Genomic DNA, 56,082 nt, shown 5'->3' on the forward strand with positions numbered 1-56,082 from the left:
TGTGAGAATAACGAGGCAGACATGAACTGGTTCAACAATCTGAAGATCGCCCGGAAACTGATCCTTTCCTTTGCCGCCGTCATCATCCTGACGGTCATCCTGGGGATCTTTGCGATCCGCGAGCTCAAGGCGGTGAACCAGGCCTCCACCGACATGGCCAGCAACTGGCTGCCGACCATCAAGGCGGCGCAGGCGATCCAGGCGTCCCTGCCGCGCATGCGCATCTCCGAACTGCAGATGATCACCGCGGCCAACCCTGCCGAACGCGAAGATGCGCTCAAGGCCATCAAGTCGCGCCTGGAGATCCTGGCCAAGCAGCGCGCCACCTACGAAAAGCAGATTTCGGAGGCCGAGGAAAAGCTGGTCTACGAAAAATTCTCCAAGAATTTCGCCAGCTATCTTGAGATCAACCGCAAGCTCGCCGACATCTCCGGCCAAGGCAAGGAAGAAGACGCCCGCGCCATGTTCAAGGGCGACTCCAACAAGACCTTCCGCAGCATGCTGGAAAACATGGACGAGATCGTCAAGATCAACGACGCCGGCAGCGCCCGCTCCGACCAGGACGCCAGCGACGTGTTCGACGCTGCGCGCAAGTGGATCATCGGCCTGCTGGTGGCCATCGTGGTGATTGCCTTTGCCCTGGCCGCAGCGGTGGCACGCGCGGTATCGCGTCCCCTGAACGAAGCGGTGAGCGTGGCCGAGCGGGTGGCCCAAGGCGACCTGACGGTGGAAATCCAGTCCCACAGCAAGGACGAGACGGGCATGCTGATGCATTCCCTTCGCGCCATGAATGACAGCCTGCACAAGATCGTCTGCGAAGTGCGCACCGGCACCGATGCCATCACCACCGCCTCGCAGGAAATCGCCACCGGCAACCTCGACCTGTCTTCGCGCACCGAGCAACAGGCCGGCTCCCTGGAAGAGACCGCCTCGGCCATGGAAGAACTGACCTCCACCGTCAAGCAGAACGCCGACAACGCCCGCCAGGCCAACCAGCTTGCGGCCTCGGCCTCCGACATCGCCAGCCAGGGGGGCGAAGTAGTGCACCAGGTGGTGCAGACCATGGAAGGCATCACCGAGAGTTCCAGCCGCATTGCCGACATCATCAGCGTGATCGACGGCATAGCCTTCCAGACCAACATCCTGGCGTTGAACGCGGCGGTGGAAGCGGCCCGTGCCGGCGAGCAGGGCCGCGGTTTCGCCGTGGTGGCCTCGGAAGTGCGCTCACTGGCCCAGCGTTCGGCCTCGGCGGCCAAGGAGATCAAGCAGCTCATCGATGATTCGGTGGAAAAGGTCGGCGCCGGCAGCCAGCTGGTCGAGCGCGCCGGCGCTACCATGAGCGAGGTGGTCGCCAGCGTGCGCCGCGTCACCGACGTGGTGGCCGAGATCAGCGCCGCCAGCCACGAGCAGAGCACCGGCATCGAGGAAATCAACCGCGCCATCACCCAGATGGACGAAGTCACGCAGCAGAACGCCGCGCTGGTGGAAGAAGCCGCTGCCGCCGCGCAGTCGCTACAGGACCAGGCCGGACGGCTGACGCAGGTGGTCAGCGTGTTCAAGATCCAGCGCTGAAACCTACATACGAGGTTTGCATGACCGCCAAGGTGGTCATGCGTACGCCGTTTACGATGGACTCATTGCGACGGCAACCCGAAGCAATACCCCACCCCGTACACCGCCTGGATCGCGTTATGACCGGGGAAGAACGGTTCCAGCTTGCGCCGCAGGTTCTTGATGTGGGTATCGATGACGCGGTCGGTGACCGGGCGGTCGTCGTCGTGCAGGTGGTTGAGCAACTGCTCGCGTGAAAATACCTGGCCCGGTGCGGCGGCGAAGGTCTTGAGCAGGCGCAGTTCCAGTGGCGTCAGGTTCAGCGGCTCGCCGCGCACGCTGGCCTGGTGCCGCAGTTCGTCGATGTGCAGCAACTCCGCAGCGGTTGGGCTCGTCGGTGCCTGTGCGCGTTGCACCAGCGCATTGCGCCTGAGCATGGACTTGACCCGCGCCACCACTTCACGCGGCGAAAACGGTGCCTTGCTGATGTAGTCGTCCGCGCCCAGTTCCAGACCACGCAGGCGATCCTCTTCTTCGGCGCGGGCGGTCAGCATCAGGATGGGCACGTCGCAGAAGCTGCGCAGGCGACGGCAGATTTCCCAGCCATCCATTCCCGGCAGCATGATATCGAGCAGGATCAGGTCCGGGCGCTGCTGCTGCACCGCCTCGACGACGGCATCGCCCCGCGCCACATGGCGTGACCGGTAGCCGGCTGCGGCGAGATATTTCTGCAGCAGTTCGGCCAGCTTGGGCTCGTCCTCGACGATGAGGATGTCGGCGCTCTGGGGCGGCTGGAAGTGGAAGGTTTCGCTCATGACTGCTCCTCGAACCGCGCCGGCAGCACCACCGTGACGCGCAGGCCTCCCGTGGGCGAGGCACTGGCCGCGATGCTGCCCCGGTGCGCATCGACGATGCGGCGGCAGATCGCCAGCCCGAGTCCGGCGCCACCACTTGCGCGATTGCGCGAACTCTCGACCCGGAAGAAACGCTCGAACAGGCGCGCCATCGCCTCGGGCGGCACGCCCGGCGCGCTGTCGTCGAAGACCAGATGCCAGTGCTGTTCCTGCAGGCTGGCCTGCAGGTGCATGCCGCCGCCGGCATCGGTATAGCGCAGGCTGTTTTCGAAGAGGTTGTTGAACAGTTGCTGCAGGCGCGCACCATCGGCATGCACCGGCATGGCCGCCGGCAGTTGTGCCGTCAGGGTCAGGCCGCGCTGGCTGAAGCGCTCGCCATAGACCTGCACGCTGGTACGCAACAGCGGCAAGAGATCCATGTCCGTCTGGCGATAGGCCAGCGCACCGGCGTCCGCCAGCGACAAGTCGTAGAGATCGCCGACCAGCTTGTTGAGATGTTCCACCTCGCTCTTGAGCGAGCGCAGGGTCTGCGCGTCCGGTTGCATGACGCCGTCTTCCAGTGCTTCCAGCTGACCGTTGAGGATGCCCAGCGGCGTGCGCAGCTCATGCGAGACGTCCGCCATGAATTCGCGCCGCAGTTGCTCGTTGCGCTCCAGTGTCATGGCCAACTGGTTGAAGTCCTGCGCCAGTCGTCCCACTTCATCGCCGGACTCGACCTCCACCCGGGTTGCGTAGTCGCCGCCGGCCAGCCGGTGGGTGGCGCGCGCCACGCGGGTGAGCGGGCGCGTCAGCACGCCGGAGATGCGCACCACCAGAAACGCCGCCAGCATCACCGCCACCACCGCAATGATGAGCTGGGCCAGGAACTGGCTCTGCTGGAAGCGCAGGTCGATGGCGCCGATCACGTTTTCGAAGGGCGTCTGCGCCACCCAGCCCACGATCACGTCGTCCAGCAGCAGCGGTCGCAGGCGCGCATCGGGACCGATGTTGGGATAACCGATCACCAGCTGCCGATGGGCATCCAGCAAGGAAAAACGCAGCGTGGCGCCGGTCAGGTCGGAGGCGGTCAGCGGCGGTCCCGGCGGGGGTGTTACGCCGTTGTGCTCGACGATGGCCGGTTTCATCAGTTCGAACCAGACCCGTGGCTGGCCGCGGATGAAGTCCCAGTTGCCATGCTCGCGATAGGCCTGCTCCAGGCGCGGCACCATGTCTTCCATGCGTTGCTGGGCCTGTTCGTTGAGATAGCCGAGGAAGTCGCGATTGAAGATGTAGTGCCCGGCGCCATTGATGGCGGCGATCAGCGCCACGATCAGCGCCAGCATCGCGTAGAACAGTTTCAGGCGGATGTTGGCGCGGTGGAAGAAGCGGTCGGACAGCGCCGCCAGCGAGTGGGCGATGGACTTGAACACGGGAGCCGGGAATGACAGGACAAGGCGCCAGCTTAACAAGATAGTCGCATGGCGGCGAGGGCCGGGGAGTGATCTGTTTCATTCCGGGAAGAAAGTGGCTGCGCTCAAATTTCCTTCACATTTGCTTTCCATAATCACAGGTCCGATAGCTCATTGCGCCCGGATTACTTGCCCATGGCGGCAGGTGTTCCTGGCAGAAAGCCGCCCAGATGCCCGATTTCCGCTCCCAAGCCTTGCCCCTGCTGCGCCAGAATCCACCCCGCCTGCTGCGCACCCTGACCCTGGCCGCCCTGCTGGCCGTGACCCTGGCGGCCTGCTCCCGCTCCGGCGAGGCGCCCAAGGCAGCAGCCCAGGCCGAGGTCGGTTACGTGGTGGTCAAGGCCCAGCGACAGGCAGTGACGACCGAATTGCCCGGCCGTACCAGTGCCTACCTGGCCGCCGATATCCGCCCGCAGGTGGGCGGCATCATCCAGAAGCGGCTGTTCAAGGAGGGCGCCAAGGTCAAGGCCGGTCAGCCGCTGTACCAGATCGACCCGGCCAGCTACCAGGCGGCCTACGACAGTGCCAAAGCATCGCTGCTCAAGGCCGAGGCCACGCTGGCTTCGTCCAGGCTGAAGGCCCAGCGCTACGCCGAACTCAACAAGATCGACGCCGTTTCCAAACAGGATAACGACGACGCCCAGAGCACCCTGCGCCAGAACCAGGCCGACGTCGAGGTGCAGAAGGCGGCGGTGCAGACGGCGGCCATCAACCTGCAGTACACCAAGATCCTCTCGCCCATTTCCGGACGTATCGAGAAGTCTTCGGTCACGCCCGGCGCGCTGGTCACCGCCAGCCAGACCACGGCGCTGACCACCGTGCAGCAGATCGATCCGATCTACGTGGACGTCACCCAGTCCACGGTGGATCTGCTGCGTCTGCGCCGCGAACTGGCCAGCGGCCAGATCCGCAAGAGCGGCGATAACGCCGCCCAGGTCAAGATCCTGCTGGAAGACGGCTCCGCCTACGACCGCACCGGCCGGCTGGAATTCACCGGCCTGTCGGTCGATACCGGTACCGGCATGATCACCCTGCGCGCAGTGGTGCCCAACCCGGACGGTGTGTTGCTGCCGGGCGCCTATGTACGGGCGGTGCTGGAGGAGGGCGTGGACGAGCATGCCCTGCTGGTGCCGCAAAAGGCGGTCAGTCGTGACCAGACCGGTGCGGCAACGGCCCTGGTGCTGGGCGCCAATGGCAAGGTGGAGCAGCGTCTGGTCACCGTGGCGCGTGCAGTGGGTAACAACTGGTGGATCAGCAAGGGCTTGAAGGAGGGTGACAAGCTCATCGTCGACGGCCTGCAGAAGGTGCGCACCGGCGATACCCCGCGTGCCATTGACATCACCGACAGCCTGAAGAAGGACCTGGCCAGCGAGGCCGCCGCCGCCGCTGCTGATCCCTCACTGGGAGGCGATGCCGACAACGCTGATACAGACGCTGGCAATAACGCTGCCAGCCCCGCCAGCCCCGCCACCACCACCGACAACGCCACCGGCGCCAAGTCGAAGTAAGCGGGGCGCACATGGCACGTTTCTTCATCGACCGGCCCATCTTCGCGTGGGTCATCGCCATCATCATCATGCTGGGTGGCCTGATGGCCATCCGTTCCTTGTCGCTGGAGCAGTATCCCGACATCGCTCCGCCCAAGGTCAACATCAAGGCCACCTATACCGGTGCCTCGGCCAAGACCCTGGAGGATTCGGTGACCCAGGTCATCGAGCAGCAGATGAAGGGCCTGGACAACCTGCAATACATGTCGGCCAGCTCCAGCTCGGCCGGCAGCGCCACGGTCTCGCTCACCTTCACTGCCGGCACCAATCCGGACGTGGCGCAGATGCAGGTGCAGAACAAGCTGCAGCAGGTCACGGCGCGGCTGCCACAGGCGGTGCAGAACAACGGCGTGACCGTCACCAAGGCGTCCACCGACATCCTGATGGTGTTGTCGCTGACCTCGGACGATCCGCGCATCACCAGCATCGATATCGGCGACTTCATCAGCAGCACCCTGACCGACCAGATCAGCCGGGTCGAGGGTGTGGGTGACGTCACCGCCTTCGGTACCAACTATGCGATGCGCATCTGGATCGATCCCGCCAAGCTGCAGAAATATGCGCTGATGCCGTCCGACGTCACCAGCGCCCTGGAAGCCCAGAACACCGAAGTCTCCGCTGGCGAGATCGGTGCGCTGCCGGCCCGGCCCGGCCAGCAGATCAATGCCACCATCACCGCGCGCAGCAAGCTGACCACGCCCGATGAATTCCGCAACATCATCGTCAAGTCATCGGCCGATGGTTCGCTGGTCAAGCTTTCCGACGTGGCGCGGGTGGAGCTCGGTGGCGAGAGTTACCAGGTGGCCTCGCAGCAGAACGGCAAGCCGTCCTCGGCGCTGGCCATCCAGCTGGCCACCGGCGCCAATGCGCTGGCCACGGCCGATGCGGTCAAGCAGAAGATGGCCGAGCTGGAGCCGTACTTCCCGGCCTCCATGAAGCTCAAGACCAATGTTGCCTATGACACCACGCCGTTTGTGAGGGTGTCCCTGGAAGAGGTGGTCAAGACCCTGATCGAAGCCATCGTGCTGGTGGTGCTGATCATGTACCTGTTCCTGCAGAACCTGCGGGCTACCTTCATCCCGGCCATCACGGTTCCGGTGGTGCTGCTGGGGACCTTCGGCATCCTCGCCATGTTCGGCTATTCGATCAACACGCTGACCATGTTCGGCCTGGTGCTGGCCATCGGCCTGCTGGTGGACGATGCCATCGTGGTGGTCGAGAACGTCGAACGCCTGATGAGCGAGGAAAAACTCAGTCCCCGTGAGGCTACCCGCAAGTCCATGCAGGAGATCACCGGCGCGCTGGTGGGCATCGCCATGGTGCTGTCGGCGGTGTTCATTCCGATGGCCTTCTTCGGTGGCTCCACCGGCGTGATCTATCGCCAGTTCTCCATCACCATCGTCTCGGCCATGGCGCTGTCGGTGATGGTGGCGCTGACCCTGACCCCGGCGCTGTGCGCCACACTGTTGAAGCCCCATGCCGCCGGCCATGTGCAGCAGGGCCGTTTCTTCACCTGGTTCAACCGCACCTTCGATCGCAGTGCCACACGCTACCAGGGTGGCGTGGCCGGCCTGCTGCAGCGTGGCAAGCGCGGCCTGCTGATGTATGCCCTGATTGCGGCGGCCATGGCGATCCTGTTCATGCGCCTGCCCACTTCCTTCCTGCCGGAAGAGGACCAGGGCGTGCTGATGGCGCAGATCCAGCTGCCTACCGGCGCCACGGCCGAGCAGACCGCCACCGTGGTCAAGACCGTGCAGGAATACTTCATGAACAAGCAGGAGTCGGTCGATTCGGTGCTGGCCATCGTCGGTGCCGGCGTGGGCGGCAATAGCCAGAACGGTGCGCGGGCCTTCATCCGCCTCAAGCCCTGGGATGCGCGCACGGGGGCTGACCAGTCGGCCTCGGCTCTGGTGCGTCGTGCCAATGCGGACCTGTCCAAGATCCGTGGCGCGCGGGTGTTCCTGATGAACCCGCCGGCGGTGCGTGGCCTGGGTCAGAGTTCCGGCTTCGACCTCGAACTGAAGGACGTCGGTGGTGTGGGTCACGATGCCCTGTTGAAGGCACGCGACCAGTTCCTGCAGCTGGCGCGCAGCAATGCGCTGTTGGCCAACGTGCGCACCACCGGCCTGGACGATACGCCGCAGCTGCGCGTGGCCATCGATGACCGCAAGGCTGATGCGCTGTCGATTGCGACCGCCGATATCAATGCCACCCTGGCCACCGCCATGGGCGGTACCTACGTCAACGACTTCCTCAGCAATGGCCGGGTCAAGAAGGTCTATGTGCAGGGCGATGCGCCGTTCCGCATGCAGGCCGATGACCTCAACCGCTGGTATGTGCGCAACTCGGCCAGCCAGATGGTGCCGTTCTCGGCCTTCATGAGCAGCAAATGGACCTATGGACCGTCGCTGCTGGAGCGCTACAACGGCGTGTCTTCCTTCGAGATCGTCGGTGAACCGGCGGCCGGGGTGAGTTCGGGGACCGCCATGGCGGAGGTGGAAAAGCTGGTGGCGCAACTGCCGGCGGGCATCGGTTTCGAGTGGACCGGTTCGTCCTATCAGGAGCGGCTCTCGGGCAACCAGGCACCGATGCTGTATGCGATTTCCATCCTGTTCGTGTTCCTCTGCCTGGCAGCGCTCTACGAGAGCTGGTCGGTTCCCTTCGCGGTGATCCTCGCGGTGCCGCTGGGGATTGTGGGCACCGTGCTGCTCACCGGTGTCTTCGGCATGTCCAATGACGTGTATTTCCAGGTCGGCTTGTTGACCACGGTGGGCCTGTCGGCCAAGAACGCGATCCTGATCGTGGAATTCGCCAAGCAGTTGCACGAGTCCGGCAAGAGTCTGCGCGATGCCACGCTGGAGGCGGTGCAGCTGCGCCTGCGGCCGATCCTGATGACCTCGCTGGCTTTCATGTTCGGCGTGCTGCCACTGGCCCTGGCCAGCGGTGCCGGCTCGGCCAGCCGCCGTGCCATCGGTACTGGTGTGCTGGGCGGGATGCTGTCGGCCACCATGCTGGGCATCTTCTTCGTGCCCTTGTTCTATTACCTGATCGGCACCTGGCTGGACCGCCGCGCCGCGGCCCGACCGCGCCGGGATGACGATCACGCCATGCCAAAGGAGGGCCTGTGATGATGCGCCCGATGATTCATGAGAAACACCTGCGCACCGTCCTGGCGCTGGCCCTGAGCGCTGCCCTGGCCGGCTGCGCCAACCTCGCGCCAGACTATGCGCAACCGGCCGCGCCGGTTCCGGCCAGCTGGTCGCAACAGGTCGATGGCAAGCCCTTGGTCACCAGTGGTTCGCGCGCTGCCGGCGAGATCGATGCCGACCAGCTGGGCTGGCGTGAGTTCTTCCTCGACCCGCGCCTGCAGCAGGTGATCGCCGCCGCGCTGGAGAACAACCGCGACTTGCGCGTGGCTGCGTTGAACATCGAGAAGGCGCGTGCCGAATATCGCATCGCCGATGCCGACCGCTATCCGGCCATCTCCGCCACCGGCACCAGCAGCGCCAGCCGCACGCCGGCCGAGTTGTCCACCAGTGGCGGCGCCACGGTGACGCGCCAGCAGAGCGTTACCGTGGGCATCAGCGCCTACGAGCTGGATTTCTTCGGGCGCCTGAAGAACCTCTCCGATGCCGCGCTGGAAACCTACCAGTACCAGGTCGAGACCCGCCGCAGCACCCACATCAGCCTGGTGGCCGAGGTCGCCACGGCCTGGCTCACGCTGGCCTCCGATCGCGAGCGCCTGAAGCTGGCGCAGGACACCTATGCCAGCCAGTCACGTACCTTCGAACTGAGCCAGCGCAGTCACGAGATCGGCACCGTCTCCGGGGTCGACCTGGCCAGCCAGGAAGCCACCGTGGAAAGCGCCCGCGCCGACGTGGCCAGCTATACCAGCCAGGTGGCGCAGGATCTGAATGCCTTGCGTCTGCTGGTGGGCGCGGATGTCGATGCGACGCTGTTGCCCAGCGGCCTGCCGGAAACCGCCAGCGTGCTGCCCTCCACCCCGTCCGGCCTGCCCTCGGCAGTGCTGTTGCGTCGTCCGGACGTGCTGGCGGCCGAGCATACGCTCAAGTCCGCCAATGCCGATATCGGGGCGGCGCGTGCGGCTTTCTTCCCCAGTATCTCGCTCACTGCCGATGGCGGCACTGCCAGTCGTACACTGGGGGGCTTGTTCAAGGCGGGCAGCGGCAGCTGGAGCTTCGTACCGTCCATCAACCTGCCCATCTTCAATGCCGGCAGCCTGCGCGCCAGCCTGGATGCGGCCAAGATCACCCGCAACATCGACGTGGCCAATTACGAGAAGGCCATCCAGACCGCCTTCCGTGAAGTGGCCGATGCGCTGGCCGTGCGCGCCACGCTGGATCAGCAACTGGATGCCCAGGGCAAGGCGACCGCCGCCAGCGACAAGGCATTCCGCCTGTCCGAGGCGCGCTACAAGAACGGCATCGACAGCTACCTCACGACGCTGGTGGCACAGCGTACGCTCTATTCGGCGCAACAGACCCTGATTTCGCTGCGGCTGACCGAGCAGAGCAATCGCATCACGCTCTACAAGGTGCTGGGCGGTGGCTGGTACGAGCAGACCCAGCAGACCCAGCCCGCGTCGGCTTCGGCCTCGGCTGCGGACAAGGGGGCGCCTTCCTGATCGCAGGGGCCGGCTCACAAGATGAAACGCCGCGACCTGTTACCGGGTCGCGGCGTTTCTATTTCCATTTCTTCCTGGATCAGCGCAGACCGAGGCTGGCGCGCGCGGGCGTGATATCGATGGTGCGGTATTCTCCGTCCTCCTGCGCCGGCTGACCTTCCATCTGCGCTGCACTGAGCTTGAAGGCATCCACCAGGTGGTTCAGATGGTCGGCCTGCTGGCTCATCGATTGCGAGGCTGCTGCGGCTTGTTCGACCAGCGCGGCGTTCTGCTGGGTGTTTTCATCCAGACGCGCGATGGCGTGCTGCATCGCCTGGATGCCTTCGGACTGCAGGCGGCCGGCGGCGCTGATCTCGGCCACCACGGCGGTGACGCGCTGCACGCTGGTGACCACTTCCTGCATGGTGCCGCCGGCATGCTGCACCAGGCGACTGCCGTCGGCCACGCTGGCCACCGAACTGTCGATGAGGTGCTTGATCTCGCGGGCGGCGGCGGCCGAGCGTTGCGCCAGCGAGCGGACCTCCGAGGCCACGACCGCGAAACCACGTCCCTGTTCACCGGCACGCGCCGCTTCGACGGCGGCATTGAGCGCCAGGATATTGGTCTGGAAGGCGATGCCGTCGATCACGCTGATGATGTCCACGATCTTGCGCGAGGAGGCATCGATCACGCCCATGGTCTCGACCACCTGCTGGACCACCGCGCCACCCTGGCTGGCGATGTCCGATGCCGAGGCGGCCAGCGTCTCGGCCTGCTGCGCGTGGTCGGCATTGCGGCGCACCGCCTGGCTCAGTTCATCCATGGCGATCACCGTCTTTTCCAGGGTATCGGCCTGTTGTTCGGTGCGTTCCGACAGGTTCTGGTTGCCCATGGCGATTTCAGTCGAGGCGCTGGCGATGGTGTGGGTCCCGCTGCGGACCTGCTGGACCAGCGAGGCCAGCTTGTCGCGCATGATGCGGATTTCATGGATCAGGCTGGAGCGGTCACCCGGTTCGGTATGGACGGGCGTGGCCAGTTCGCCGTCGGCGATGCGCCCGGCGATTTCCACCGCGTAGCGTGGTTCGCCACCCAGCTGGCCCAGCAGGCTGCGACGGATCAGCCAGGCCGTGACGATCGAGACTGCGAGGATGATCGCGGCACACACCACGATCAGGCGCAGCGAGCTGTCGAACAGGGCTTCGGCGGCATCACTGGCTTGCCGGTTTTCACGTTGCACGGTCTTGAGCAGGGTGTCGATGTCGCTGACGATCTGGCGCCGCAGCGGGCTGCATTCCTTCACGAGGAACTGGCCATAGGCTTCCATCTGGCCGCTCTCGCGATAGCGGCGCGGCCGCTTCAGTTCGTCGGCCATGCTGAGGAGGCCGCTTTTGGCCTTCTCGAACTGGGCATTGCCCGCCATGACTGCTTCCAGCTGGCGCAGCGCCGCCAGGTAGATGGCCTTTTGCTCATCCAGCAGGGTCAGTTCGCGGGTGGCGTCGGCATCATCGCGGAAGATATAGGCGTTGCGGGCAGCGATGCCGGTCTGGTCCAGTGCCTCGCGGGCGATGTACAGCGGCTCCAGCTTGCTGGCGGTGACCTGGTTCTGGTAGCGCATCGCGCCGGAGATGGACTGCATGCGGACCAGCGCGATGGCGATCAGCACCAGCATCAATGCGATGACGATGCCGAAGCCGAGACGCAGCTGGGTCCCGATCTTGAGCTTGCTCAGATGATTCATGGGATTGTGACTTTTCTTGTACGTGGAGTCCGGCTGTGGGGGCAGCGGAGGAGGAGGAGCAGGATTGCCTGCCGCGATGGCCGTTGGGGAGGGCGCGTTGCAGGTTCACTTTCCCGGTGGAAAAGATTTTAGATGAGAATAATTCCCAGCTCCAAGGACTTTCGGATACGATCGTACGTTTATCTCATTTGATGCGAGTTAACGTTGTTTTGTTGAGAGATAGAGGATATATCGTGTGATTTTCCCGTGAGAATTGCCTACACTGTCGCGCTTTTGACGCGCCTTGTTCGCCATATAAATCCATTTGACAAGGCCTCGCCCGGCGGGAATAATCCGCAAGTGATACGACAACGTACAAGATCGTTTGCAACGATGGCATCTTGTCCGCGATGTCGCCGTTGAACCCGATTCCACAACAACAACGATGAGCAACCATCAGGAGACAGCCCGCATGAGCGCAGATTCCGATCGCGATGCGTGGCAGACCGCACGCTTTTCCCGCCTGTTGCTGACCGGCGCGGCCGGTGGCGTGGGCAAGCAGTTGCGCCCGCGCCTGGCATCCTTTGCCGACAGCGTGCGACTGGCCGATCTCGCCAGCGCCATGGAGGCGGCCGGCCCGGCAGCGCCCCACGAGCAGGTACTGGGGTGCGACCTGGCCGACCGTGTTGCAGTCGATGCCATGGTGGCCGGCTGCGAGGCCATCATCCACCTGGGCGGGGTGTCGGTGGAACGGCCCTTCGAGGAAATCCTGGAAGCCAACATCAAGGGCGTCTTCCACATCTATGAAGCGGCACGCCGCCATGGCGTCAAGCGGGTCATCTTCGCCAGTTCCAACCACGTCACCGGCTTCTATCGTCAGGACCAGCGCATCGATGCGCATGATTTGCGTCGTCCCGACGGTTATTACGGGCTGTCCAAGTCCTATGGCGAAGACATGGCGCAGTTCTACTTCGACCGCTATGGCGTGGAGACGGTGAGCATCCGCATCGGTTCGATCTTCCCCGAGGCGACCAATCGCCGCATGCTGGCCAGCTGGATGAGCATGGACGATTTCGAGCAGCTTTTGCGCCGCTCGCTGTTCACCCCGAACGTTGGTCATACCGTGGTCTATGGCATGTCGGCCAATGCGCACACCTGGTGGGACAACCGTTACGCAGCCCATCTGGGCTATGCGCCCAAGGACAGTTCCGAGATCTTTCGTGCCAAGGTGGAAGCCCAGCCGCAGCCGGCCCCGGATGATCCGGTGGCGACCCTGCAGGGTGGTGCCTTCACGGCCGCCGGTCCGTTCGATCCCCTGGTCGGCTGAGCGGCAGGCCAGGTTTCTCTGTCCTGTCCCGGTAGCAAGGCAGTACCCAGTCATCGCAGTAGCGTAGTACCTCCCCGGCGGCGTGAAGTCCTTCACCCGCCAGACCTGAAAGCACTCGATGTGCAGCGCGTCGCTCCAGTGCGCGCCGGCCCGTCCCGCATGTAAGCGTTTGAGCAGCAGCTTGACCTGAATCGCAGCAAGGCAGCACCCGGTACACCGGGCCGCCCGCACGCAGCAGGATCGCGCACGCGTCGCACCGATGTCCGGTTTCCTTCCACCTTGATGGACCGGCAGCCATGAACTTTTCTCTGGATTTCTCGCCCCTCGCCCCCTATTGGCCGGTATTCCTGCGCGGCGCCTGGCTGACGCTAAGGATGACCAGCGTGGCCGTCATTGCCGGAGTGAGCGTGGGCATCTTCGTCGCGTTCGCCAAGAACAGCCGCAATCGCATCCTCGCCCAGCTGTGCAGCGCCTATATCGAGGTGGTGCGCAATACGCCCTTCCTGGTACAGATATTCCTCTTGTACTTCGGCCTGGCCAGCCTGGGCGTGCGCATGCCGACCTTCGCGGCGGCCACCCTGGCGATGGTGGTCAACATCGCCGCCTATGCGGCCGAGATCATCCGCGCCGGCATCGATTCCGTGCCGCGTGGCCAGATCGAGGCGGCGCAATGCCTGGGCCTGTCGACCTGGCGCATCCGCTGGCACGTGATGCTGCAGCCGGCCATCGAGCGCGTCTATCCGGCACTGACCAGCCAGTTCCTGCTGATGATGCAGGCCTCGGCGATGGCCTCGCAGATCTCGGCGGAAGAGTTGACGGCCATCGCCAATACCGTGCAGTCCGATACCTTCCGTTCGCTGGAGACCTATATCGTGGTGGCGCTGCTGTACCTGCTGCTGGCAGTGCTGGTCAAGCTGATCGCCTATGCCGTGGGCGAGACCATCTTCAAGCGTCGCCGCACCCTGCGTCGCGCCGCGGCCCAGGGCCGGCGTAGCCCGGTGAACGATCCGCCCGGCACGGCGCCACTGGTCCACACACCCTACGTGCATGCGGCCGTACGCCTGCGCGCCCGCACCGGTGGGAGGGTCTCATGATGGGCGGCTTTACCTGGACCTACTTCTTTTATCTGGTGCAGTCCATCGGCTGGACCCTGGTGCTCTCGGCGCTGGCCTTCGTGCTGGGCGGTGTCGGCGGTTTCCTCTTGATGCTGGCGCGCATCTCGCCTCGGGCCTGGCTGCGGCGCCCCGCCTTGCTCTTCATTGAGTGCATACAGGGCATTCCCCTGCTGATCCTGCTGTTCATCGTCTACTTCGGCTTGTCGGTCTACGGCCTGGTGCTGCCGGCGCTGGTGGCGGCCAGCATCGCCATGATGATCTATGCCAGCGCCTATCTGGGCGACATCTGGCGCGGCTGCGTGGAGGCCATGCCACGGCCGCAGTGGGAGGCTTCCGAATGCCTCTCGCTGACGCGCTGGCAGACACTGCGCCTGGTCATCATCCCGCAGGCGGTTCGTTTGTCGCTGCCACCCACCATCGGCTTCCTGGTGCAGCTGATCAAGATGACCTCGCTGGCCTCGGTGATCGGTTTCGTCGAGCTCACGCATGCCGGGCAGATCATCAACAACTCGATCTTCCAGCCCTTCCTGGTATTCGTGCTGGTCGGAACCTTCTATTTCCTGCTCTGCTATCCCTTATCGCGCTGGAGCGCATCCATGGAGAGAAAACTCAATGTCGGCAATCGTTAATCCGGAGACGGTGACGCACCTGCGTCCCGTGGCGCCCGCCCAGGAGGTGCAGCCCGTCATCGTCAGGCTTGATCAGGTCTACAAGAGCTTCGGCGACAACCAGGTCCTGAAGGGGGTGTCCTTCGAGGTCGCGCGCGGCGAAATGATCGCCATCATCGGCGCCTCCCGCTCGGGCAAGAGCACGGCGCTGCGCTGCATCGACCGGCTGGAGACCATCGACTCCGGCAGCATCGAGGTGGTCGGCATCCGTGTCGATGATCCGCAGGTGGACCTGCATCGCCTGCGCCGCGAGGTGGGCATCGTCTTCCAGAGCTACAACCTGTTCCCTCACCTGAACGTGCTGGAGAACGTGATGCTGGCCCTGCGCCACGTCAAGCAGCAGGACAAGGCCGAGGCGCGGCGCGTGGCGCTGGCGGCGCTGGCCCAGGTCGGGCTGGACGAAAAGGCCGCAGCCTATCCCGAGCAACTCTCTGGTGGTCAGCAACAGCGCGTGGCCATTGCGCGCTCGCTGGCGATGTCGCCCAAGGTAATGCTGTTCGACGAGGTGACCTCGGCGCTGGACCCGCAACTGACCGGTGAAGTGCTGCGCGTGATGGAAGACCTGGCCGCCAACGGCATGACCATGCTGCTGGTGACGCACGAGATGAACTTCGCCAAGCGCGTGGCCGACCGCATCATCTACATGCATCAGGGCCGGGTCTGGGAAGTCGGCCCCGGCGAGATGCTGGACCATCCCCATACCCCCGAACTGAAGGCTTTCCTGGCTGCCGACCTGTAGCCCAACGGCGTCCCTTGCTGCTTCACCCATATCTATAACGGAGACTCAACATGCCCCTGCCATCCTTCCCCCGCTGGACCCGCACCACCATGGCCCTTGTCTTGCTCGGCCTGGCCACCTAGAGCGCACTGGCCGACCAGCTGGACGATATCCGCAAGGCCGGCAAGATCCGCATTGCCACCACCATCAGCACACCCTTGTTCGGTTTCACCGACGACAAGCTGCAACTGGCCGGCTCCGATGTCGACGCCGCGCGCCTGCTGGCACAAGACCTCGGCGTGCAGCTGGAGCTGGCCGGCGTCACCAATGCCGCCCGCGTGCCAACCCTGCAGGCCAATCGCGCCGACATCGTGGTGGGCTCGCTGTCGATCACGCCGGAGCGGCAGAAGGTCATTGATTTCTCGGTACCCTATGCGGTCATCAGTCTCATCATCGGTGGTCCACGGAGTATGGCCGTGAAGGACTACGCCGGCCTTGCCGGCAAGCGCGTCGGCGTCACCCGCGCCACCCCCAATGACACCCTGACCACGCAGAACGCCAAAGGCGCCGAGGTAGTGCGCTATGAAGACGACGCCACCCTGATCACCTCGATGGTGACCGGTCAGATCGACCTGTTCTCCAGCACGCCGTCCAACCTGCAGGAGATGCAGAAGAAGGCAGCGGACAAGAACCTGGAAATGAAATTCGAGCAGAAGGCCTTCGACCTGGGCATCGCCATGAACAAGAACCAGCCGCGCCTGAAGGAATGGATCGACAACTGGGTGCGGACCAACCAGAAGAACGGCAAGCTCAATGCCATCTACAAGAAATACCACGGCCGCGACCTGCCGCAGGCGATCCAGAATCCGCAGTAGGCGAGGGCGGACATAGGACGCGCCAGGTTTGCCTGAACAAAAGGACCGGGACAATTCCGGTCCTTTTGTTTTTCTTGGCTCGCTTTTGGCGATGCCTGGCGTCGATCAGCCACCCTCGAAGATGCGCAGCCGCGCCAGGCCGATATGTCCGCGCATGGCCGCTTCGGCCCGTTCGCGCGAACCCTCGGCGATGGCCTGGACAATGGCCTGGTGCTCATCGTCGATGGTCTGGATGCGCACACTGTCCTGGGGCGAGCCCAGATTCCGGGCCAGCTCCATGCACTGGCGTATCGGTCCCAGCGCATGCTCGATGGTGGAGATGAAGAAGGGGTTGCGGCTGGCGCGGGCGATGGCCATGTGCAGCGCCAGGTCTTCCTCGACCCCTGTCTGCCCCTTCAGTTGCGCACTGCGCAGAGCTTGCAAGCAGGCGTGCATCAGGCGCACGTCGTCTTCCTGACGCGCCAGGGCGGCGATGCCGGCCGCGCCCACTTCCACGCATTCCCGAAAGGCGTAGTAGCGCTCCATGTCGTGGATGCTGGCGATCTGCGCCGGTACGCTGTTTTGCAGGGACGGCAGGCGCTGCACATAGTTGCCGGAGCCGCGGCGCGATACCACGATGCCCTCCGAGCGCAGCCGCGACAGCGCCTCCCGCACCGTGGTGCGGGAGGCCTGGTAGCGCTGCGCCAGTTCCACCTCGGTCGGCAGGCGGCGGTTCTCGCCCAGTTCGCCGCGCAGAATGGCGGCGATGATCTGCTTGCAGATATGTTCGGAGCGGCTGAGCTGGCCGGGCGCTGGCGTTGGAGCAGGGGGCGGCGGTGTGCGGGATTCTGACATGTACGATGACTGCTGCCGTTGAGTTCTTCTCCGGACACTATGAAGGACTCGCCCGGGCTGTGCAAGCCAGCGCGGCCAAAAGCTGTTGCAATTCGTGCAACCGAGCGGAAAACCGCATTAAAAAGCGCTTCCAGGCTGGGAAGTGGCGCGAATCCGGTTGACTTCATGGACGTCGATCATTAAAGTTGTCCACCTGCATTCGAAATTAGTCGGACTAATTGCGCTTTAACTTATACGACATCGTATAATTGCAACCATAAAAAAGACAACAGCAGCCAGTGTGGAGACCGGTATGAAACCAAGACCTGCCTAGCCTTCTCAAGCCTCCGCCCGTCCTCAGGACGGCCGGGACTGTATCCCTGCGCGTCATCCACCGTCGTCCGGCCTGTCCGGCGTCGCGCGCAGCAGGGACGGCCTGCTGCAGTACTGCCCATTTGAATAAAAATCCTTTTGGAGACGCCATGAAGTACGTAAGAGGAATCCGCTGGTACATGGTCACCCTGGTGACCCTGGCCCTGATCGTCAATTACCTGGCCCGCAATACGCTGTCGGTGGCCGCACCGACCATGATGAAAGAGCTGGACATGAGCACCCAGCAGTATTCCTACATCGTGGTGTCGTGGCAGATCTGCTATGCCCTCATGCAGCCGGTGGCGGGCTACATCCTTGATGCGGTGGGGACCAAGATCGGTTTCGGCATCTTCGCGCTGGCCTGGTCGCTGGTGTGCGCCGCCGCTGCCATGGCCACCGGCTGGCAGAGCCTGGCCTTCTTCCGGGCGCTGCTGGGCGTGACCGAGGCGGCTGGCATCCCGGGCGGGGTGAAGGCTTCCACCGAGTGGTTCCCGGCCAAGGAGCGCTCGGTGGCCATCGGCTGGTTCAACATCGGTTCCTCCATCGGCGCCCTGTGCGCGCCGCCACTGGTGGTGTGGACCATCCTGCACGGCGGATGGCGGATGTCCTTCGTGGTGGTGGGCGTGCTGGGGGTGATCTGGTTCGTGCTGTGGATGCTGTTCTACAAGAACCCGCGGGATCAGAAGCTGCTGTCGCCGGAAGAACGTGCCTACATCCTGGACGGCCAGGAAAAATCGCCCGAGAAGGTGCAGCGCGAGAGCTGGACGCTCATCGTGCGCAGCCGCAACTTCTGGTCGATCGCCGTTCCGCGCTTCCTGTCGGAGCCGGCCTGGCAGACCTTCAATGCCTGGATTCCGCTGTACATGGCGACCGAGCGCCACATGAACATCAAGGAAATCGCCATGTTCGCCTGGTTGCCTTTCCTGGCCGCCGACATCGGTTGCGTGCTGGGTGGCTACCTGAGCCCGTTCTTCCACAAGCATCTCAATGTGTCCTTGTTCACCTCGCGCAAGCTGGTCATGCTGGTGGGCAGCCTGGCCATGATCGGGCCGGCCTGTGTGGGCTTCGTGGATAGTCCCTATGTGGCTATCGCGCTGCTGTCCATTGGTGGTTTCGCCCACCAGACGCTGTCGGGTGCGCTGTATTCGATCACTTCCGACGTCTTCACCCGCAACCAGGTGGCGACCGCCACTGGCTTGACCGGCATGAGCGGTTACCTGGGGGCGACCTTGTTCACCCTGCTGTTTGGCATCCTGGTCACGCAGATCGGCTATGGCCCGCTGTTTGTGCTGCTGGCGGTGTTCGATCTGGTCGCCGTGGCGGTGGTGTTTGCGTTGGCTCGACCGCGCGCGCAGGCGCTGGCCTGACGGTATCGCAGGCGAGAGTGGGACAGGGGCGGCGTCGAGAGGCGCCGCCCCTTTTTCATAGGTCATGAGACCCGCAAGCCCGGATCAACTTGCCAATGGCGGACGCTGCAACGCTACCCATTCCTGCACGGCCGGCCGTTGCCACTGGACCTGCGCGTAACGGAGCAGGGCCTCTGGCACCGGGTCACCGTGCAGGGCCAGCCGGTTGAGCATCAGTGCCAGGTCGGTATCGGCAATGCTCCATCCATCGAACAGACTGGACGCACCCGGCGCCAACAGGCTCTCGGCAAAGCGGAACAGGCGCGACGCCGCCGCCTGGCCCGCCGCCGTCAGCGGCGCCTTCTTGGCGCCATAGAACAGCACCTGCGTATTGCGCTCTTCACGAATCGGCATCAGGTCGCTACGCAGCCAGGCCTGCACCTGTCGCGCCCGTGCGCGCTGCGCGGGGTCTTGCGGATAGAGCCGCGGGCCGGCGAAGACCTCATCCAGGTATTCGGTGATGGCCGAGGACTCCGATAGCGCCAGCGTGCCGTGCAGCAGCGTCGGCACGCGCGCCGTCAGCGACAGCTCGGCATAGGCCGGTGCCAGGTTGGCGGCGGCGTCGAGATCCACGGTCTGCAACGTGAAGGGCAACTGCTTCTCGCGCAGGGCCACGAAGACCGACATGGCGTAGGGACTGGCGTACTGCGCGTCGGCGTAGAGCTGCAGCGCATTGTCGGCGGTGGCGGGAAAGGCGCCGGCTATCTGGAGTCCGGTAAAACTGTTTTGCATGAGTACCTCTGGAAGAACGGTTGAAGAAAGCCGTTCCGCCGGCGCTGCCGGGCGAGGTCTGAAAGGGGAAATGCTGCTGCGATCCAGTCCCGCCAGGCGATCCGCCGGACGGGACGTGACATCCCCGTCAGCGGAGATGCCGTTTTTTGGTATTCAGCCCGCACGCGCGCAGGCCTGCCGCCGGGAGGGCAGTGGACTTGCGGGTGATGGATCGCTTCAGATTCATGGTGCGGGAAGTGACGGGCTGAGTGACGATAGTAAACGAGATCTCCTCAGGATTTCAAACCATCTGTCTGAAATCCGCACAAGTCGCACCACACTCCCTCCTTCGCTCCACCTCTCCGGCTGCATACATCAGTCGTATCCGACCTTGTTGCGCAGTTTTCTCGAACAATTTTTGCCCATATCACCTTGGTTTGCGTAACCAGGATGGTTACCATGCACATGGAAAAGCACACGCCTCACCGCAAGCTGTATCAAATCCATTCACTGCTCGCCCAGGGGCGAATCCGCAAAACTGCGACGGCCCTCCTGGGCGCCGCAGCATTGGGCATGGACGAATCGGAGATGACCGCAGTGGTGGCAGCGCTCAAGAGCAGTGATTTCTACAAGAGCATGACCAGCCACCTGGATCACCGGATCTGGCATGACGTGTACTGCCCGCTGACCCGTCATGGCGTGCTGTACATCAAGCTGACCGTGCTGGATGACGTATTGATCGTATCGTTCAAGGAGAGATGAGATGAACTGTCCCAGTTGCGGCGGTGCCGAGATGGTCCGCGCCACCCGAGACTTGCCCTATACCTATAAGGGCGAGACCACCCTCATCGGGGGCGTGACAGGTGACTATTGCCCGCTCTGCGGTGAATGCCTGCCCCTGCCTGCGGAGGAAGAAAGAGTCTCTTCCGAGGCACTGGCTTTCAACAAGGAGGTCAATGCCGGCCTCATCGATCCTGCCGAGATCACCGAGGCGCGCGAGCTCCTGCAGTTGGGCCAGCGCGAAGCCAGCCTGCTGTTCGGCGGCGGCATCAATGCCTTCAACCGTTACGAGGCCGGGAAGATCAAGCCACCACGCGCATTGGTATTGTTGCTGCGCCTGCTGCGCAAGCATCCGGATTTGCTGGCCGAGGTAAGGGCCGGGACGAACGATGTAGCGCGCCCGCCCCATATACTGGAAATCCGGGAACCACGGGTCGCCCGGCTGACCCAGGGTCGACGCAAGTAGAGCCCCGGCAGCTGCCGCTAGCGAATCTCCGCGCTATACCTGAACTTGCTCGCCGCCCCCCTGGACTGCCGCCACTCCAGCGGTGTTCCGTCCGAACCGAAGGCGATGCGTTCGATCACCACTACCGGCGTCTTTTCCTTCAAGCCCAGCAGGCGCGCCTGCGCCGCCGTCACCGTTTCCACTGTCAGGGTCTCGCGGGCCGAGGCCACGATCAGGCCGCATTCACGTTCATACAGCGGATAGAGCAGGTCGCCAAAATCTTCCGGCGCCTTGTCGGCCAGGGCCTTGAACCGCTGGGCGCAGAGATAGATGTTCTCGGCCAGCACCGGTTGATCGTCCACCGTGCGCAGGCGCAGCAGTTCGATCACCCGGGCATGGGGCTTGAGGTGCAGGGCCTCGGCTACCTGGCGTGGCGCCTCGATGGTCTTGCGCCCGACGATGACGCTCCTGGGCGCCAGCGGTTGCCCCTCGGCGGATTCGAAACGGAAGAACCGGAACAGGGAATTGTCGAAGCGCGCCTTGCGCACGAAGGTCCCCCGGCCATGCGTACGCTCCACCAGCCCTTCGGCGATGAGCGTTTCGATGGCGCGGCGCACCGTACCCACTGCCATCTGATGGGTCTGGCTGAGCTCCGCTTCCGACGGAATGGCTTGACCCGGTTGCCACTTCTGGGCGCGGATCTGCGCGGCCAACAGGTCGCGCAACTGGAGATAAAGCGGCAGGCGCCCATCGACGGACTGGTCAGGCATGGTGGAACTGGCCTTGCATGGATGAAAGGGGCTCAGTCTACCCGTGGCGCGGCTTGCCCACAACGGCGGGGTGAACAGTGCAGCCCAGCCCTGGCAGGTACAGTGCCCCCGGCATTGTCTTGCGGCCGCGTCACGCAGATCATGCCTGCATCCCATGACAGCTACCCGATGCGGCCTGCCAGGAGAGATTGCACCACGAGCGGATGAGGATTGTTGAGGCCATTTGCCTGTGTTATCTTACGCCAACTCATATATATGTCTATATGAGTAATCAATGAGATAATTCAATCAGCTTCGCGCTTCCGTTCATCCCTCCCCAGCCATTGCCGGGAGGGGATCGCACCGGTTGCGCGCCTTCAGCTTAGAGGACGAGACAATGTTTTCATGGTATCGGCAGGTGACTGCCAAGGAACGCAAGACCTTCTGGGCCTGCTTCAGCGGATGGGCGCTGGATGCGCTGGACGTGCAGATGTTCAGCCTGGCCATTCCGGCGCTGATCGCGGCCTTTTCCCTCAGCAAGGCCGATGCCGGCCTGATCAGCGGCGCCACGCTGGTGGCCTCGGCCATCGGCGGCTGGTTTGCCGGCGCCCTGTCGGACCGTTACGGCCGCGTCAAGACACTGCAGATCACCATCATCTGGTTTTCGCTGTTCACCTTCCTGAGCGCCTTTGCCCAGAGCTATCCGCAACTGCTGGTGTTGAAGGCCTTGCAAGGTTTTGGCTTCGGCGGCGAATGGGCGGCCGGTGCCGTGCTGATGGCCGAGACCATCCGCGCCGAACATCGCGGCAAGGCCATGGGCACGGTGCAAAGCGCCTGGGCCGTGGGCTGGGGCGGCGCGGTGTTGCTGTTCTCGGTGCTGTTCTCGCTGCTGCCGCAGGAAATGGCCTGGCGCGTGATGTTCGTCATCGGTCTGTTGCCGGCACTGCTGGTGGTGTACGTGCGCCGTTCGGTGCCGGAAACCGATGCCTTCCTGGCCGGCCGCAAGGCCGCTGCCGGCAAGCCTGCAGCCAGCACCCTGCTGGGCATCTTCCGCCCCGACGTGCTGCGCCTGACCATTATCGGCAGTCTGCTGGGGGTCGGCGCCCATGGTGGTTACTACGCGCTGATGACCTGGCTGCCGACCTACCTCAAGACCGAGAAGCACCTGTCGGTGCTCTCCACCGGGGGCTATCTGGCGGTCATCATCGTCGCCTTCTGGTGTGGTTGCATCGCCAGTTCGCAATTGCTCGACCGCATCGGTCGCCGTCGTACCGTGGCTTCGTTTGCCATCTGCTGCGTGCTGACCGTGCTGTGCTACATCTTCCTGCCGCTGACCGACACGCAGATGCTGGTCTGCGGTTTCCCGTTGGGCTTCTTTGCAGCCGGTATTCCGGCCAGCCTGGGTGCGCTGTTCAACGAACTGTATCCGAGCGGCATCCGCGGCACCGGGGTCGGTTTCTGCTACAACTTCGGTCGCGTGGCCTCGGCCGGCTTCCCGGTGCTGGTGGGTCACATGAGTGACTCGATGCCGCTGGGCCAGGCCATCGGCATCGATGCCGCCATCGCCTATTCGCTGGTGGTGGTGGCCGTGCTGATGCTCCCTGAAACCAAGGGCCGCAGCATGGAAACGGCAGCATGAGCAAAGCGGCCAGCACCACCGGCCTGCGCATCGACACCCACGCGCACGTGTTTGCGCGTGGCCTGCCGATGGCTGATGGCCGTCGCTACACCCCGGCCTACGACATCACCGTGGACGAATACCTGGCCCGGCTGGATGCCCTGGGCATGAGTCACGGCGTGCTGGTGCAGCCGAGTTTCCTGGGCAGCGACAACAGCTACATGCTGCAGGCCATCGCCCGCGCACCGGATCGTCTGCGCGGCATCGCCATGGTCGAGCCCGATATCGGCGAGCAAGCCCTGCTGGCCTTGCAGCAAGGGGGCGTGGTCGGCGTGCGTTTCAACCTGGTGGGAGGCGCACCGCTGCCGGATTTCAAAGGCGCCTGGCGCGACACCCTGCGGCATATCGCGCAACTGGGCTGGCAGGTCGAGATCCATCGCGAGGCGGTGGACCTGCCGCAGGTGCTGGAGCCCTTGCTGGAACTGGGCATGAAGGTCGTGGTGGATCATTTCGGCCGGGTCGATCCGGCCCTGGGCGTGGACGATCCAGGTTTCCGGTACCTGCTCTCCACCGGTGCTTCGCGCCTGGTGTGGGTGAAGCTGTCGGCGCAATACCGCAATGGCGGCAGTGAGGGTGGTGCGCATTTTGCGCGTCAGGCCTGGCCGCTGTTGCGCCAGCATCTGGGGCCGGAGCGCCTGCTCTGGGGCAGCGACTGGCCGCATACCCAGCACGAGAGCATGACCGACTATGCCGACAGCTGGCGGCGATTCGAGGATCTGGTGAGCGATGAGCAGGACCGTCGTCTCATCACCGGCAAGACAGCGGCGCAGTTGTTCGACTTCGCCTGAGTCTGCCGACATGGAGGGCCGGCCGCTCGGGCGGCCCCTCCGGGACCCAGTCCGTGACACGGGCTGGGTCCTTTTGTTTTGCGCAAGAGGAAATATCGAAAAGCCAATCTTCTCAGGCCTTCGGATTTTCTCCGTGACCGATTGGTGGGGTTGGACAGGAAAGGGATATCACAATGAAATGGTTCATGGACAGGAAGATCGCAACCAAGCTGTTGCTCTCCTTCGTCACGGTGCTGGGGCTGATGACGGCGCTTGGCATCTTCTCGCTGTATCAGATGGACAAGGTCAATGACACGGCCACCGAAATCGCCCACAAGTGGGAACCCAGCATACGCATCAGCCTGATGCTGGAACGCACGCTGGTGCGGGTGCGCTCCACCGAGTTCCAGCACATCCTGGGCAACCAGGAAACCATGGCGACGCTGGAAAAGGCACTGGCCGACCGCTACAAGGAATTCAGCAGCCTGGAAGAGCAATACCGCAAGCTCGACCTCACCCCGGAGCAGGCCAGCACCTTCGACCAGCTCAGCAAGACCCTGGCCACCTATCTGGTCGAGCACAAGAAGATCATCGCGCTGTCCCACGACAATCACAAGGAAGAGGCGCTGGCGCTGACCAAGGGTGACTCGCTGAAGGCCTATCGCGCCATCGAAAAGCAGTTCTCGACCCTGCGCCTGGCCAACATCGAGCAAAAGGAAGCCGCCAACACCGAGGCTGACCGCGTCTACAACACCTCGCAGAACTGGATCATCGGCGTGCTGGCCGCCGGCATCCTGATCGGCCTGATACTGGCCGTGACCATCGCCCGGGTGGTGGCGGGACCCCTGGTCGAGGCCCTGCAGCTGGCACGTCGCGTGGCCGACAATGACCTGACCGGTCAGGTCAAGGTGCACGGCCGTGACGAGACCGGCCAGCTGATGCTGGCGCTGAACCACATGACCGAGAGCCTGGGCACGATGGTGGGCGAGGTGCATCGCAGTATCGCCATCATCAATACCGCTTCCGGCGAAATCGCCAGCGGCAATGCCGACCTCTCATCGCGCACCGAATCGCAGGCTTCCAGTCTGGAAGAGACCGCCTCGGCCATGGAAGAACTGACCTCCACCGTGCGCCAGAACGCCGACCACGCGCATCAGGCCAACGAGCTGGTGGCAACGTCCTCACGTCTGGCCAGCGAGGGTGGCGAGGTAGTCGACCGCGTCGTGCAGACCATGGGCGAGATCCGCCTGGGTTCCTCGCGCATCGCCGACATCATCGGCGTGATCGACGGCATCGCCTTCCAGACCAATATCCTGGCGCTCAATGCGGCCGTGGAAGCGGCCCGTGCCGGTGAACAGGGACGCGGTTTCGCGGTGGTGGCCACCGAGGTGCGCAGCCTGGCGCAGCGCTCGGCCGCGGCAGCGCGCGAGATCAAGGAACTGATCGAAGGATCGGTGCAGCAGGTAGCCACCGGCGCGGACCTGGTCGACCAGGCCGGCAAGACCATGCACGAGATCGTCGATTCGGTGGCCCGCGTGGCGACCCTGATGAACGAGATCGCGGTGGCCAGCCGGGAACAGAGTCGCGGCATCGACGAGATCAACCATGCTGTCACGCAGATGGATGAAGGCACCCAGCAGAATGCCGCGCTGGTGGAGGAGGCGGCTGCCGCAGCCCACTCCCTGCGCGACCAGACCGACCAGCTGGCCGGCCTGGTGGGACGTTTCCGCCTGCGCGGCAACGAGCGCGTGCTGCTGCCGGCATAGGCCGCGCGGCCGTCGCGCTGCCATCCCGTCACGGCCCTGCCGGACGGGATTTTTTTCGCCTAGTTGATCCAGCTCAGTTGGGTCAGTTTCACGCGCTCGCCCAGGCGCGGCGCATTGACCAGGTGCCAGGCCGCATATTGCTCGGCATAGGGGGTGTCGGAGGCCATCAGGTCCACCGGCACCACCACGTCGAAGCCGCGCAGCGCTGCGCTGGAGGCCGTATGCAGTACTGCCCCATGGGCTGCGGCACCGATGCAGATGACGGTCTTGATGCCCTTGTCACGCAAGGTCTTTTCCAGGTCGGTATTGAGGAACTTGTCGGGGCCGGACTTGAACAGCGGCTCGCCCGCCTGCATGGCAGCCTCGGGCCAGACATCGGCCGGTGTGCTGGCACCGCCCAGGGTATGGATCACGGTGATCTTCTTCTCCCGCGCCAGCGCCAGCATCTTGGCTACCCGTGGCAGCATGGCCACGCAGCGCGGACGGGTATCGGGATGGCAGGTCTGGCGTGCCAGGTCCAGCACCAGCAGGGCGGTGGTGGAAGGGTCCACTGTGATGTGCGACAGTGCCGGCGCAGCCGGCGCCTTGACCGAGGACCAGTCGTCATAGACGCCCTGGGCCGAGGCCGGCGACAGGGCGGCCATGCAGGCCGACAGACCGATGAGCGCGACGCAGAGGCGATGGAGGAGGGTACGCATGGTGTTCCTTTCGATAGGGGGAGGTCGCTGGAAAATTTGCACCGGACGCGGGTGCCTGCTATGCAATGTTATCCTCGCGGCCTGGAAACAAATTATCGCTGAGCTTGTCCTATCGCGCAGACTGCGTGTGTGAAACGTGAAGGATGTGACCGGCGCAGGGGAGCGCCGGTGCCGCAATCCATTTCCCGATGACAGCCATATTGCCGACTGGGCGGCGGAAAGACAGCATTGAACAAACTGCTCAAACGACTGTTGCTGGGCCTGGCCGGCCTGGCGGTGTTCTGGGCGCTGGGTCGCATCAGCGCCAACGAGCTGGCCAAGAGCAGCGTGCTCATGGCCACGGCCTTGCCGGGGATCGCCGGCCTGTTCCTGGCGATCCCCGTTTTGCGGCGTCGGCCCGGCTGGTTCTCGGCGGCAAGCCTGGGCATCATCGGCCTGTTCTTGCTGGATGCCGCCATCAAGGGCTTCCTGCGCGACTACTTCGGGCTGCGCCCCAATCCGGTACTGGTGCTGCAGGCCATCTTCAATACCAACCCCGCCGAGAGCAGCGAGTTCTTCCGCCACAACGGGCGTGACGTGGCCGAGGCAGCCGGCCTGCTGTGGCTGACGTGGGGTGCTGTCTGGCTGGCCGAGCGCCGCCTGCGCCGCAGCGAGGCGGGCCAGCCGGCCCCGGTCTGGCGCTGGCGGGGTGTGGCTGGGGTCGGCAGTCTGCTGGCGATCTTCATCGCGCTGCATTTCAACCCGACCATGGCCAAGGAAAATCCCTTGCTGTTCTGGCCCATCCGTTATCTGGATTACCGCGACCAGATGGCCCAGGCCGCCAGCATGGAAGAGAACGTGGCGCGCAACATGGCGCAAAAGTCGGAGTGGCAGGTGCGTTACCACGGTCCCGAACGCAACACCGTGGTGTGGGTGATCGGCGAGAGCCTCAACCGCGCCAACATGTCGCTGTATGGCTATGAGCGTGCGACCTCGCCCACGCTGGAGGCCATGCGCAAGGACCTGATCGTGTTCCGCGACGTGGTCTCCTCTGAGCCGGCCACCATGGCCTCGCTGATGAAGATGCTGACCCCGGCCGACCTGAACGACCCGCAGGCCTGGAACCGCAAGCCGGACGTGCTGATGCTGGCGCGCGAGGCCGGCTTCCGCATCCACTGGCTATCCAATCAGCCACCCAATGACGGCTGGCTGGGGCTGGTCTCGCGCCGCGCCGATCATCAGGTCTTCATCAACAAGGGGGCCGGGCGCGGGGAAAACAATTTCGACGGCAACCTCTTGCCGGCCCTGGAAGCCGCCTTGCAGGACCCGGCCCCGAAGAAGCTGATCGTGGTGCACCTGCTGGGAGCCCATCCCACCTATGACATGCGCTATCCCAGCCAGTACGCCCGCTTCGACAGCCTGCGCGACAGCGTGGCCGAACGGCTGGAGAACGCCGACCGCTCGGCCTGGATAAGGCAATTGCGCAACGAATACGACAACGCCATCGCCTACAACGACTACGTGGTCGGCAGCATGCTCAGGCTGACCATGAACGATGCCCGCGAAGACAATGCCAGCCTGCTCTTCAGCTCCGACCATGCGCAGGAGGTCGGGCACACCCGCAACCACGCCGGCCAGTCGGTGGCCGATGCCACCGGCTATGAGATCCCGATGCTGGCGTGGACCCGCTCCTTCACCGGCAAGAGTGCGGAAGAAAAAGCCCAGCTCGAATACCGTCCCTACCAGACCGACCAGATGGAACACACGGTATTAGGCCTGCTGGGTGTGGATTCGGTCTATTACGACGCCCGCCACGACATCCTCAGCGAGCGCTTCGTCAGTGCCCACTTCCACCAGTTGCGGCGCATCAACGGCCAGCCCTACCAGCCACGCACGCTGCGTTATAACGAAGCCGCTGCGCAGGGGCAATGACGCAGCGACGTCAGGCGCCGTCCGGGATTTCCGGGTCGACCAGTTGCGCCAGCAGCTGCAATGATTCCTGCCAGCCCGCGTAGCAGAATTCCAGCGGGATCGACGGCGGTATACCCTGTTGCACCACCGTCAGTTCGCTGCCCACCAGGTTGGCGGCGATGCTGATGGTGACCTTCATCTCGCCCGGCAGATTGGGATCGTCGAACTTGTCGGTGTAGACGATGCGCTCATGCGGTACCAGCTCCACATAGGTACCGCCGAAGGCGTGCGACTGCCCGGTGCTGAAATTGGTGAACGACATCTTGTGCGAGCCACCGACCCGTGCATCCATGTGATGCACCTTGCCGGTGAAGCCATGGGGCGGCAGCCATTTCACCATGGCATCGGGATCCAGAAAGGCGCGATAGACGCGCTCCGGCTTGGCCCGCAGGACGCGGAAGATCTTGACGGTATGGGGCTGGCTCATGCGGGTCTCCTCGGGCTGGCGGGTGGATGGTGACGGGCTGCGGGGCGGCAACGGGGCCGGCGCATGCCAGCCTCCGCCGCTCCGGTGATGCTGTCAAGCGCGACCGTGCCGCATCTGTTTCAGGCCGGGCAATGGCAGACGACTTCGATGTTGTGTCCGTCCGGATCGAGGACAAAGGCGCCGTAGTAATTCGGATGGTAATGGGCGCGAATGCCCGGGCCGCCGTTGTCGCGCCCGCCCTGGGCCAGTGCTGCCGGATGCCGATCTTAGGCGGCGCCGTGCGGCGGGTCAATCGAGCCCGCCTTGATCCGGATCGGTCTGCCGGACCTGATCAATGCTGACCTCGACGTCTATCAGACATCCGTCGGCAAGTTCTCGTATCATGCTGCTTTATTCCGCACATCCGTCCATGTCCACCTCCCCGCAAATCGTCTTCCCGCGCCATGTCGTCATCATCGGCACGGGTGCCGTCGGCCTCATGAGCGCCATCCACGCGCTGGACGAGGGCCTGCAGGTCAGCCTGCTGGACTTCAACGAGGCCGGTAGCGAAGAAGCCTCCAGCTACGGCAATGCCGGCTGGCTGTCCTCGCATTCGGTGATTCCCCCGGTGGAGCCGGGCATGTGGAAAAAAGTGCCGGGCTACCTGAAGGACCCGCTGGGCCCGTTGTCGATCCGCTGGCGCTACCTGCCCCGTCTGACGCCCTGGCTGCTGCGCAACCTGGCCAGCGCCCGGCGTGATCGCATCCGCACCACCGCCCGCGCCCTGCGTACGCTGGTGGCCGATGCCCGCAACCTGCACCTGGAGGTGGCGCGCCGTGCCGGCGTGGCCCACCTGATCGATACCTCGGGCGTCTTGCACATCTATCGCTCGCGCCGGCACTTCGACAACGACGCCTTCGGCTGGGGCGTGCGGCGCGAACTGGGCATCACCTGGCAGGAGCTGGAAGGCGAGAGCCTGCGTCGCCGCGAGCCCGATCTCGATCCGGCCTTCGGCTTCGCAGTCCATGTGGACGAGGCGGGTCACTGCAAGAATCCTGGCGCCTACATGCAGGCGCTGCAAGCCTATGTGCTGGCCCGCGGCGCCACCCGCATCAGCGGCCGCGCCAGCGGGTTCCGGGTCGAGCAGGGGCGCCTGAAGGCGGTACTGACCGAACAGGGCGAGATTGCCTGCGATGCCGCCGTGATCGCTGCCGGCGCGCGCTCCAAGGCCCTGGCCGCCCAGGCAGGTGACCGCGTGCAACTGGAGAGCGAGCGGGGTTACCACGCCGTGATCCGTGGCCAGCAACTGCAGGCCACCGCACGCACGCCGATGATGGTGTCCGAATTCAAGGTCATCGCCACCCAGATGGAAACCGGCCTGCGCATCGCCGGCCAAGTGGAATTCGCCTCCTTCGAAGCTGCGCCGGACTGGCGCCGCGGCGAGATCATGCGCGACATCGCCCTCAAGCTCTTCCCCGGCCTGCCCCGCACGCTGGCTGCGCAGGATGTGCAATTCTGGCTGGGCCGGCGTCCCAGTACGCCCGATGGCATGCCCTGCATCGGCCACGCCAGTGCCAGCCACGACATCATCCATGCCTATGGTCACGGCCATATCGGACTGGGCTGCTCGGCCCGCACCGGTCGCATCGTCGCCCAGTTGCTGACCGGGCAAGCCCCTGAGATCGACCTGTCACCCTTCAGCGCACAGCGCTTCTGAGGGCGTCACCGCGATCAGAAGGCGATCTCGGCCACCGGCGTGATGGTGGTGCGTACGCCATAGGCCCCCAGGTTGGACAGCGTGGCGTGGTGATGCGCCACCACATCGGCCACCGACAGCACGCCATTGGGCGCGGTGGTATGGCCATCGGCCGCCAGCGTCACCGGAAAGCCCAGCGCCAGCGCGCGCCGCACCGTGGATTCCACGCAGAATTCGGTCTGCATGCCGCACACCACCAGTTGCGTCACACCCAGCGAGCGCAGCAGCGCTTCCAGCCCGGTGTGATGGAAGGCATCCGAACCACGCTTGCGCACGTCCAAATCCGTCGCATGCCGCTGCAGGCCCGACGCCAGTTGCCAACCGGGGCTGCCCTGCAGCAACGCACCCTGGTCCTCGTGCTGCACGAAGATCACCGGCATCCCGGCGGCACGCGCCTTCTGCGACAGGAGGTTGATGTTGGCGATGGTGAGCTCGCCGTTGACGACGGCGTCGGGACCGGTGCACAGGGCGTGCTGGACATCGATGATGAGCAGGGCGGTAGTCATGGCGTGGCTGCCTTGGGGTGGGGGAAGTGCGCTAGGGTAACAGAGTAGGCTGCGTGAATGTTTCCCGATATTGCCAGCCTGACACTGCGTCAATTTGTCCCATTACATCGGCCGTCGGCCTTGGCTAGAATGCTGGTTGTTAGCTTTCTTTACTCGTCCCACTTCCTTATTTCCCAGCTCATCCATGACCGCCCTCTTTGACCGCGTCGAAGACGTCTTGCGCAAAGCCTCCGGACTGCACATCGTGCTGGCCCTGCTGCTGGTGTGCGGCCTGTTGTGCTGGGCGGTGTGGGTGTGGGCCACCGGCGAAGGGCGTACCCCCTTCGGCATGCTGGACTTCTGCATCACTCCGCCGGCCAAGTAAGCGGCCTGCCGTCTTCCCGGGTCGCATCGTCTTTCCTGTCGCGCACCTCCCCCCCCGCTACTGCACCTTGCTCGCGAAGCGCCCTACAATGGCCGCTTTGCCCAACTTCCCTGGTCGCATGCCCAGTCCGCCTTCTCCTTCTCCCAGTGCCTTCCATCCGCGCCTGACCCTGCAGTCCCTCACCCGTGGCGAGGGGCTGCTGGGCATGCGCGCCCATGGCCTGTTCGGGCCACGTGGCGCCCTGGTCACGGTGGCACAGATCGACTGGGTCTATGGCGACGGGGCGCAGCGCTGGAGCACGCCGGCGCCGACAGGTCACGCCGAGGACGAAGCCGGCTACACGCCGGCCCACATCGTGCGCGATTCCCAGGCCGAAGCACTGGCGCTGGAGACCATCCGCGACATGGGCCTGCTGCCCCTGCGCGAAGATGCCCTGCAATGGCGCGCCAGCAATCCCCTGCATGACGCCGGCCCGCTCTGGACGCTGGTGCAGGAAGAATTCTTCGGCGACTTCTGGGCCGACCAGGCGCCACGCCTGCAACAGATGGGCTGGGTCTTGCGCCTGCGCCCCGGCTTCGCCCACGAGAGCGTACCGGTAACTGCCTGGCGCATCATCGTCAGCCCCGACACCGGTGAAGTCGTCAGCCGCGAAGTGGCCGCGCCCCTGTTGCCCCGTGCCTTTTCCAGCGAAGTCTTCGATGGCCTGGATCCGACCGGCCGCTGGTTGCTGTCCATCGGCATCGACGTCGATGGGCAATCCATGGACGTGGCGCCGATGGTGGCCGACCTGCTGCGGCGCGACCCGCGCTGGGCCGATGCGCAACAGGTCGAGCGCATGGACCCGCATGCGGTGATTTCCCTGCGCGCTCCCGGCGGGCGTCGCATCGATGCCATGGCCGGTCCGCTCAAGGCGGTGGTGCTGGCCTTGCTCGATCTGCTGATCGACCTCAAGCGTCAGGACGGTCCGCTGCGCCTGACCCCCTGGGATGCGCACCGCCTCGACAGCCTGCATGGCGCGCTGCAGGCCCTCGACGGTGGCCAGCCCTGGCATATGAGCGGCGCGACCGGCGTGCTGCAACTGGCGCAGCGCCTGCGCGCCGCCGGTAGCGTCGTACCGGTGGCCGCACCCGAGGGGCTGGGTCTGCGCCTGCGCGGCTACCAGCTGCAAGGTGTGGCCTGGATGCAATACCTGCGTGAGCACGGCCTGGCCGGCATCCTGGCCGATGACATGGGCCTGGGCAAGACCGCCCAGGTGCTGGCCCACCTGCTGATCGAGCAGCAGGCCGCTCGCCTGGACCTGCCGGCGCTGGTAGTGGTACCGACCTCGTTGTTGTTCAACTGGCAGCAGGAGGCGCAGCGCATTGCGCCGGCACTGCGCGTGGTGGTGCTGCACGGGGACGACCGCGCCCGCCACGTCGCCACGATTGCCGCCGGCCAGGCCGACCTGGTGCTGACCACCTATCCCTTGCTGTGGCGCGACCTGGATGCGCTGCTGTCCTTGCGTTTTCACCTGCTGGTGCTGGACGAGGCCCAGACCGTCAAGAATGCCGGCGCCCGCAGCGCCGCCGCCGCGCGCCGACTGCATGCCCGCCATCGTCTCTGCATGACCGGCACGCCGCTGGAAAACCATCTGGGTGAGCTGTGGAGCCAGTTCCATTTCCTGATGCCGGGCTTTCTGGGCGATGCGCGCAGCTTTGCGCGGCTGTGGCGCAAGCCCATCGAACAGCAGGGCCAGACCGTACGCGCGCGACTGCTGGCGCAGCGGGTACGCCCCTTCATCCTGCGCCGGCGCAAAGAAGACGTGCTGCAGGAATTGCCGGCCCGCATCGAGATCGTCGAACGCCTGCAACTGCAGGGGCGCCAGCGTGAGCTCTACGAAAGCGTGCGCGTGGCCGCCGACAAGCAGGTGCGGCGCGCCCTGGAACGGCGCGGCCTGGGCAGTGTGCAGGTCAGCGTGATGGATGCACTGTTGAAGTTGCGCCAGGTCTGCTGCGACCCCTACCTGCTCAAGCAGGGACGCATGCCCCAGGGGCTGGAGCGCGCCAAGATCGAGTGGTTGCGCGATACCCTGCCGGCGCTGGTGGCCGAGGGGCGCCGCATCCTGGTGTTCTCGCAGTTCACCAGCATGCTGCGGCTCATCGACAGCGAGCTGCAGGGCTTGCAACTGCCCTGCCTGATGCTGACCGGCGACACCGAACCGGCTGCCCGTGGTGCCGTGATTGAACGCTTCCAGGCACAACAGGTGCCGCTCATGCTGGTGAGCCTGAAGGTCGGCGGCGTGGGCCTGAACCTGACCGCTGCCGATACGGTGGTGCTGGTCGATCCCTGGTGGAATCCGGCCGTGGAAGAGCAGGCCATCGCCCGTGCCCATCGACTGGGTCAGACGCGCCAGGTGTTCGTCTACAAGCTGGTCATCGAGGGCAGCATCGAAGAGCGCCTGCTGGAGCTGCAGGCGCGCAAGTCGGCCCTGGCCGAAGGCATGCTGGGGCGGGATGACACCACCACCATCAAGTTCGGCGAAGAAGAATTGCAGGCACTGCTGGCGCCGTTGGGGGCAGGCATCGCCGAGAAGGTCCTGGCCTAGCGGGAAGATCAGTCCTTCCACTCCGCCACGTCTTCCAGCGTGCGCCGTTCCGCATCCACCGCCCAGCGCAGCGCGCAGGCACCCGCCAGCAGGGCCAGGCATGCGCCCAGCGCATAACCTGCCGCCACCGCATGACGATCGCCGCTGGCGATAAGCCAGCCCAGCAGCAGCGGTGCGATGAATCCCCCCACCCCGGTCCCGATGGCATAGAAGATCGAAATGGCCATGGCCCGCATGCGCAGCGGGAATACCTCGCTGGCCGTAAGATAGGCCGAACTGGCCGCCGCCGATGCCACGAAGAACACCGCGCTCCAGCACAGCGCCAGCCCGAGCGCATCGAGCAGGCCGGCCTGGAAGGCCCAGGCGGTGGCCGCCAGTCCGGCGCCGGAGAGCAGGTAGGTGGCGGCGATCATGCGACGCCGGCCGATGCTGTCGAACAGATGGCCCAGTACCAGCGGCCCCAGCACATTGCCCAGCGCGAAGGGGAAGATGTAGAGCGCCACACGGTGGTCCGGCACGTGGAAGAAACGGGTCAACACCAACGCATAGGTGAAGAAGATGGCGTTGTAGACAAAAGCCTGGGCCACCATCATCAGCGCCACCATGAGGCTGCGCTGGCGATAGCGATGCAGCAGCACCTGCGCCATCTCGCGCCAGGACAGCATGCCGCTACCGGTACTGGCACCCGGCGAGGTATCGGCAGGCAGCGGCGCCGGCAATGGACCGTGTTCAGCCGCGACCTGTGCCTCGATCTCCCGCACCACCTGTTCGGCCTTCTCGTGATGCCCATGCATGAGCAGCCAGCGCGGACTTTCCGGCACATGCCGGCGCACCAGCAGGATGGCCACCGCCAATACCGCCCCCAGCAGGAAGCAGGCGCGCCAGCCCAGCGCCGCACCCAGTACGCGCGGGTCCAAGATCACCAGCGACAGGCCCGCGCCCAGTGCCGCGCCTATCCAGAAGCTGGCATTGATGATCAGGTTCACGCGGCCGCGCACCCGCGCCGGCACCAGTTCGTCGATGGCCGAGTTGATGGCCGCATATTCCCCGCCGATGCCCAGGCCAGTGACGAAGCGGCACAGGGCCAGGAACAGGAAGTCCTGCGCAAAGGCGGTCGCCAGCGTGGCGGCCATGTACAGCGCCAGGGTCAGCATGAACAGGCGCTTGCGCCCCAGACGGTCCGTCAGGCGCCCAAACAGCAATGCCCCCAGCACCGTGCCGGCGATGTAGAGCGAGCCGGTCCAGCCGACCTGGGCCGCATCCAGCCCCAGCGTATCGGAGCGTTCGAGGACACTGCCCAGCGATCCAACCAGGGTGACTTCCAGCCCGTCCAGAACCCAGGCCACGCCCAGTGCAATGACCACGCGCCAGTGCCAGCGTGACCATGGCAGGCGGTCAAGGCGGGCGGGAATGGTCGTGCTGCCGACGTGTGCGGACGAGGGGGCGGACATGGGCGACTCCGGTGGGATGAGCCAACAGCAGAAGGCTGGACGGCAAGACGGCAGACCTTCCCTCTGGCGAGGCGGTTCCTGCGGATGAGCTTGGCCTGTGGCAGGACGGCGACTCAGTCATTTCCTGATGGGCATTGTCGAGTTACACGCCTAAGATCCGTCCATTCCCGATATTTCCCCCCCCACCCATCCAAACGAGGACCGGCCGCACATGGACTGGATCGACGCCATCATGCAGTACGCCATCTATGCCGCGCTTGCGCTGTGCATGGGCGGGCTGGTGGCGGCCATCGTGCTGTTCATCGCGCTGGAACGACGCTGGCAGGAACGCGTGGCCGAAGATGTCGAGGAGCTGGCCAGCCGCGTGCAGTCCGAGCATGCGCGCGACGGCCTGCCCCAGCATCCCTGGGAGGAATTGCGCAACCGCATCGGCGAGATGCAGATCGTGGCCGAGGAATCCGACCGTCCAATTCCCTACAAGAACGTGGCCTAAGCGCTGGGCTGCCTGCTTTCCTACAGCAGGGATGGCGCTTGTCTGCTTTGCGGTGGGTGGCTACCGCAGAGATACTCTCGCTCATTCCCGGCATGGGTCTGCGCCATCAGTCTGCACTCCTGAGTTTGCACTCCTGATTTCGCGCCCCTTGCCGCAACAACAAGGAGATTGCGGGAGGAGACAGCGCATCATGAAAGCCACCAAGCACCCCGGATCGGCCACGCCTGCCGATGCCGGTCTTTCCGAAACCTTCCATCATTTCAGCGAAGCCTGCGCGCGTGCGGTGGGCAGTTCCTGGACCTTCGTCCTGGCGCTCGGCGTGGTGCTGGTCTGGGCCATCACCGGCCCGATGTTCGACTACTCCGACACCTGGCAACTGCTCATCAATACCGGCACCACCATCTTGACCTTCCTGATGGTCTTCCTGATCCAGAACGCCCAGAACCGCGATGCCCAGGCGACGCAGCTGAAGCTGGATGAATTGATCCGCGCCGTCAAAGGGACCCGCAAGCAGATGATGGATGCCGAAGACCTGTCCGACGACGAGCTATCCCGCCTCAAGGAAGAATTCGCGCGCATGGGCGAGCATCCCGACGATCCGGTGCGCCAGCGCCTGCGCCGCTCCCTGGGACGTGGCGCGGTGGCGCGCTCGATTTCCTCCACGGGTGACGTTCAGGATCAGCCCCGACCCGCCGTCGCAGCGCAAAGGCGCGAGCGGCCGGCCCAACGTCAGCACGAGGAATACACCCGTCCGCTGCGCGCCAGCCAGCGCCAGTGGACCTGAGCGATGAGGAGACCATCATGAGCATGCATCCCGCCGATCCGACCAAGCCCGATAACGCCCTCGAGGATCATCCCGATCCGCGCCATACCCCTGAGCAGGAGACTGTTCCTGCACCACTGGATGGTGCGCCTGCCAAGGGCCGCACCGTGCTCAAGCCCGGCGGCCTGTCCGAGGCCGAACAACTGCTGGAGCAGCAGAAGCTGGATCGCTCCGCTCGCTAGGACCTGTTCACGCGGCTGTCCCCGACGTTTTCATCTGCGTGCAGGCCCCTGGCCTGCGACGTACCAGTCTGCCTGCGCTCTGCAGCGGCCTGGCGCTGTCCTCTGCGCGGCCCTCGCTACCGTCGTGACGGCGTAGCGGTAGAGACTATTACTGTTGCGACTATTACCTATCGCTTCGATAGTCCCTGACGATTGTTCCAGATCGCGGAACACTCAATTCTCTCTTGCATGGTTTTTCTTCGCGCCGCTCTTCCGTAGACTTCAGTCCATCGATGAACGACATCGCAACGCCCCAAACGAGGCGGTGGCGACGGAGTTCTAGAGAGCGGCACATGTGTCCCATTCGCTCCACCGAAACATGTACCCAACATTGCCTGTGCATCACCAAACTGTATTTAACCCGATTGAACTTAACTGTACCCAAGGAGAACATCATGTCCGCAAAGACCATCATCGCAGCAGTCCTGGCCCTGTCCGCTTCGTCCGTCGCTTTCGCTGAAGCCCAGTATCCGGTTGACCAAGCCTTCGTTTCCCACACCACCCGTGCCGAAGTCAAGGCCGACCTGGCACGTGCCCAGCAACAAGGCCTGGCCAACCAGCCTGACTCGGTCTTCCCGGTGATCAGCAACGGTCCCGCTAAGAGCGAAGTGCAGACCGCCGGTCGTGCCGCTGCTTCGACCTACGCTGGTGCCTGATGCAGGGCATGCGGATGCAAGGTCATCCCGATTCATCCGATGACCGCGCATCCCGCCTCGCTGGCCTGCCAGGCTGATTGAAGCAGGAAGTCAAAGCAAGCCAAAGCAAGCCAAAGCAAGCCAAAGCAAGCCAAAGCAAGCCAAAGCAAGCCAAAGCAAGTTAGAGCAAGTACAACAACAAAGAGGAAATCATCATGTTGCAGCAAGTGTTCTCGCGTGGCCTGTCCTTCTATCCACGGATCTATCTGCAGTTTGCCGCTCTGGTCGGTTTGCTGATTGCAGCAGAGTTCAGCCTGAGCACGCTCTCCATGATGTTGACCCAGCGCGCCGTGTACCGCGTCTCGCAACGCGTGCGCCACCGTCGTGAAGCCCGGCGCCAGGAGCGCTGTGAACATATCGACGGTAACTGTTGTGCCTGAGGGGCCCACACAACCCCGCTACTGACGAAAACGGCGCGCCTTCAACGGCGCGCCGTTTTCGTTGCGGCTGCCGCCTGGCGCGCAGTGTTCTACACTCTGGGGACAGTGACTGCCTGCCGCCCTCCGGAGCCCCCCATGAAACGCAACTTCCACCTGCTTGTCATCGATCCGCAAAACGATTTCTGCGATCTCCCCGCCAGCTACCTGCCGGCTGACCCGGTCAACGGTGACCTGCTACGTCCGGCGCTGCCCGTGGCCGGCAGCCATGCCGACCTGCAGCGCGTGGCCGGGCTGATCGACCAGGGCGGGGCCGGGCTCTCTGCCATCAGCATCACCCTCGACGCCCATCACCGCCTCGACATCGCCCACCCCACCTTCTGGCAGAGCGGCGAGGGCGCGCCGGTCGCACCCTTCACCCAGATTGAGGCGGCCCAGGTGCGCGCCGGCCTCTACCGGCCGCGCGACCCGCAGGCACTGGCACGCAGCCTGGTCTACCTGGATGCGCTGGAAGCAGCCGGCCGCTACCGCCTCATGATATGGCCGGTCCACTGCGAGATCGGCAGCTGGGGCGCCGCCGTGCATGCCGATGTGCGGGCCGCCTACAACCGCTGGGAAGATGCGCACCTGGGCCAGGTCACCAAGCTCGGCAAGGGCAGCAATCCCTGGACCGAGCATTATTCGGCGGTGATGGCCGAAGTCCCCGATGCCGACGACCCCGCCACCCAGCTCAACCACGGCTTCATCGCCCGCCTGGCCGAGGCAGATCGCGTCTACATCACCGGCGAGGCCGGCAGCCATTGCGTGCGCGCCACCACCGAACACATCGTGGCCCAGCTGGACGCGGCCGCTCGCATGCGCCTGGTGCTGGTCACCGACTGCATGAGTCCCGTGACCGGCTTCGAGGCGCACTACCAGCAATTCCTGCAAGCCATGTCCGCGGCCGGTGTACGTCTGGCCCGCGCCGACGAAGTCTTGTCCGAACTGCAAGCCAACGCCTGAGCGCCAGCGCCGATGCCGGCTGCCGACTCGTCTTTCGCCATCGCCTGTCACAGATCCAAATCGGCCGCAACCGAGCGTCCGGCGCGACTTATGCCAAAATGGCATGGGACGTCGGCGGTGCCGTTTCGGTATAGTTGCCGCCAAGGGAGAGGGCGACTGCGATGCCGATGGCATGCGGCGCACACCGCGCCACGCGCGCGCAAACACCATGCCGCCCATCCGGCGCGGCATGCCAACGGGGTGGCAAGCATGGAAATCAAATGGGTGGAAGACTTTCTGTCGGTGGTCGACACGCTCAACTTCAGCCGTTCGGCCAAGTTGCGCAATGTCACGCAACCGGCCTTCGGACGCCGCATCCGCTCGCTGGAAACCTGGCTGGGCGCTGAACTGTTCGATCGCTCTTCCTACCCCTGTACCCTGACCCCGGCAGGCGAGTCCTTCGTGCCCATCGCCAAGGAAATGCTGAACCAGTCCATGCAGGCCAGGCTGGTACTGCGCGGCCAACTGGCCGGGGCGCAATCGGCGGTGCGCTTCGCCATGCCGCATACGCTGCTGCTGACGGTCTTCCCCAAGCTGCTCTCCGAGATCGAAAAGAAGATCGGCGCCATCTCCACCACCGTGATGGCCGGCAACGTCCACGATGCCGTGATGGCGCTGGTGGAGCGCAACTGCGACCTGCTGATCTGCTACGACCACCGGCAGCAGGGCATCGCCCTCGATACCGAGCGCTACGCCGTGCTCTCGCTGGGCAAGGAGCCACTGCGCCCCTATGTGAAAACCCTGCCCAGTGGCCTGCCCAAATATGTCTTGCCTGGCACGCCCAATGATCCACAACCCTTCCTCAGCTATTCGCCGTATTCGTCGCTGTCGCGCATCGTCGAGAAGGCCCTGCATTCCAGTCCTCGCCGCGTGCATCTGTTCCGCCGCTTCGAGACCGACCTGGCCGAGGGTTTGAAGAGCATGGCCGTGGAAGGCCACGGCATCGCCTGGCTGCCCGCCAGCGCAGTGGCCCGCGAGATCGCCGAGGGCAAGCTGACCCTGGCCATCGCGCCCAACGACAGCGAGGCGCTGGAACAGGGGCTGTGGTGCGAAGAGATGGATATCCGCGCCTACCGCCGCCTGGATGGTGCCAACCCCGACATCGACCGTATCTGGAATTACCTCAAGTCCGAGCACGGCGCGCAGTGAGCTTGCCCTGCCCGGACCTCCCACGCCTGAACATCACAAGGATCTACCGATGAAATTTCTCACCAACCAGCAGATCAGCGAACTGCTGACCACCGAAGACGCCATCGCCTCCATGCGCGAAGCCTTCGCCCACGCCGCCGAAGGCGCCCACCAGGGACGCGTGCGCACCAGCGCCTCCAATGGCGTGATGCTGTCGATGATGGGTGCGGTCATTCCGGCCGCCGGCATCGCCGGTGCCAAGGTGTACACCACCATCAAGGGCCAGTTCAAGTTCGTCATCCAGCTGTTCTCCACCGAGACCGGGGCGCCGCTGTGCACCATCGAGGGCGACACCATGACCGGCCTGCGTACCGCTGCGGCCACCGCCGTGGCCTGTGATGCGCTGGCGCGACCGGATGCCCAGGTGCTGGCCGTGATCGGCACCGGCGTGCAGGCGCGCTCGCACATCCCGGCGCTGCTGCAGGTCCGTCCATTCAAGGAAGTCCTGATCGCCGGCCAGTCGGGCCAGCAGGCACTGGCCGAGGAAGTCACCCGTACCCTGGGCGTGCCCGCGCGCGCAGTCGGCATCGACGAGGCCGCTGCCCAGGCCGACGTGCTGGTGACAGTGACCCGCGCCGCCACACCCCTGTTCGATGGCCAGCTGTTGCGTCCCGGTACCTTCGTGGCCGCCGTCGGCGCTTCCAAGGCCAATGTGCGTGAGCTGGATGACGTGGCCATCGGCCGCGCCGCTGCCCTCTTCGTCGAATGGAAACCACAGGCCCAGCAGGAAGCCGGCGACCTGGTGCAATGCGCGCCGGGCGTGTTCGACTGGGCCGAGGTGATGGAACTGGCGCAGGCGGTCGACGGCAGCATGGCCTATCAGCGCAAGCCCGAGGACATCGTCATCTACAAGGCCATCGGCATCGGTCTGGAAGACGTGGCCCTGGCCGGCCTGGCCTATCGCAAGGCCTGCGCCCGCTACGGCTGGTAAGCCGGGGTCGGCAGGCGACTGCCGGTCAATACCTCGCGGAAAATACGCACCAGAAAAAAGGCGCTGCAGAATCTGCAGCGCCTTTGTCTTGTCCACAGCCGTCGGCCTGTCCTCAGACGGTGGCCTTGGCCTGCGGCGGCTTGACGCTGGCCGCCGGCTTGGCGCGCAGCGCCGTGGCGGTTGCCACCAGCACGATGGCGATCCCGGCCACGGTGCCCAGGGTCACCGGTTCATCCAGCAGCAGCCAGGCCCATAGCGACGCCGTCATTGGCACCAGGAAGGTGACGGTGATGGCCTTGGTCGCGCCCTCGGCGGCGATCAACTGGAAGAACAGCGCATAGGCAATCCCGGTACAGACCACGCCCAGCACCAGTACAGCCAGCAGCGCCGGCACGGTGCCGGCCTCCAGCGCATGCGGCACCGACGGGGCGGCCAGCGGCAGCAGGCACAGAGCGGCGGCGAACTGGCTGCCGGTCGCCATGGCGATGGGGGAGATGCCACCGGCGCGCATGCGCGTAAACGTGGCGGCAAAGCCATAGCTGACCGCAGCCCCCATGGCCGCCAGCACCCCGGCGATGACCAGGAAGTCGGCCGGCGCCGGGCCGATGCCTACCAGCACCGCCACGCCCACCAGGCCCAGCACGAAGGCCGCGCTGCGCAACAGGCTGAGCCGCTCACCCATCAGCAGGAAACCGAACATGGCCGTAAACACCGGCGCCAGCGAATTCATCGTCGCCATGTAGGAGGAAGGAATGTGCAGCGCCGACCACGCAAACAGCGCGAAGGGCAGGGCGGTATTGAACACGCCGATCACCAGGTAGGGCAACCAGTTCTGGCGCCACTGCAGCGGTACACCGCGTACGCGGGCAAAGGCCAGCAGCGACAGCGTGGCCAGCGAAGCGCGGCCGAAGGTGGTCAGCATGGGGCCGAAGACGGGCGCGGCAATGCGCATGAGCATGAAGCTGGTGCCCCAGATGGCGGCCAGCAACAACAGTTTGGCGATATTGGAGGAGGACATGGAGATAAGGCGTTGCGTCGCGGGGCAGCGCCATGGAGGGCCGGTCGGATGATGATTGTACGGCGACCGGCCCCTGGCCGTCCCGGTACAGTTGCGTGCTTTGCACCGTGCCACTTGGCCGCCCGCAACAGTGGCTGCCGATACGGCCGGGCAACTGTACATGTCGCCCCGTGCGCCGTGCTGATAATCTTGGGCAGATTGACAACAGGGAGGGCAGCGATGCTGAAAATCTACGGGCGCGACAATTCCATCAACGTACGCAAGGTGCTGTGGGCCTGTGCCGAACTGGGCATCGCCTTCGAGCGGGAAGACTGGGGCGCCGGCTTTCGTCCCACCAGCGAAGCAGGCTTCCTGGCCATGAATCCCAATGCGATGGTGCCGGTGATCGACGATGATGGTTTCGTGCTGTGGGAATCCAATAGCATCCTGCGCTACCTGGCCGCGCAACATGGCGGCAGCGCGCTCTATCCGGCCGCGCCGCGCGAGCGTGCCCGCATCGACCAATGGCTGGACTGGCAGGCCAGCGACCTCAACCGCAGCTGGAGCTATGCCTTCATGGCCCTGGCCCGCAAGTCGCCCGAGCATGGCGATGCACAACAGGTAGCGGCCTCCATTGCCGGCTGGACCCGTTTCATGCGGGTGCTGGAACAGCAGTTGCAGCACAGCGGTGGCTACGTTGCCGGAGCGGACTTCACGCTGGCCGACATTGCGGTCGGCCTGTCGGTGAACCGCTGGTTCGGTACACCCTTCGAGCACGCGCCCTTGCCGGCGGTGGCGGCCTATTTCGAACGCCTGACCGAGCGTCCAGGCTTTCGTACCTACGGCCGCAACGGCATGGCCTGAAGGCGGCTGGCGCGGTACACTGCGGCCTTGCGCTTTTTACCGCGTCCCCCATTGCCCTTTGCAGGACCACCATGGCCACCCGAAAGAAAAAACTGCTGTTCCTCGCCGCCTTCCTGGGCTGCCTGCTGCTGGCCAGCGTGCCGCTGCTGAGTCTGTTGTTCTACTGAACACAGTTCCGGACCCGCAGCTTTTCATCCTCACCAAAAAAAACGCCCCTTGGTCAAAGACCAAGGGGCAACACCAGATCCACTTCCACCTGCCTGCAAACCGACGTCAGACCGGCAGACGCTGTCCCGGCAGGCGGATATTGCGCGCCAGCGGGTGATGCTGCCATTTCGCCTCGGCAAACAGATAGATGCCCAGGGACGAAAAGGCGACGGTCGCCAATGCGGAAAGAACGACGGTCAGCAGGTAGGTGGTGAACATGGTGATCTCCTCAAGACGATGTCATCTTAGGAAATCCCCCGTCCGTTGGCTTTAGTGATTTTCCCTAGAAAACCACGAGACCGCTCAGGGAAATCCCGAGCGGCAGGCACCTCAATAACGTTCCAGCCAGTGCGCATAGGGCGCCGGCAGTGTCCACGAGGGACGATCTACGCCCAGTTCCCGCGCCGCCTGGTAGGGCCAGTGCGGATTGACCAGGTGCGAACGGCCGACCATCACCAGGTCCAGCTGCTCTTCCTTGACCGCACGTTCGGCCAGCTCGGGCGTGCCGAAGCCCCAGGCCGACGAGACCGGCACGCCGGCTTCTTCACGCACGCGCCTGGCGATCGGGCCGAGGAAGGCCGGACCCCAGGGGATCTGGACCTCGGGGATGGTAAAGCCCATGGTCACGCTGATCATGTCCATGCCGCTGGCCTTGAATTGACGTACCAGGGCGATCGATTCCAGCAGCGTCTGTTCATCCCGGCCGTCGTATTCCAGCACGCCGAAACGCACGGTCAGGGCCAGCTTTTCCGGCCATACCTCGCGCACCGCACGCAGGGTTTCCAGCAGGAAACGGGCGCGATTCTCGACGCTGCCGCCATAGATGTCATCACGCTGGTTGGAATGTGCCGAGAAGAAACTCTGCGCCAGGTAACCGTGGGCGAAGTGCAGTTCCAGCCATTCGAAGCCGGCGTCGCGGGCGCGGATGGCCGCGTCCACGAAGTTTTGGCGCACCCGTGCGATGTCGTCCAGGCTCATGGCCTTGGGGACCTTGGGCAAGCCCTTGCCATAGGCGATGGCCGACGGGGCCAGGGTGTCCCAGCCACGGGCATCGTCGGCGGCGATGTGGTCGTCACCTTCCCATGGACGGTTGGCGCTGGCCTTGCGGCCGGCATGGGCGATCTGGATGCCGGGGACCGCACCGGCGGCCTTGATGGCCTGCACGACCGGCACGAAGGCCTGCGCCAGTTCGTCCGACCAGATGCCGGTGCAGCCCGGGGTGATGCGGCCCTCGGGGGCCACGGCGGTGGCTTCCACGATCACCAGGCCGGCGCCACCGCGGGCGATGCCGGCGTAGTGCGACAGATGCCATTCGTTCGCCTTGCCGTCCACCGCCATGTACTGGCACATGGGTGGCACGGCGATGCGGTTGCGCAGGTTCAGCTCCTTGAGCTTGAAGGGGGTAAAGAGAGCGGACATGGGGCGTTTTCTTGTCAGGGTTCAATGCGGGAGCGCCAGGCGTCGGGACTGCGGACACCTGTTTCGTTGGTTCGAAAATATTCGAACTATGGAAGGAGTATAACCCAGGGTGTATCATCCTGCAGATGCGTCCCTACAAACATCCCGAGATTGCCGAGTTCGTGCTGGAGCGCGTTCTCTACGCGCTGAGCGATTCGATCCGCCTGGAGATCGTGCGCCATCTCGACCGCGTGGAATGCGCGACCTGCGGCGAACTCGATGGCGGGCGCCCCAAGTCCACCGTCTCGCACCACTTCAAGGTCTTGCGCGAGGCCGGACTGGTGCGCACCGAGAGCAACGGCACCACTCACATCAACACCCTGCGCAGCGCCGATATCGAACAGCGTTTCCCCGGCCTGCTCAGTGCCATCCTGGCGCAATCGGACAAGCTGCCGGCGCGCCGCCGCAAGGCGGCCTAGGTTAAAGCCGACCTGCCGCGATATCGGCATCCACCGCCCGGAAGGCGCTGGCCATGGCATGTTCCTCGGCCTCCACCATGGTATTGCCACGGAAGTCGTCGCACGTCACGCGGCGGAAGGCGACCGGATTGTCATTGCGATGCAGCTGGTAGTTGCCGACCCAGCTACCGTCGATCTGCTCGGTGCTGCTCACGCGGATGAAGTAGCCATGATGTTCGGCCACATCGTTGTCGAGCTGGGTATCGATCAGCGCCCGGGCATAGGCGACCCCGGCCACCTGCGCCGCCGCCAGCGAAGCGAAGGGATTGCCGCGCAGGCCGGGTGCCGGTTCGCCGTCGATGCGGACCGAACAGATCACGTCACCGTTTCTTTGCTGCGTGCTCTCCACGCTGATGTGCTTGCCGCGATAGGTGGCGCCGTAGGGTTGATTCATGTTGAAGATGTCGAGAAGGCGCTGAGGGTGACCAAGACAGGACTATAAGCCCTTTGCCCACTCGCTGTCGCCCCACCCGCCAGGCGGCCGCCGAAGCACTGCCCGTCTTGAGCTACACTGTGGGCTCATCTATTCCCCCTTTCCCATTCCCCATTTCTCATTACCGCAAGCCAGCCGCCCACATCATGCAGATCCGCGACGCCACCCCCGCCGATATCCCCGCCATCACCCTGATCTTCAATGACGCCGTAGTCAATACCACCGCCATCTGGAGCGATACCCAGGTCGATGAAAAGAACCGCCATGACTGGCTGGCCGCACGCCGTCAGCTCGGCTATCCGGTGCTGGTGGCGGTGAACGGCGACCAGGTGCTGGGCTATGCCAGCTTCGGTGACTGGCGCCCGTTCGACGGCTTCCGCCATTCGGTGGAACACTCGGTCTACGTCCACAAGGAGCATCGTGGTGAAGGCCTGGGCGTGGCGCTGATGCAAGCGCTCATCCCGCGTGCACGCGCCGTGGGCAAGCATGTGATGGTAGCGGCCATCGACGCCAGCAATGTCGGTTCCATCGCGCTGCACAAGAAGCTGGGCTTCGACCAGGTCGGTCATATGCCCCAGGTTGGTACCAAGTTCGGCAAGTGGCTGGATCTGGTTTTCCTGCAACTGACGCTGGACCAGCGCAGCGATCCCGACCGTCTTCCGGGCTGATCGCCATCGTTGATGGTCTTCTCTGACCAAGCAAGCAACAGGGCCGCTCTTGAGCGGCCCTGTTGCTTGCTGCATGGCAGGAAGCGTCAGCGTTCAGCCATTGTGCTTTTCGGCTTCATGCCGTTCATTGCCTCGTTTGTCCTCCTCATGCCGCGCCGGCTCGTGCTTCTGGGCGGCATGCTGCTCTGACGCATGTTCATGCGCAACGGCCTCATGTCTTTCGGCAGGCGCCTGCTGGGGGTGGACCGGCCGGTTTTCCTGGCGGGCTTCCGGCCTGGCGGCTGCCTGCTGATGGGCCGGCACAGCCTCCTTATGCTCGGCGGGATGGGCCGGCTGGGCGCGCGCGGCTTCCTGCTTCAAGGCCAGCGCCTGACGCTGCTCGGCCTGTTGCCGTTCCTGCTGAGCCGCATTCTGCTGCGCCTGCTGATGTTCACGGGCGACCTGCTGTTCCATCTCCTGATGCTGACGTGCCGCGTTGGCCTGGGCAGCTTGCTTCTGCTCGGCTTGCTGGCGGTGGACGTCGGCGGCCTCCACTGGCGACTGTGGGTGTTGCGGCTGCGGTTGCGGATGGACTGCCGGCATCGCACCGGCATGCGCATCGTTGGCCGTGAAGTGCGGCATGCTCATGCCGGCCTGGCGGTTGGCCGCTTCCGGATGATTGTCGATGCGGGTCTGGTCGCGGCTGATGTTGCGCTCGTCCACGTTGCTGACATTGCGCACATTGCTGACATTGTTGATATTACTGACGTTGTTGTTCACAACCCGGTTGTTGTTGATGGTCACATTGTTGTTGGTCACGCGATTGATCACCGTGGTCGAGTGCGAGACATAGGTGGTGTTCCGGTACACCACCGCCGGACGCTGCCATCCCGGAGCGGACTGTGCGCCCGCCGGTGAACCGCCCCAGTGCATGCCCCAGTCGTGCCAGCCCCAGTCGGCGTGGTGGCTGATGGCTTCGCCCACGAAGATGCCCACCCCGAACGACAGGGCCCCTACGACCACTTCATTGCCCACCCGGCTGGGCGGGCGATACGCGTAACCCGGATAGACCGGCACCGGCGGACCATAGACCACCGCCGGGTTGTAGCTCGGTACATAGACGGTATCGGGCTGGCTGGATTCGATGACGATGGTCTGCGGCGGTGGCGCAATCACCGGCGCGCCGGCATAGACGGGAACCGGCTCCGGTGTCGACACAGGTGCCTGGATCTGGCTGCTGCGCACCGTGGTGGAGACCCGCAGCTGCGAGGAATTCTTCAGGTTGCCGGCCTGCTGGGCGCGCAGCCGCAGTGCCTGGATGGCGTTCATGACGTCGTTCGGATCATTGACGAAGGCGTCACCCAGGGCCCGCGTCCAGTCTGGATTGGCCGCCATCTGCGAGAGCACCGCCGGGAACATGGTCAGTGATTTCACGCTGACATCCCAGGGCTGGCGGTCCTCGGCGGCCTGCAGGATGTCGCCCTTGAGCGCGGCGTTCTGTCCCAGCCACTGGTTGGCCGCGACGATCTGGTCGGGATAGGTGGAGCCGGCCAATACCTGGGCCACCAGCTTGTCGGGAAACAGCGCGATGGGCGCCACCATCTGCGACAGTTGGGCTGCCGTGGGTGGCACGTAGGCCGGCGCGCTCGCAGCAGTGGGCGTGGCCGACGCTGCCGCATTGGGCGGTGCGGTGTCGGCATTGTCCTTCTTCTCGCAGGCCGAGAGTGCCAGCACGGCACTCAGGAGCGAAGCGGAAACGATGATGGCGCGATGTCTGTTTCTTGTTGTCATGATCTGGTCCTCGATCCGGCATGGATGATGGGAACGGTGGGGGGATTGCCTGGATAGCCTTGATAACGACACGCCGCACTGCGCAGTTGACGATCAAATTGTGATGGGATGTAACGGTGCAGTGACGTGTCAGATTTTTAAGTTTGAGAGAACTGATCAAGAAAGGTTCATGCTCAAGAAGAACGATGAAGGCTGGTGAAAATTTGACGGATCGCTGACAAATAGCTGACTGGAAGCCGCGTCCACATTGGCTTTCGGCAGCATACTGATGTCAGTGCTTTGTCAGGAAAATAAAAAAAGGCAGACCGTATCGGCCTGCCTGAAAGAACCACAAGGAGATAAAAAACTTAGTTTCAGGAGATGGAAAAATTCCTGGAATCCACTCTCACCGGCACTCGGTCATGTAGCGCGATTCCAGCCGGGCGCGTTCGCCATATTCGATGGAGCCCGGGCCGGTCATGGTGAAGCGGCCATCGCGCAGGGTGCCGGGGGTGGGGTCGCGTTGCACGCTGCTCGGTTCGTTGGTGCGGGCACGCTCGGCCTGCATGCGCAGCGTGCGGCAGGACGAGGATTCGCTGCTGGCGGCCACTTGCATCATGGCGCCACCACCGTTGCCACTGGCCGCGCTCATCCCGTTGCCGCTGGTCGATTGCAGTGCCGTGCGCACCATGGCGCGGTGCGGCGACAGGGCCTGCTCCAGCGCGCTGTCGGAGGCGGCGTAGGCGGTGTTGCTGAAGGCCGAGGCGAACACGGCCAGGGTGCCGATGGCGGCGATGCTGCACAGGGTGGACAGGGTGCGGAAGGATGGGCGCATGATGATTTCCTCGGTCAGGGTGGGGGACTTGGTCTGCTTGCCCCTTGCCTGTCTGGCGTTGGGCTGGCATGGACGTAGTCTGCGTGTGCCCGGTTGACCCAGGATGTCAGTAGCGGCCTCCAATATTTCAATTGAAATTTTCAATTGAAGTGTCAGTGCATGAGGTTGTGTTGCCCAGTTGCCGGTCCGTGCAATGATGGTGCGCCGGATGTATGAAGTAAAATCCGTCTATCCTAACCATCCATGAGTTCCATTCATCATCATGCTGGACCGCATCCACCTCTCCATCGTCCAGGAAGTCGAGCGCCAGGGCTCGCTCACCGCTGCAGCCGGTGTCCTGCATGTGACCCAGTCGGCCCTGAGCCACAGCATGAAGAAGCTGGAGCAGCAGCTGGGTACCGACATCTGGCTAAGGGAAGGGCGTCATCTGCGCCTGACCCAGGCGGGCCAGTACCTGCTGGCAGTCGCCAACCGCGTGCTGCCGCAACTGAGCCTGGCCGAGGAAAGGCTGCGCCAGTTCGCCCAGGGCGAGCGTGGCGCCTTGCGCATCGGCATGGAATGCCATCCCTGTTACCAATGGCTGTTGAAGGTGGTGTCGCCCTATCTGGCGGCCTGGCCGGACGTGGATGTGGACGTCAAGCAGAAATTCCAGTTCGGTGGCATCGGCGCTCTGTTCGGCTACGAGATCGACCTGCTGGTCACGCCCGATCCGCTGGACAAGCCGGGTCTGGTGTTCGAGCCGGTGTTCGACTACGAGCAGGTGCTGGTGGTGGCAGCCGACCATCCGCTGGCCGCGGCCGACTATGTCAAGCCACGTCAGTTGAACAATGAGGTGCTGGTGACCTATCCGGTGCCGGTGGACCGGCTCGATATCTATACCCACTTCCTGGCGCCGGCCGGAGTCGTGCCGCGCCGGCACAAGACCATCGAGACCACCGACATCATGCTGCAGATGGTCGCCAGCGGGCGCGGCGTGGCGGCCCTGCCGCGCTGGCTGGTGCTGGAGTATGCGGAGCAGATGGCGGTGGTACCGGTGCGCCTGGGCAAGCAGGGCATTGCCAAGCACATCTACCTGGGTGCGCGCGAAAGCGATGTCGACATCGACTACCTGCGCGCCTTCATCGAAGAAGCACGCCAGGCGCAGGCCTGAGGGGATCGTCAGCTGGTCCGGGTCACCTTGTTGAGGTGGCGCGGCCGGTCCGCATCCATGCCCCGCGCCGCCGACAATTGCGCCGCCATCACGTAGAAGGCCTGGATGGCGACGATCGGGTCCAGGTCCGGCGTGGCCGCCACCGGCAGGGTGAGGTCACGCTCCACCACGTCCTGCGGCGCGGCCAGCAGCACCCTGGCACCGCGCACGCGCATCTCGGCCGCCAGCGCCAGCATGCCGGCCTGGGCCGGACCGCGAGGGGCGAACATCAGCAGCGGATACCCCTCCTCGATGAGCGCCATCGGCCCGTGCTTGATCTCGGCGCCGCTGAAGGCTTCGGCCTGGATGGCGCAGGTCTCCTTACACTTGAGCGCGGCCTCCAGCGCCAGCGGGAAGCCGGTGCCACGCCCCACCACCATGATGCGATTGGCCGGCGCCAGTACCCCGATCGCTTCTGACCAGTCGCATCGGGTGGCCGTCTCCAGGGCTTGCGGCAACTGCCCCAGGGCGTCCAGCAGCGCGGTGTCGTCCTGCCAGTGTGCCGTCAGCAGGGCGCCGGCCACCAGGCTGGCGATGAAGCTCTTGGTGGCGGCCACGCTCGACTCCACGCCCGCATGCAGCGGCACGCTCCACTCGGCCGCCGTCGCCAGCGGTGAATCGGCATGGTTGACCAGCGCCACCGTGGTGGCGCCATGGGCGCGGAAATAGCGCAGCGGTTCCACCACATCCGGGCTCTGTCCCGACTGCGAGATGGCGATGGCCAGTGCATTGCGCACCAGTAGCGGCGCCTGGTTCAGGGTCACCAGCGACATCGGCAGCGAGGCCACGATATGCCCCAGGCGCGCCATGACGAGGTAGGCGCAATAGGCGGCCGCGTGGTCCGAACTACCACGCGCCACCGTGACCACGTTGGTGGGCGGCGAGGCCCGCAGACGGGCGCCCAGTTCGGCATAGCGCTGCTGGTCGCGGGTCAGCTGCTGCGCCACATGGCGGGTGGCCGAACGGGCTTCTTCAAGCATCAGCGAGGTCAATCTCTTCTCCTTCCACATAGACAGCCTTGATGGCGAAATGCCGGTCCAGCACCACTACGTCGGCATGGCAACCGGTGGCCAGGCGGCCACGGTCGGACAGACCCAGATAATCGGCGGCATAGGTCGAGGTGCGTAGCGAGGCTTCGGCCACGTCCATGCCCAGCGTGATCAGGTTGCGCAGTGCCTGGTCCATGGTCAGCACGCTGCCGGCCAGGGTGCCGTCATCCAGTCGTACGCCGCCGGCGCACTTGTGCACCACCTGCCGGCCCAACGCGTAGTCGCCATCGGGCATGCCGGCGGCGGCCGTGGAATCGGTCACGCAGAACAGGCGCGGGATGGCACGCAGGGCGGCACGGATGGCACCCGGGTGGACATGCAGCAGATCGGGGATCAGCTCGGCATAGGTGGCATGTGCCAGCGCCGCGCCCACCATGCCGGGGGCGCGGTGATGGAAGCCGCTCATGGCATTGAACAGGTGGGTGAAGCCCGAGGCACCGTGTGCCAGTGCGGCCACGCCATCGTCATAGCTGCCGGCGGTATGGCCGATCTGCACCTTCATGCCGCGATGGGCCAGCTTGCAGACCAGCTTCAGGTGACCATCCACCTCGGGGGCGATGGTGATGAGCTTGAGCGGCGCCAGGCTGTTGAGGTAATCGACCTGCTCCAGCGAGGCTTCGATGGCAAAGTCGGGTTGCGCACCCAGCTTGCCGGGATTGATGTACGGCCCCTCCAGATGCACCCCCAGTACCCGCGCCTGCCCTGGCTGGCGGCTGCCGCAGGCGTCGGCGATGGCGCGCAGGGCCACTTCCAGTTCCTCCAGCGGCGCCGTCATGGTGGTGGCGAGCAGGCTGGTGGTGCCGTGCCGCGCATGCAGCCGCGACAGCACCTGCACGGCATCGCCGCCTTCCATCACGTCGCGCCCGCCGCCACCGTGCACATGCAGGTCGATGAAGCCGGGCAGGATGTAGTCGCCCTCGTCGATGACGCGTGGTTCGCGTCGCAGCGGCCGGCCATCGATGGCACGGATGCGCTGGTCGAAGACCATGTTGCCCTGGATCCAGCCCTGCGGGGTCAGCACGTTGCCGTGCAGTTGGGTCGGTGCGTTCATGCCGGGGTTTCCTTTGGGTTATCCGCTGGGTTCTTCTGTTGCTGCCAGGCGCGTTGCGCCAGCAGCAGCGCACCGCCAGCGGCATCGGCTTGCGGCGGGACGATGCGCGCCTGCAGGCGTTGCTCGAGGTAGGGTTGCAAGGCCGCCGCCAGCCCGCCGCACAGCGCCAGCGGCAGGCGCTGCGCCGGGTCCAGGGTGGCGATCATCAGGCCGATCTCGGCTGCTGCCGCCTGCAGGATGTCGCGGGCTGCCGCATCCTGCGCAGCATGCATGACCACCGGACGGGCAGCGCGGGCAAAGGCCGCCTGGTCGGCCTGGGCCAGCCAGTCCAGCAAGGTGGCGCGTTCTTCGTTGGCCGTGACGGCGGGGAGTTCGGCGCGACACAGTGCCAGCACCGCCTCGGCCAGGGGGCCACGGGCAGCGCGGCCATCCAATGCGAGCTGGGCGTGATGCAGGGCGCGCAAGCCCATCCAGGCGCCACTGCCGTCATCGCCGCTGGGAAATCCCCAGCCATCGACGATGCGGCGGCTGCCGTCGGTGTCCAGGGCCAGCCCGATGGTACCGGTGCCGACCGCGACGATGGCACCTGGCGCCCCCCCATGCGCGCCCAGTAGTGTGGCCACGCCATCGTTGACGATCTCCAGCGCGCCGAAGGCCGGCGCCATGGCGCGGAAGTCGGCCGACCACTGTGCCACGTTCTCGCCGGCGATGCCGATACCGACCGCCAGCGCCGCATTGTCCGGGCGCACCAGGGCGGCTTGCACAAAGACGCGCTCGATGGTCTGGCCGATCACCTGCCAGGCCTTGGCCGCACCGTTGCGCAGTGCCGAGGCGGTGCCGCTGGCTTCCTGCAGCACGCGGCCCTCGGGCGTGGCCAGCCGCACCAGGGTCTTGCTGCCGCCGCCGTCCACCCCGATCAGGTAGGCAATGCCGTCCATGGTTCAGGCCTCGTCCAGGTGACGCGCCGATTGCAGGTTGCCCGGTTGACGCCGACGCAGGGCCTGGCCCTGGGCATCGAAGAGATGGAAGGCCTGGCTCTGGACCGACAGCGCCACCTGCTCGCCGATGCGCACACTGCGGTTGCCGTCGCCGCGCACCACGATGTCATGGCCGCCGTCCAGGCTGACGTAGAGGAAGTTGGCTTCGCCCAGGTGTTCCACCAGGTTGACCACGCCGTGCAAGGGCTGGCCGTCGCCCAGGCCCTCGCGGATCTGTTCGGCGCGCAGGCCCAGCGTGACGGCCTCGCCGAGCTGTACACCGGTGGGGTCGACATCGGCCAGCAGCCGCAGTCCGCCAGCGATTTCCACCTGTACGCCGCTATCGTCACAACGGGTGACCACGCCCTGGAAGAAGTTCATCTTCGGTGAACCGATGAAGCCGGCCACGAACAGGTTCTGCGGCTGCTGGTAAAGCTCCAGCGGCGTGCCGGCCTGCTGGATGCGGCCTTCGTGCATGACCACGATCTTGTCGCCCAGGGTCATGGCTTCCACCTGGTCGTGGGTGACATAGACGATGGTGGCCGCCAGTTGGCGGTGCAGCTTGGCGATCTCCAGCCGGGTCTGCACCCGCAGGGCCGCGTCGAGGTTCGACAGCGGCTCGTCGAACAGGAACAGGCGCGGCTGGCGCACGATGGCGCGACCGATGGCTACGCGCTGACGTTGCCCGCCCGAGAGCTCGCGCGGCAGGCGCTGCAGCAGGTGATCGATCTTCAGTATCGAGGCCGCGTGGCGGATGCGGCGGTCGATCTCGCTCTTGCTGCTGCCGGCCACCTTCAGGCCGAAGGCCATGTTCTTGTACACGTTCATGTGCGGATACAGCGCATAGCTCTGGAAGACCATGGCGATGCCGCGCTCGGCCGGTGGCAGGTGGTTGACCACCTGGCCGCCGATGGCCAGTTCGCCGCCGCTGATCTCTTCCAGCCCGCACAGCATGCGCAGCAGGGTCGATTTGCCGCAGCCGGACGGCCCGACCAGTACGCAGAATTCGCCATCGCGGATATCGAGGTTCAGCCCGGCCAGCACATCGGCGCGGCCGTCGTAGGTCTTGCGCAGTTGCTTGATGTTGACGTGTGCCATGAGGTCTCCTTTTGATTATTTGACGGCGCCCGAGGTCAGGCCGCGGATCAGCTGGCGCGAGAAGGCCATGTACAGCAACAGCACCGGGACGACCGCCATCGACAGCGCGGCCAGCACCGAATTCCAGTCGGTGGCGTATTGCCCGATGAACTGCTGCACCCCCAGCGTGACGGTGCGGGTGTCTTCCCCGGGGGCGAGGATGAGCGGGAACCACAGGTCGTTCCAGGCCGGGATCATGGTGAACACCGCCACGGTCGCAATGGCCGGGCGCAGCAGCGGCAAGATCACGCCGAAGAAGATAGCCAGTTCGCCCACGCCATCGCAGCGCGCCGCATCCTTGAGCTCGCCCGGGATCTGGCGCATGAACTCGGACAGGATCATCACCGCCAGCGGCAATCCCTGCGCGGTATAGACCAGCACCAGGGCGGTCCGGGTGTTGATCAGGTCCAGTGCCACCACCAACTGCAGGATCGAGACCGTACCCAGCCGGATCGGGATCATGATGCCGACGGCGATGAAGAAGTTCAGCGCGCGGTTGCCGAAGAATCGGTACTCGGTCAGCGCCCAGGCCGCCATCGCGCCGAACAGCACGATCAGCACCAGCGCCGCCACCGTGACCACCAGGCTGTTGCCGAAGTAGAGCAGGAAGTGGGTACCGGCCAGCACCTTCTGGAAGCCGGCAAAGGTCAGCGTCTCGGCCGTGGGCAGGGCCATCGGGCCTTCGAAGATGGCGTTGCGGGTCTTGACCGAGTTGATCAGGATCAGCGCAATCGGAAACAGCGCAATCACCGCATACAGGCACAGCACCACATGTACCCAGAGATGACCGGCGGTGCCGAAGCTGCGTTGGATCAGCGTGGGTTTGCGCATGGTGTCGGGAGCGGTGGAAAGTGGGGAACGTGGAGAGGATGGGGAAGAAGCCAGCATGTCGTCATCCTCCCGTCACATCGCATAGCGTGTCAGGCGCCGCTGCACCATCACGAAATACGCGCCCACGCCACCCAGGATCACCAGGAACATCAGCGTGGCCACCGCCGCGCCCATGGTGGGGCTGCCGATCTGCGCCTGGTAGCCGAAGAAGGTGCGATAGAAGTAGGTTCCCAGCAGGTCGGATGCGTAGTTGGGACCGGCCAATGCGCCCTTGACCGAGTAGATCAGGTCGAAGGCGTTGAAGTTGGCTACGAAGGTGAGGATGGTCACCAGTCCCAGGGTCGGATAGATCAGCGGCAGCTTGATCTGCCAGAAGATGCGCATGGCGCTGGCGCCCTCGGCGTGGGCGGCTTCCAGCACTTCTTCGGGCACCGCCAGCAGGGCAGCGTAGATCAGCATCATGGGTATGCCCACGTACTGCCATACCGAGATCAGCGAGAGGGTCACCAGGGCGGTGGATTCCTGCCCCAGCCAGGGCGCAAACCAGTCGGCCAGGCCGACCAGGCCGAGCAGCTTTTCGCCCACGCCCCACAGCGGCGAGAGGATCAGCTGCCAGATGAAGCCGATGATGACCACCGACAGCAGCGTGGGCAGGAAGATCAGTGTGCGATAGGTGCGTGCGCCGCGCAGGCCCTTGAGGCTGAACAGTGTCGCCAGCAGCAGGCCGATGGGGTTCTGCAGCAGCATGTGCAGGCAGAAGAACT

The 56,082-nt window shown here is 64.7% G+C and carries 53 protein-coding genes and 1 pseudogene (1 of these 54 only partly in view); 31 read left to right on the top strand and 23 right to left on the bottom strand.

The genetic code is table 11. The annotated features are described in order from the left end of the window. Nucleotides 1–21 precede the first annotated feature (21 nt). Complete coding sequence (locus HFRIS_RS00255) at nt 22–1,572, top strand: methyl-accepting chemotaxis protein (RefSeq protein WP_006461173.1); 1,551 nt, start codon at nt 22–24, stop codon at nt 1,570–1,572. 62 nt (nt 1,573–1,634) lie between these two features. On the opposite strand, the gene HFRIS_RS00260 is transcribed toward HFRIS_RS00255, so the two are convergent. Further along, nucleotides 1,635–2,366, bottom strand: a complete 732-nt coding sequence (locus HFRIS_RS00260; RefSeq protein ID WP_006461174.1) for a response regulator — start codon at nt 2,364–2,366, stop codon at nt 1,635–1,637. Further along, complete coding sequence (locus HFRIS_RS00265) at nt 2,363–3,814, bottom strand: ATP-binding protein (RefSeq protein WP_006461175.1); 1,452 nt, start codon at nt 3,812–3,814, stop codon at nt 2,363–2,365. The genes HFRIS_RS00260 and HFRIS_RS00265 overlap by 4 nt, the downstream gene beginning before the upstream one ends. 209 nt (nt 3,815–4,023) lie before the next feature. Here HFRIS_RS00265 and HFRIS_RS00270 point away from each other — a divergent pair, with 209 nt between their 5' ends. The 3 genes from HFRIS_RS00270 to HFRIS_RS00280 are packed head-to-tail and all read left to right on the top strand — an operon-like array spanning nt 4,024 to nt 10,045. Continuing rightward, nucleotides 4,024–5,361 (top strand): efflux RND transporter periplasmic adaptor subunit, encoded by a 1,338-nt coding sequence (locus HFRIS_RS00270; protein ID WP_006461176.1) that lies wholly within the window; start codon nt 4,024–4,026, stop codon nt 5,359–5,361. Between the two features lie 11 nt (nt 5,362–5,372). Continuing rightward, the gene (locus tag HFRIS_RS00275; RefSeq protein ID WP_006461177.1) at nt 5,373–8,528 is read left to right on the top strand and encodes an efflux RND transporter permease subunit; all 3,156 of its coding nucleotides are present in this window, start codon (nt 5,373–5,375) and stop codon (nt 8,526–8,528) included. Then, nucleotides 8,528–10,045, top strand: coding sequence for an efflux transporter outer membrane subunit (locus HFRIS_RS00280; protein WP_006461178.1), 1,518 nt, complete (start codon nt 8,528–8,530; stop codon nt 10,043–10,045). The genes HFRIS_RS00275 and HFRIS_RS00280 overlap by 1 nt, the downstream gene beginning before the upstream one ends. A 79-nt stretch (nt 10,046–10,124) precedes the next feature. Here HFRIS_RS00280 and HFRIS_RS00285 read toward each other — a convergent pair whose 3' ends face one another. Beyond that, complete coding sequence (locus HFRIS_RS00285) at nt 10,125–11,762, bottom strand: methyl-accepting chemotaxis protein (protein WP_006461179.1); 1,638 nt, start codon at nt 11,760–11,762, stop codon at nt 10,125–10,127. Nucleotides 11,763–12,213: 451 nt separating this feature from the next. On the opposite strand from HFRIS_RS00285, the gene HFRIS_RS00290 reads away from it, so the two are divergent. From HFRIS_RS00290 to HFRIS_RS00310, 5 genes are all read left to right on the top strand, one after another. Then, on the top strand, nt 12,214–13,068 hold the full coding sequence (locus tag HFRIS_RS00290; RefSeq protein WP_006461180.1) for an NAD-dependent epimerase/dehydratase family protein: 855 nt from the start codon (nt 12,214–12,216) through the stop codon (nt 13,066–13,068). Between the two features lie 296 nt (nt 13,069–13,364). Next, complete coding sequence (locus HFRIS_RS00295) at nt 13,365–14,162, top strand: amino acid ABC transporter permease (RefSeq protein ID WP_006461181.1); 798 nt, start codon at nt 13,365–13,367, stop codon at nt 14,160–14,162. Continuing rightward, nucleotides 14,159–14,812: an amino acid ABC transporter permease gene (locus tag HFRIS_RS00300; RefSeq protein ID WP_006461182.1), complete on the top strand. Its 654-nt coding sequence runs from the start codon at nt 14,159–14,161 to the stop codon at nt 14,810–14,812. The genes HFRIS_RS00295 and HFRIS_RS00300 overlap by 4 nt, the downstream gene beginning before the upstream one ends. Next, entirely contained in the window at nt 14,796–15,590 is a 795-nt protein-coding gene (locus tag HFRIS_RS00305; protein ID WP_006461183.1) for an amino acid ABC transporter ATP-binding protein, read from the top strand. Before HFRIS_RS00300 ends, HFRIS_RS00305 begins: the two co-directional genes overlap by 17 nt. A 128-nt stretch (nt 15,591–15,718) precedes the next feature. Continuing rightward, nucleotides 15,719–16,444 carry a transporter substrate-binding domain-containing protein gene (locus HFRIS_RS00310; RefSeq protein WP_244436240.1) on the top strand — a complete coding sequence of 242 codons (726 nt, stop codon included), beginning with the start codon at nt 15,719–15,721 and terminating at the stop codon, nt 16,442–16,444. Between the two features lie 105 nt (nt 16,445–16,549). Here HFRIS_RS00310 and HFRIS_RS00315 read toward each other — a convergent pair whose 3' ends face one another. Next, complete coding sequence (locus tag HFRIS_RS00315) at nt 16,550–17,278, bottom strand: FadR/GntR family transcriptional regulator (RefSeq protein ID WP_006461185.1); 729 nt, start codon at nt 17,276–17,278, stop codon at nt 16,550–16,552. A gap of 461 nt (nt 17,279–17,739) precedes the next feature. Between HFRIS_RS00315 and HFRIS_RS00320 the strand changes: the two genes are divergently transcribed. Continuing rightward, nucleotides 17,740–18,996, top strand: a complete 1,257-nt coding sequence (locus HFRIS_RS00320) for an MFS transporter (RefSeq protein WP_039873717.1) — start codon at nt 17,740–17,742, stop codon at nt 18,994–18,996. An 84-nt stretch (nt 18,997–19,080) separates the two neighbouring features. On the opposite strand, the gene yfcF is transcribed toward HFRIS_RS00320, so the two are convergent. After that, nucleotides 19,081–19,767: a glutathione transferase gene (gene yfcF / locus HFRIS_RS00325; RefSeq protein ID WP_006461187.1), complete on the bottom strand. Its 687-nt coding sequence runs from the start codon at nt 19,765–19,767 to the stop codon at nt 19,081–19,083. A gap of 444 nt (nt 19,768–20,211) precedes the next feature. On the opposite strand from yfcF, the gene HFRIS_RS00330 reads away from it, so the two are divergent. After that, entirely contained in the window at nt 20,212–20,508 is a 297-nt protein-coding gene (locus HFRIS_RS00330) for a type II toxin-antitoxin system MqsR family toxin (protein WP_039873860.1), read from the top strand. A gap of 1 nt (nt 20,509) precedes the next feature. Further along, entirely contained in the window at nt 20,510–20,992 is a 483-nt protein-coding gene (locus HFRIS_RS00335; RefSeq protein ID WP_006461189.1) for a type II TA system antitoxin MqsA family protein, read from the top strand. Between the two features lie 17 nt (nt 20,993–21,009). On the opposite strand, the gene HFRIS_RS00340 is transcribed toward HFRIS_RS00335, so the two are convergent. Beyond that, complete coding sequence (locus HFRIS_RS00340; protein WP_006461190.1) at nt 21,010–21,741, bottom strand: GntR family transcriptional regulator; 732 nt, start codon at nt 21,739–21,741, stop codon at nt 21,010–21,012. A 376-nt stretch (nt 21,742–22,117) separates the two neighbouring features. Here HFRIS_RS00340 and HFRIS_RS00345 point away from each other — a divergent pair, with 376 nt between their 5' ends. The 3 genes from HFRIS_RS00345 to HFRIS_RS25905 all read left to right on the top strand — a co-directional run bounded on the left by HFRIS_RS00345 (nt 22,118) and on the right by HFRIS_RS25905 (nt 25,931). Beyond that, a complete protein-coding gene (locus HFRIS_RS00345; protein ID WP_006461191.1) occupies nt 22,118–23,359 on the top strand; it encodes an MFS transporter in 1,242 nt (413 codons plus the stop codon). After that, entirely contained in the window at nt 23,356–24,186 is an 831-nt protein-coding gene (locus HFRIS_RS00350) for an amidohydrolase family protein (protein WP_006461192.1), read from the top strand. The genes HFRIS_RS00345 and HFRIS_RS00350 overlap by 4 nt, the downstream gene beginning before the upstream one ends. 173 nt (nt 24,187–24,359) lie before the next feature. Further along, nucleotides 24,360–25,931: a methyl-accepting chemotaxis protein gene (locus HFRIS_RS25905; protein WP_039873720.1), complete on the top strand. Its 1,572-nt coding sequence runs from the start codon at nt 24,360–24,362 to the stop codon at nt 25,929–25,931. Nucleotides 25,932–25,990: 59 nt separating this feature from the next. On the opposite strand, the gene HFRIS_RS00360 is transcribed toward HFRIS_RS25905, so the two are convergent. Beyond that, nucleotides 25,991–26,629, bottom strand: coding sequence for a cysteine hydrolase family protein (locus HFRIS_RS00360; protein WP_006461194.1), 639 nt, complete (start codon nt 26,627–26,629; stop codon nt 25,991–25,993). Between the two features lie 228 nt (nt 26,630–26,857). On the opposite strand from HFRIS_RS00360, the gene HFRIS_RS00365 reads away from it, so the two are divergent. Then, nucleotides 26,858–28,540: a phosphoethanolamine transferase gene (locus HFRIS_RS00365; RefSeq protein ID WP_006461195.1), complete on the top strand. Its 1,683-nt coding sequence runs from the start codon at nt 26,858–26,860 to the stop codon at nt 28,538–28,540. A gap of 10 nt (nt 28,541–28,550) precedes the next feature. Here HFRIS_RS00365 and HFRIS_RS00370 read toward each other — a convergent pair whose 3' ends face one another. Next, complete coding sequence (locus tag HFRIS_RS00370) at nt 28,551–29,006, bottom strand: SRPBCC family protein (protein WP_006461196.1); 456 nt, start codon at nt 29,004–29,006, stop codon at nt 28,551–28,553. A 119-nt stretch (nt 29,007–29,125) separates the two neighbouring features. Continuing rightward, a pseudogene (locus HFRIS_RS25765) lies at nt 29,126–29,266 on the bottom strand (VOC family protein); the annotation flags it as partial. Nucleotides 29,267–29,415: 149 nt separating this feature from the next. Here HFRIS_RS25765 and HFRIS_RS00375 point away from each other — a divergent pair. Then, nucleotides 29,416–30,702, top strand: a complete 1,287-nt coding sequence (locus HFRIS_RS00375; RefSeq protein WP_039873864.1) for an NAD(P)/FAD-dependent oxidoreductase — start codon at nt 29,416–29,418, stop codon at nt 30,700–30,702. 14 nt (nt 30,703–30,716) lie between these two features. On the opposite strand, the gene HFRIS_RS00380 is transcribed toward HFRIS_RS00375, so the two are convergent. Then, entirely contained in the window at nt 30,717–31,247 is a 531-nt protein-coding gene (locus HFRIS_RS00380; protein WP_006461198.1) for a cysteine hydrolase family protein, read from the bottom strand. Between the two features lie 184 nt (nt 31,248–31,431). Between HFRIS_RS00380 and HFRIS_RS00385 the strand changes: the two genes are divergently transcribed. Continuing rightward, the gene (locus HFRIS_RS00385; RefSeq protein WP_039873725.1) at nt 31,432–31,611 is read left to right on the top strand and encodes a hypothetical protein; all 180 of its coding nucleotides are present in this window, start codon (nt 31,432–31,434) and stop codon (nt 31,609–31,611) included. 88 nt (nt 31,612–31,699) lie between these two features. Further along, nucleotides 31,700–34,195, top strand: a complete 2,496-nt coding sequence (locus HFRIS_RS00390) for a DEAD/DEAH box helicase (RefSeq protein WP_006461199.1) — start codon at nt 31,700–31,702, stop codon at nt 34,193–34,195. Nucleotides 34,196–34,203: 8 nt separating this feature from the next. On the opposite strand, the gene HFRIS_RS00395 is transcribed toward HFRIS_RS00390, so the two are convergent. After that, on the bottom strand, nt 34,204–35,646 hold the full coding sequence (locus HFRIS_RS00395) for an MFS transporter (RefSeq protein WP_006461200.1): 1,443 nt from the start codon (nt 35,644–35,646) through the stop codon (nt 34,204–34,206). A gap of 211 nt (nt 35,647–35,857) precedes the next feature. Between HFRIS_RS00395 and HFRIS_RS00400 the strand changes: the two genes are divergently transcribed. The 8 genes from HFRIS_RS00400 to HFRIS_RS00435 all read left to right on the top strand — a co-directional run bounded on the left by HFRIS_RS00400 (nt 35,858) and on the right by HFRIS_RS00435 (nt 41,415). Continuing rightward, a complete protein-coding gene (locus tag HFRIS_RS00400) occupies nt 35,858–36,139 on the top strand; it encodes a hypothetical protein (RefSeq protein WP_006461201.1) in 282 nt (93 codons plus the stop codon). Nucleotides 36,140–36,329: 190 nt separating this feature from the next. After that, nucleotides 36,330–36,923 carry a low affinity iron permease family protein gene (locus tag HFRIS_RS00405; RefSeq protein ID WP_006461202.1) on the top strand — a complete coding sequence of 198 codons (594 nt, stop codon included), beginning with the start codon at nt 36,330–36,332 and terminating at the stop codon, nt 36,921–36,923. A gap of 17 nt (nt 36,924–36,940) precedes the next feature. Beyond that, nucleotides 36,941–37,144, top strand: coding sequence for a hypothetical protein (locus HFRIS_RS00410; RefSeq protein WP_146012837.1), 204 nt, complete (start codon nt 36,941–36,943; stop codon nt 37,142–37,144). A gap of 434 nt (nt 37,145–37,578) precedes the next feature. Beyond that, nucleotides 37,579–37,839, top strand: a complete 261-nt coding sequence (locus HFRIS_RS00415; RefSeq protein ID WP_006461204.1) for a DUF4148 domain-containing protein — start codon at nt 37,579–37,581, stop codon at nt 37,837–37,839. A gap of 194 nt (nt 37,840–38,033) precedes the next feature. Then, nucleotides 38,034–38,258: a hypothetical protein gene (locus HFRIS_RS00420; protein WP_006461205.1), complete on the top strand. Its 225-nt coding sequence runs from the start codon at nt 38,034–38,036 to the stop codon at nt 38,256–38,258. A gap of 135 nt (nt 38,259–38,393) precedes the next feature. Further along, nucleotides 38,394–39,257, top strand: a complete 864-nt coding sequence (locus HFRIS_RS00425; protein WP_006461206.1) for a cysteine hydrolase family protein — start codon at nt 38,394–38,396, stop codon at nt 39,255–39,257. 249 nt (nt 39,258–39,506) lie between these two features. Beyond that, nucleotides 39,507–40,445, top strand: coding sequence for a LysR family transcriptional regulator (locus HFRIS_RS00430; protein WP_006461207.1), 939 nt, complete (start codon nt 39,507–39,509; stop codon nt 40,443–40,445). A gap of 49 nt (nt 40,446–40,494) precedes the next feature. After that, nucleotides 40,495–41,415, top strand: coding sequence for an ornithine cyclodeaminase family protein (locus tag HFRIS_RS00435; protein ID WP_006461209.1), 921 nt, complete (start codon nt 40,495–40,497; stop codon nt 41,413–41,415). Nucleotides 41,416–41,527: 112 nt separating this feature from the next. Here HFRIS_RS00435 and HFRIS_RS00440 read toward each other — a convergent pair whose 3' ends face one another. After that, nucleotides 41,528–42,433, bottom strand: coding sequence for a DMT family transporter (locus HFRIS_RS00440; protein WP_006461211.1), 906 nt, complete (start codon nt 42,431–42,433; stop codon nt 41,528–41,530). A gap of 219 nt (nt 42,434–42,652) precedes the next feature. Here HFRIS_RS00440 and HFRIS_RS00445 point away from each other — a divergent pair, with 219 nt between their 5' ends. Next, complete coding sequence (locus HFRIS_RS00445; protein WP_006461213.1) at nt 42,653–43,276, top strand: glutathione S-transferase family protein; 624 nt, start codon at nt 42,653–42,655, stop codon at nt 43,274–43,276. Between the two features lie 273 nt (nt 43,277–43,549). Here the strand turns inward: HFRIS_RS00445 and HFRIS_RS25520 are convergent, their stop codons facing one another. Together HFRIS_RS25520 and HFRIS_RS00450 are read right to left on the bottom strand one after the other, a co-directional pair. After that, on the bottom strand, nt 43,550–43,702 hold the full coding sequence (locus HFRIS_RS25520; protein WP_166758000.1) for a hypothetical protein: 153 nt from the start codon (nt 43,700–43,702) through the stop codon (nt 43,550–43,552). 111 nt (nt 43,703–43,813) lie between these two features. Then, nucleotides 43,814–44,902, bottom strand: coding sequence for an NADH:flavin oxidoreductase/NADH oxidase (locus HFRIS_RS00450; RefSeq protein WP_006461215.1), 1,089 nt, complete (start codon nt 44,900–44,902; stop codon nt 43,814–43,816). Between the two features lie 125 nt (nt 44,903–45,027). On the opposite strand from HFRIS_RS00450, the gene HFRIS_RS00455 reads away from it, so the two are divergent. Continuing rightward, nucleotides 45,028–45,360 carry an ArsR/SmtB family transcription factor gene (locus HFRIS_RS00455; protein ID WP_006461216.1) on the top strand — a complete coding sequence of 111 codons (333 nt, stop codon included), beginning with the start codon at nt 45,028–45,030 and terminating at the stop codon, nt 45,358–45,360. 1 nt (nt 45,361) lies between these two features. Here HFRIS_RS00455 and HFRIS_RS00460 read toward each other — a convergent pair whose 3' ends face one another. Further along, entirely contained in the window at nt 45,362–45,793 is a 432-nt protein-coding gene (locus HFRIS_RS00460; protein WP_006461217.1) for a hypothetical protein, read from the bottom strand. Nucleotides 45,794–45,978: 185 nt separating this feature from the next. Here HFRIS_RS00460 and HFRIS_RS00465 point away from each other — a divergent pair, with 185 nt between their 5' ends. Beyond that, complete coding sequence (locus HFRIS_RS00465; RefSeq protein ID WP_006461218.1) at nt 45,979–46,500, top strand: GNAT family N-acetyltransferase; 522 nt, start codon at nt 45,979–45,981, stop codon at nt 46,498–46,500. 93 nt (nt 46,501–46,593) lie between these two features. Here HFRIS_RS00465 and HFRIS_RS00470 read toward each other — a convergent pair whose 3' ends face one another. Further along, entirely contained in the window at nt 46,594–48,270 is a 1,677-nt protein-coding gene (locus HFRIS_RS00470; RefSeq protein ID WP_051110858.1) for a DUF3300 domain-containing protein, read from the bottom strand. Nucleotides 48,271–48,655: 385 nt separating this feature from the next. Next, nucleotides 48,656–49,084, bottom strand: coding sequence for a hypothetical protein (locus HFRIS_RS00475; RefSeq protein WP_006461220.1), 429 nt, complete (start codon nt 49,082–49,084; stop codon nt 48,656–48,658). Between the two features lie 262 nt (nt 49,085–49,346). On the opposite strand from HFRIS_RS00475, the gene HFRIS_RS00480 reads away from it, so the two are divergent. Then, nucleotides 49,347–50,234 (top strand): LysR family transcriptional regulator, encoded by an 888-nt coding sequence (locus HFRIS_RS00480; RefSeq protein WP_006461221.1) that lies wholly within the window; start codon nt 49,347–49,349, stop codon nt 50,232–50,234. Nucleotides 50,235–50,242: 8 nt separating this feature from the next. On the opposite strand, the gene HFRIS_RS00485 is transcribed toward HFRIS_RS00480, so the two are convergent. The 6 genes from HFRIS_RS00485 to HFRIS_RS00510 form a co-directional block, all read right to left on the bottom strand. Further along, nucleotides 50,243–51,253: an SIS domain-containing protein gene (locus tag HFRIS_RS00485; protein WP_209442988.1), complete on the bottom strand. Its 1,011-nt coding sequence runs from the start codon at nt 51,251–51,253 to the stop codon at nt 50,243–50,245. Next, nucleotides 51,246–52,373 (bottom strand): N-acetylglucosamine-6-phosphate deacetylase, encoded by a 1,128-nt coding sequence (gene nagA, locus HFRIS_RS00490; RefSeq protein WP_006461223.1) that lies wholly within the window; start codon nt 52,371–52,373, stop codon nt 51,246–51,248. The genes HFRIS_RS00485 and nagA overlap by 8 nt, the downstream gene beginning before the upstream one ends. Beyond that, nucleotides 52,370–53,311 carry a glucosamine kinase nucleotide-binding domain-containing protein gene (locus HFRIS_RS00495; RefSeq protein ID WP_006461224.1) on the bottom strand — a complete coding sequence of 314 codons (942 nt, stop codon included), beginning with the start codon at nt 53,309–53,311 and terminating at the stop codon, nt 52,370–52,372. The genes nagA and HFRIS_RS00495 overlap by 4 nt, the downstream gene beginning before the upstream one ends. Nucleotides 53,312–53,314: 3 nt before the next feature. Further along, on the bottom strand, nt 53,315–54,448 hold the full coding sequence (locus HFRIS_RS00500) for an ABC transporter ATP-binding protein (RefSeq protein WP_006461225.1): 1,134 nt from the start codon (nt 54,446–54,448) through the stop codon (nt 53,315–53,317). Nucleotides 54,449–54,463: 15 nt separating this feature from the next. Further along, nucleotides 54,464–55,318, bottom strand: a complete 855-nt coding sequence (locus HFRIS_RS00505) for a carbohydrate ABC transporter permease (protein WP_006461226.1) — start codon at nt 55,316–55,318, stop codon at nt 54,464–54,466. A gap of 72 nt (nt 55,319–55,390) precedes the next feature. After that, nucleotides 55,391–56,082 carry the 3' portion of a carbohydrate ABC transporter permease gene (locus HFRIS_RS00510; protein WP_006461227.1) on the bottom strand. Its footprint extends 223 nt past the window's final position, so only the last 692 of its 915 coding nucleotides appear in the window; the start codon falls outside the window, past its right edge — the gene reads right to left on this strand; the stop codon is at nt 55,391–55,393.

Origin of the sequence: Herbaspirillum frisingense GSF30, assembly GCF_000300975.2 — a bacterium.
Lineage (GTDB): Bacteria > Pseudomonadota > Gammaproteobacteria > Burkholderiales > Burkholderiaceae_D > Herbaspirillum > Herbaspirillum frisingense.

Coding starts and splice junctions, on each gene's coding strand:
- HFRIS_RS00255 (WP_006461173.1), top strand. CDS start 22: ATGAACTGGTTCAACAATCTGAAGATCGCCCGGAAACTGATCCTTTCC.
- HFRIS_RS00260 (WP_006461174.1), bottom strand. CDS start 2,366: ATGAGCGAAACCTTCCACTTCCAGCCGCCCCAGAGCGCCGACATCCTC.
- HFRIS_RS00270 (WP_006461176.1), top strand. CDS start 4,024: ATGCCCGATTTCCGCTCCCAAGCCTTGCCCCTGCTGCGCCAGAATCCA.
- HFRIS_RS00275 (WP_006461177.1), top strand. CDS start 5,373: ATGGCACGTTTCTTCATCGACCGGCCCATCTTCGCGTGGGTCATCGCC.
- HFRIS_RS00280 (WP_006461178.1), top strand. CDS start 8,528: ATGATGCGCCCGATGATTCATGAGAAACACCTGCGCACCGTCCTGGCG.
- HFRIS_RS00285 (WP_006461179.1), bottom strand. CDS start 11,762: ATGAATCATCTGAGCAAGCTCAAGATCGGGACCCAGCTGCGTCTCGGC.
- HFRIS_RS00290 (WP_006461180.1), top strand. CDS start 12,214: ATGAGCGCAGATTCCGATCGCGATGCGTGGCAGACCGCACGCTTTTCC.
- HFRIS_RS00295 (WP_006461181.1), top strand. CDS start 13,365: ATGAACTTTTCTCTGGATTTCTCGCCCCTCGCCCCCTATTGGCCGGTA.
- HFRIS_RS00300 (WP_006461182.1), top strand. CDS start 14,159: ATGATGGGCGGCTTTACCTGGACCTACTTCTTTTATCTGGTGCAGTCC.
- HFRIS_RS00305 (WP_006461183.1), top strand. CDS start 14,796: ATGTCGGCAATCGTTAATCCGGAGACGGTGACGCACCTGCGTCCCGTG.
- HFRIS_RS00315 (WP_006461185.1), bottom strand. CDS start 17,278: ATGTCAGAATCCCGCACACCGCCGCCCCCTGCTCCAACGCCAGCGCCC.
- HFRIS_RS00320 (WP_039873717.1), top strand. CDS start 17,740: ATGAAGTACGTAAGAGGAATCCGCTGGTACATGGTCACCCTGGTGACC.
- yfcF (WP_006461187.1), bottom strand. CDS start 19,767: ATGCAAAACAGTTTTACCGGACTCCAGATAGCCGGCGCCTTTCCCGCC.
- HFRIS_RS00330 (WP_039873860.1), top strand. CDS start 20,212: ATGGAAAAGCACACGCCTCACCGCAAGCTGTATCAAATCCATTCACTG.
- HFRIS_RS00335 (WP_006461189.1), top strand. CDS start 20,510: ATGAACTGTCCCAGTTGCGGCGGTGCCGAGATGGTCCGCGCCACCCGA.
- HFRIS_RS00340 (WP_006461190.1), bottom strand. CDS start 21,741: ATGCCTGACCAGTCCGTCGATGGGCGCCTGCCGCTTTATCTCCAGTTG.
- HFRIS_RS00345 (WP_006461191.1), top strand. CDS start 22,118: ATGTTTTCATGGTATCGGCAGGTGACTGCCAAGGAACGCAAGACCTTC.
- HFRIS_RS00350 (WP_006461192.1), top strand. CDS start 23,356: ATGAGCAAAGCGGCCAGCACCACCGGCCTGCGCATCGACACCCACGCG.
- HFRIS_RS25905 (WP_039873720.1), top strand. CDS start 24,360: ATGAAATGGTTCATGGACAGGAAGATCGCAACCAAGCTGTTGCTCTCC.
- HFRIS_RS00360 (WP_006461194.1), bottom strand. CDS start 26,629: ATGCGTACCCTCCTCCATCGCCTCTGCGTCGCGCTCATCGGTCTGTCG.
- HFRIS_RS00370 (WP_006461196.1), bottom strand. CDS start 29,006: ATGAGCCAGCCCCATACCGTCAAGATCTTCCGCGTCCTGCGGGCCAAG.
- HFRIS_RS00375 (WP_039873864.1), top strand. CDS start 29,416: ATGTCCACCTCCCCGCAAATCGTCTTCCCGCGCCATGTCGTCATCATC.
- HFRIS_RS00380 (WP_006461198.1), bottom strand. CDS start 31,247: ATGACTACCGCCCTGCTCATCATCGATGTCCAGCACGCCCTGTGCACC.
- HFRIS_RS00385 (WP_039873725.1), top strand. CDS start 31,432: ATGACCGCCCTCTTTGACCGCGTCGAAGACGTCTTGCGCAAAGCCTCC.
- HFRIS_RS00390 (WP_006461199.1), top strand. CDS start 31,700: ATGGCCGCTTTGCCCAACTTCCCTGGTCGCATGCCCAGTCCGCCTTCT.
- HFRIS_RS00395 (WP_006461200.1), bottom strand. CDS start 35,646: ATGTCCGCCCCCTCGTCCGCACACGTCGGCAGCACGACCATTCCCGCC.
- HFRIS_RS00400 (WP_006461201.1), top strand. CDS start 35,858: ATGGACTGGATCGACGCCATCATGCAGTACGCCATCTATGCCGCGCTT.
- HFRIS_RS00405 (WP_006461202.1), top strand. CDS start 36,330: ATGAAAGCCACCAAGCACCCCGGATCGGCCACGCCTGCCGATGCCGGT.
- HFRIS_RS00410 (WP_146012837.1), top strand. CDS start 36,941: ATGAGCATGCATCCCGCCGATCCGACCAAGCCCGATAACGCCCTCGAG.
- HFRIS_RS00415 (WP_006461204.1), top strand. CDS start 37,579: ATGTCCGCAAAGACCATCATCGCAGCAGTCCTGGCCCTGTCCGCTTCG.
- HFRIS_RS00420 (WP_006461205.1), top strand. CDS start 38,034: ATGTTGCAGCAAGTGTTCTCGCGTGGCCTGTCCTTCTATCCACGGATC.
- HFRIS_RS00425 (WP_006461206.1), top strand. CDS start 38,394: ATGAAACGCAACTTCCACCTGCTTGTCATCGATCCGCAAAACGATTTC.
- HFRIS_RS00430 (WP_006461207.1), top strand. CDS start 39,507: ATGGAAATCAAATGGGTGGAAGACTTTCTGTCGGTGGTCGACACGCTC.
- HFRIS_RS00435 (WP_006461209.1), top strand. CDS start 40,495: ATGAAATTTCTCACCAACCAGCAGATCAGCGAACTGCTGACCACCGAA.
- HFRIS_RS00440 (WP_006461211.1), bottom strand. CDS start 42,433: ATGTCCTCCTCCAATATCGCCAAACTGTTGTTGCTGGCCGCCATCTGG.
- HFRIS_RS00445 (WP_006461213.1), top strand. CDS start 42,653: ATGCTGAAAATCTACGGGCGCGACAATTCCATCAACGTACGCAAGGTG.
- HFRIS_RS25520 (WP_166758000.1), bottom strand. CDS start 43,702: ATGTTCACCACCTACCTGCTGACCGTCGTTCTTTCCGCATTGGCGACC.
- HFRIS_RS00450 (WP_006461215.1), bottom strand. CDS start 44,902: ATGTCCGCTCTCTTTACCCCCTTCAAGCTCAAGGAGCTGAACCTGCGC.
- HFRIS_RS00455 (WP_006461216.1), top strand. CDS start 45,028: ATGCGTCCCTACAAACATCCCGAGATTGCCGAGTTCGTGCTGGAGCGC.
- HFRIS_RS00460 (WP_006461217.1), bottom strand. CDS start 45,793: ATGAATCAACCCTACGGCGCCACCTATCGCGGCAAGCACATCAGCGTG.
- HFRIS_RS00465 (WP_006461218.1), top strand. CDS start 45,979: ATGCAGATCCGCGACGCCACCCCCGCCGATATCCCCGCCATCACCCTG.
- HFRIS_RS00470 (WP_051110858.1), bottom strand. CDS start 48,270: ATGACAACAAGAAACAGACATCGCGCCATCATCGTTTCCGCTTCGCTC.
- HFRIS_RS00475 (WP_006461220.1), bottom strand. CDS start 49,084: ATGCGCCCATCCTTCCGCACCCTGTCCACCCTGTGCAGCATCGCCGCC.
- HFRIS_RS00480 (WP_006461221.1), top strand. CDS start 49,347: ATGCTGGACCGCATCCACCTCTCCATCGTCCAGGAAGTCGAGCGCCAG.
- HFRIS_RS00485 (WP_209442988.1), bottom strand. CDS start 51,253: ATGCTTGAAGAAGCCCGTTCGGCCACCCGCCATGTGGCGCAGCAGCTG.
- nagA (WP_006461223.1), bottom strand. CDS start 52,373: ATGAACGCACCGACCCAACTGCACGGCAACGTGCTGACCCCGCAGGGC.
- HFRIS_RS00495 (WP_006461224.1), bottom strand. CDS start 53,311: ATGGACGGCATTGCCTACCTGATCGGGGTGGACGGCGGCGGCAGCAAG.
- HFRIS_RS00500 (WP_006461225.1), bottom strand. CDS start 54,448: ATGGCACACGTCAACATCAAGCAACTGCGCAAGACCTACGACGGCCGC.
- HFRIS_RS00505 (WP_006461226.1), bottom strand. CDS start 55,318: ATGCGCAAACCCACGCTGATCCAACGCAGCTTCGGCACCGCCGGTCAT.